This is a genomic window from Stenotrophomonas sp. C3(2023), from assembly GCF_032911385.1.
Classification (GTDB): domain Bacteria; phylum Pseudomonadota; class Gammaproteobacteria; order Xanthomonadales; family Xanthomonadaceae; genus Stenotrophomonas.
Window position 1 is genome coordinate 2,334,203 of record NZ_JAWJLO010000001.1, and the last position, 55,992, is coordinate 2,390,194.

General features: G+C 66.8%; 51 protein-coding genes and 2 tRNA genes (1 of these 53 running past the window's edge). 24 read left to right on the plus strand and 29 right to left on the minus strand.

Annotation, left to right across the window (positions count from 1 at the left end; genetic code table 11):
* Positions 1–213: 213 nt before the first annotated feature.
* Positions 214–288: transfer RNA gene (locus tag RZA67_RS10510), tRNA-Val, on the minus strand.
* A gap of 117 nt (positions 289–405) precedes the next feature.
* Positions 406–2,442, minus strand: coding sequence for an excinuclease ABC subunit UvrB (gene uvrB / locus RZA67_RS10515; protein WP_317212695.1), 2,037 nt, complete (start codon positions 2,440–2,442; stop codon positions 406–408).
* Positions 2,443–2,571: 129 nt separating this feature from the next.
* On the opposite strand from uvrB, the gene RZA67_RS10520 reads away from it, so the two are divergent.
* Positions 2,572–3,099 (plus strand): GspH/FimT family protein, encoded by a 528-nt coding sequence (locus RZA67_RS10520; protein WP_317212696.1) that lies wholly within the window; start codon positions 2,572–2,574, stop codon positions 3,097–3,099.
* A gap of 63 nt (positions 3,100–3,162) precedes the next feature.
* Here the strand turns inward: RZA67_RS10520 and RZA67_RS10525 are convergent.
* From RZA67_RS10525 to grxD, 11 genes are all read right to left on the minus strand, one after another.
* A tRNA-Asn gene (locus RZA67_RS10525) sits at positions 3,163–3,239 on the minus strand.
* Between the two features lie 67 nt (positions 3,240–3,306).
* Complete coding sequence (locus RZA67_RS10530) at positions 3,307–3,735, minus strand: type IV pilin protein (protein ID WP_317212697.1); 429 nt, start codon at positions 3,733–3,735, stop codon at positions 3,307–3,309.
* A gap of 35 nt (positions 3,736–3,770) precedes the next feature.
* Positions 3,771–7,601 (minus strand): PilC/PilY family type IV pilus protein, encoded by a 3,831-nt coding sequence (locus RZA67_RS10535; RefSeq protein WP_317212698.1) that lies wholly within the window; start codon positions 7,599–7,601, stop codon positions 3,771–3,773.
* Between the two features lie 13 nt (positions 7,602–7,614).
* On the minus strand, positions 7,615–8,136 hold the full coding sequence (locus tag RZA67_RS10540) for a PilX N-terminal domain-containing pilus assembly protein (RefSeq protein ID WP_317212699.1): 522 nt from the start codon (positions 8,134–8,136) through the stop codon (positions 7,615–7,617).
* A 1-nt stretch (position 8,137) separates the two neighbouring features.
* A complete protein-coding gene (locus RZA67_RS10545) occupies positions 8,138–9,304 on the minus strand; it encodes a PilW family protein (protein WP_317212700.1) in 1,167 nt (388 codons plus the stop codon).
* Positions 9,301–9,762: a type IV pilus modification protein PilV gene (gene pilV, locus RZA67_RS10550; protein ID WP_317212701.1), complete on the minus strand. Its 462-nt coding sequence runs from the start codon at positions 9,760–9,762 to the stop codon at positions 9,301–9,303. The genes RZA67_RS10545 and pilV overlap by 4 nt, the downstream gene beginning before the upstream one ends.
* Positions 9,759–10,274, minus strand: coding sequence for a GspH/FimT family pseudopilin (locus RZA67_RS10555; RefSeq protein WP_317212702.1), 516 nt, complete (start codon positions 10,272–10,274; stop codon positions 9,759–9,761). Before RZA67_RS10555 ends, pilV begins: the two co-directional genes overlap by 4 nt.
* A gap of 145 nt (positions 10,275–10,419) precedes the next feature.
* A complete protein-coding gene (gene ppnN, locus RZA67_RS10560) occupies positions 10,420–11,808 on the minus strand; it encodes a nucleotide 5'-monophosphate nucleosidase PpnN (RefSeq protein WP_317212703.1) in 1,389 nt (462 codons plus the stop codon).
* Between the two features lie 382 nt (positions 11,809–12,190).
* Positions 12,191–15,433 carry a TonB-dependent receptor gene (locus RZA67_RS10565; RefSeq protein ID WP_317212704.1) on the minus strand — a complete coding sequence of 1,081 codons (3,243 nt, stop codon included), beginning with the start codon at positions 15,431–15,433 and terminating at the stop codon, positions 12,191–12,193.
* A 250-nt stretch (positions 15,434–15,683) separates the two neighbouring features.
* Complete coding sequence (locus tag RZA67_RS10570; protein ID WP_317212705.1) at positions 15,684–16,439, minus strand: SDR family NAD(P)-dependent oxidoreductase; 756 nt, start codon at positions 16,437–16,439, stop codon at positions 15,684–15,686.
* Entirely contained in the window at positions 16,436–16,756 is a 321-nt protein-coding gene (grxD, locus tag RZA67_RS10575; RefSeq protein ID WP_317212706.1) for a Grx4 family monothiol glutaredoxin, read from the minus strand. The genes RZA67_RS10570 and grxD overlap by 4 nt, the downstream gene beginning before the upstream one ends.
* A gap of 121 nt (positions 16,757–16,877) precedes the next feature.
* Here grxD and RZA67_RS10580 point away from each other — a divergent pair, with 121 nt between their 5' ends.
* Entirely contained in the window at positions 16,878–17,474 is a 597-nt protein-coding gene (locus RZA67_RS10580) for a superoxide dismutase (protein ID WP_317212707.1), read from the plus strand.
* A gap of 528 nt (positions 17,475–18,002) precedes the next feature.
* Here RZA67_RS10580 and RZA67_RS10585 read toward each other — a convergent pair.
* Complete coding sequence (locus tag RZA67_RS10585) at positions 18,003–19,151, minus strand: 5-(carboxyamino)imidazole ribonucleotide synthase (RefSeq protein WP_317212708.1); 1,149 nt, start codon at positions 19,149–19,151, stop codon at positions 18,003–18,005.
* Positions 19,148–19,651, minus strand: coding sequence for a 5-(carboxyamino)imidazole ribonucleotide mutase (gene purE, locus RZA67_RS10590; RefSeq protein WP_317212709.1), 504 nt, complete (start codon positions 19,649–19,651; stop codon positions 19,148–19,150). The genes RZA67_RS10585 and purE overlap by 4 nt, the downstream gene beginning before the upstream one ends.
* A 61-nt stretch (positions 19,652–19,712) precedes the next feature.
* Between purE and RZA67_RS10595 the strand changes: the two genes are divergently transcribed.
* The 4 genes from RZA67_RS10595 (at position 19,713) to RZA67_RS10610 (ending at position 22,286) form a co-directional block, all read left to right on the plus strand.
* On the plus strand, positions 19,713–19,982 hold the full coding sequence (locus RZA67_RS10595) for a Trm112 family protein (RefSeq protein ID WP_317212710.1): 270 nt from the start codon (positions 19,713–19,715) through the stop codon (positions 19,980–19,982).
* Complete coding sequence (nadC, locus tag RZA67_RS10600; RefSeq protein WP_317212711.1) at positions 19,979–20,845, plus strand: carboxylating nicotinate-nucleotide diphosphorylase; 867 nt, start codon at positions 19,979–19,981, stop codon at positions 20,843–20,845. The genes RZA67_RS10595 and nadC overlap by 4 nt, the downstream gene beginning before the upstream one ends.
* Before the next feature lie 107 nt (positions 20,846–20,952).
* Entirely contained in the window at positions 20,953–21,882 is a 930-nt protein-coding gene (locus RZA67_RS10605; protein ID WP_317212712.1) for a DUF2272 domain-containing protein, read from the plus strand.
* 53 nt (positions 21,883–21,935) lie between these two features.
* On the plus strand, positions 21,936–22,286 hold the full coding sequence (locus tag RZA67_RS10610) for a DUF3301 domain-containing protein (RefSeq protein ID WP_317212713.1): 351 nt from the start codon (positions 21,936–21,938) through the stop codon (positions 22,284–22,286).
* 48 nt (positions 22,287–22,334) lie between these two features.
* On the opposite strand, the gene RZA67_RS10615 is transcribed toward RZA67_RS10610, so the two are convergent.
* The 7 genes from RZA67_RS10615 to RZA67_RS10645 all read right to left on the minus strand — a co-directional run bounded on the left by RZA67_RS10615 (position 22,335) and on the right by RZA67_RS10645 (position 28,120).
* On the minus strand, positions 22,335–22,781 hold the full coding sequence (locus RZA67_RS10615) for a ClpXP protease specificity-enhancing factor (protein ID WP_317212714.1): 447 nt from the start codon (positions 22,779–22,781) through the stop codon (positions 22,335–22,337).
* Between the two features lie 91 nt (positions 22,782–22,872).
* The gene (locus tag RZA67_RS10620; protein ID WP_317212715.1) at positions 22,873–23,508 is read right to left on the minus strand and encodes a glutathione S-transferase N-terminal domain-containing protein; all 636 of its coding nucleotides are present in this window, start codon (positions 23,506–23,508) and stop codon (positions 22,873–22,875) included.
* Positions 23,509–23,643: 135 nt separating this feature from the next.
* Complete coding sequence (locus tag RZA67_RS10625; protein WP_317212716.1) at positions 23,644–24,393, minus strand: cytochrome c1; 750 nt, start codon at positions 24,391–24,393, stop codon at positions 23,644–23,646.
* Positions 24,386–25,669 (minus strand): cytochrome bc complex cytochrome b subunit, encoded by a 1,284-nt coding sequence (locus tag RZA67_RS10630; RefSeq protein ID WP_317212717.1) that lies wholly within the window; start codon positions 25,667–25,669, stop codon positions 24,386–24,388. The genes RZA67_RS10625 and RZA67_RS10630 overlap by 8 nt, the downstream gene beginning before the upstream one ends.
* On the minus strand, positions 25,669–26,289 hold the full coding sequence (petA, locus tag RZA67_RS10635; protein ID WP_317212718.1) for a ubiquinol-cytochrome c reductase iron-sulfur subunit: 621 nt from the start codon (positions 26,287–26,289) through the stop codon (positions 25,669–25,671). Before petA ends, RZA67_RS10630 begins: the two co-directional genes overlap by 1 nt.
* A gap of 163 nt (positions 26,290–26,452) precedes the next feature.
* Positions 26,453–27,388, minus strand: coding sequence for a lytic transglycosylase domain-containing protein (locus RZA67_RS10640; RefSeq protein ID WP_317212719.1), 936 nt, complete (start codon positions 27,386–27,388; stop codon positions 26,453–26,455).
* 108 nt (positions 27,389–27,496) lie between these two features.
* Complete coding sequence (locus tag RZA67_RS10645) at positions 27,497–28,120, minus strand: glutathione S-transferase family protein (RefSeq protein ID WP_317212720.1); 624 nt, start codon at positions 28,118–28,120, stop codon at positions 27,497–27,499.
* 75 nt (positions 28,121–28,195) lie between these two features.
* On the opposite strand from RZA67_RS10645, the gene RZA67_RS10650 reads away from it, so the two are divergent.
* The 8 genes from RZA67_RS10650 (at position 28,196) to RZA67_RS10685 (ending at position 36,212) form a co-directional block, all read left to right on the plus strand.
* A complete protein-coding gene (locus tag RZA67_RS10650; RefSeq protein ID WP_317212721.1) occupies positions 28,196–29,176 on the plus strand; it encodes a WYL domain-containing protein in 981 nt (326 codons plus the stop codon).
* A gap of 70 nt (positions 29,177–29,246) precedes the next feature.
* Positions 29,247–30,677: a tRNA (N6-isopentenyl adenosine(37)-C2)-methylthiotransferase MiaB gene (gene miaB / locus RZA67_RS10655; protein ID WP_317212722.1), complete on the plus strand. Its 1,431-nt coding sequence runs from the start codon at positions 29,247–29,249 to the stop codon at positions 30,675–30,677.
* Positions 30,678–30,910: 233 nt separating this feature from the next.
* The gene (locus RZA67_RS10660) at positions 30,911–31,894 is read left to right on the plus strand and encodes a PhoH family protein (RefSeq protein ID WP_317212723.1); all 984 of its coding nucleotides are present in this window, start codon (positions 30,911–30,913) and stop codon (positions 31,892–31,894) included.
* A 53-nt stretch (positions 31,895–31,947) separates the two neighbouring features.
* Positions 31,948–32,433 carry an rRNA maturation RNase YbeY gene (ybeY, locus tag RZA67_RS10665; protein ID WP_317212724.1) on the plus strand — a complete coding sequence of 162 codons (486 nt, stop codon included), beginning with the start codon at positions 31,948–31,950 and terminating at the stop codon, positions 32,431–32,433.
* Positions 32,417–32,962: a hypothetical protein gene (locus RZA67_RS10670; protein ID WP_317212725.1), complete on the plus strand. Its 546-nt coding sequence runs from the start codon at positions 32,417–32,419 to the stop codon at positions 32,960–32,962. The genes ybeY and RZA67_RS10670 overlap by 17 nt, the downstream gene beginning before the upstream one ends.
* A gap of 123 nt (positions 32,963–33,085) precedes the next feature.
* A complete protein-coding gene (locus RZA67_RS10675) occupies positions 33,086–33,967 on the plus strand; it encodes a transporter associated domain-containing protein (RefSeq protein WP_317212726.1) in 882 nt (293 codons plus the stop codon).
* The gene (locus tag RZA67_RS10680) at positions 33,964–35,187 is read left to right on the plus strand and encodes a DUF4105 domain-containing protein (protein ID WP_317212727.1); all 1,224 of its coding nucleotides are present in this window, start codon (positions 33,964–33,966) and stop codon (positions 35,185–35,187) included. Before RZA67_RS10675 ends, RZA67_RS10680 begins: the two co-directional genes overlap by 4 nt.
* 20 nt (positions 35,188–35,207) lie before the next feature.
* The gene (locus RZA67_RS10685) at positions 35,208–36,212 is read left to right on the plus strand and encodes a magnesium and cobalt transport protein CorA (RefSeq protein WP_317213982.1); all 1,005 of its coding nucleotides are present in this window, start codon (positions 35,208–35,210) and stop codon (positions 36,210–36,212) included.
* A gap of 66 nt (positions 36,213–36,278) precedes the next feature.
* Here the strand turns inward: RZA67_RS10685 and RZA67_RS10690 are convergent, their stop codons facing one another.
* The gene (locus tag RZA67_RS10690; protein WP_317212728.1) at positions 36,279–37,643 is read right to left on the minus strand and encodes an NAD-dependent succinate-semialdehyde dehydrogenase; all 1,365 of its coding nucleotides are present in this window, start codon (positions 37,641–37,643) and stop codon (positions 36,279–36,281) included.
* A gap of 214 nt (positions 37,644–37,857) precedes the next feature.
* Between RZA67_RS10690 and RZA67_RS10695 the strand changes: the two genes are divergently transcribed.
* The gene (locus RZA67_RS10695) at positions 37,858–38,283 is read left to right on the plus strand and encodes a hypothetical protein (protein ID WP_317212729.1); all 426 of its coding nucleotides are present in this window, start codon (positions 37,858–37,860) and stop codon (positions 38,281–38,283) included.
* A gap of 46 nt (positions 38,284–38,329) precedes the next feature.
* Here the strand turns inward: RZA67_RS10695 and RZA67_RS10700 are convergent, their stop codons facing one another.
* The 5 genes from RZA67_RS10700 to RZA67_RS10720 all read right to left on the minus strand — a co-directional run bounded on the left by RZA67_RS10700 (position 38,330) and on the right by RZA67_RS10720 (position 43,953).
* Positions 38,330–39,175, minus strand: a complete 846-nt coding sequence (locus tag RZA67_RS10700; RefSeq protein ID WP_317212730.1) for an ABC transporter permease subunit — start codon at positions 39,173–39,175, stop codon at positions 38,330–38,332.
* Complete coding sequence (locus tag RZA67_RS10705) at positions 39,172–40,080, minus strand: ABC transporter permease subunit (protein WP_317212731.1); 909 nt, start codon at positions 40,078–40,080, stop codon at positions 39,172–39,174. The genes RZA67_RS10700 and RZA67_RS10705 overlap by 4 nt, the downstream gene beginning before the upstream one ends.
* Positions 40,077–41,213: a polyamine ABC transporter ATP-binding protein gene (gene potA, locus RZA67_RS10710; protein WP_317212732.1), complete on the minus strand. Its 1,137-nt coding sequence runs from the start codon at positions 41,211–41,213 to the stop codon at positions 40,077–40,079. The genes RZA67_RS10705 and potA overlap by 4 nt, the downstream gene beginning before the upstream one ends.
* A 144-nt stretch (positions 41,214–41,357) precedes the next feature.
* Complete coding sequence (locus RZA67_RS10715; protein ID WP_317212733.1) at positions 41,358–42,473, minus strand: polyamine ABC transporter substrate-binding protein; 1,116 nt, start codon at positions 42,471–42,473, stop codon at positions 41,358–41,360.
* A gap of 85 nt (positions 42,474–42,558) precedes the next feature.
* A complete protein-coding gene (locus RZA67_RS10720; protein WP_317212734.1) occupies positions 42,559–43,953 on the minus strand; it encodes a glutamine synthetase family protein in 1,395 nt (464 codons plus the stop codon).
* 132 nt (positions 43,954–44,085) lie between these two features.
* Between RZA67_RS10720 and RZA67_RS10725 the strand changes: the two genes are divergently transcribed.
* The 3 genes from RZA67_RS10725 (at position 44,086) to RZA67_RS10735 (ending at position 47,498) form a co-directional block, all read left to right on the plus strand.
* The gene (locus RZA67_RS10725; RefSeq protein WP_317212735.1) at positions 44,086–45,378 is read left to right on the plus strand and encodes an FAD-binding oxidoreductase; all 1,293 of its coding nucleotides are present in this window, start codon (positions 44,086–44,088) and stop codon (positions 45,376–45,378) included.
* Between the two features lie 245 nt (positions 45,379–45,623).
* Positions 45,624–46,970, plus strand: coding sequence for a diguanylate cyclase (locus RZA67_RS10730; RefSeq protein WP_317212736.1), 1,347 nt, complete (start codon positions 45,624–45,626; stop codon positions 46,968–46,970).
* Positions 46,971–47,036: 66 nt separating this feature from the next.
* The gene (locus tag RZA67_RS10735) at positions 47,037–47,498 is read left to right on the plus strand and encodes a bacteriohemerythrin (RefSeq protein WP_317212737.1); all 462 of its coding nucleotides are present in this window, start codon (positions 47,037–47,039) and stop codon (positions 47,496–47,498) included.
* A gap of 1 nt (position 47,499) precedes the next feature.
* On the opposite strand, the gene RZA67_RS10740 is transcribed toward RZA67_RS10735, so the two are convergent.
* Positions 47,500–48,780 carry an MFS transporter gene (locus RZA67_RS10740; protein WP_317212738.1) on the minus strand — a complete coding sequence of 427 codons (1,281 nt, stop codon included), beginning with the start codon at positions 48,778–48,780 and terminating at the stop codon, positions 47,500–47,502.
* 156 nt (positions 48,781–48,936) lie between these two features.
* Here RZA67_RS10740 and RZA67_RS10745 point away from each other — a divergent pair, with 156 nt between their 5' ends.
* The 6 genes from RZA67_RS10745 to RZA67_RS10770 all read left to right on the plus strand — a co-directional run.
* Complete coding sequence (locus tag RZA67_RS10745) at positions 48,937–49,803, plus strand: plasmid replication/partition related protein (protein WP_317212739.1); 867 nt, start codon at positions 48,937–48,939, stop codon at positions 49,801–49,803.
* A 164-nt stretch (positions 49,804–49,967) separates the two neighbouring features.
* Positions 49,968–51,254 carry a DUF445 family protein gene (locus RZA67_RS10750; RefSeq protein ID WP_317212740.1) on the plus strand — a complete coding sequence of 429 codons (1,287 nt, stop codon included), beginning with the start codon at positions 49,968–49,970 and terminating at the stop codon, positions 51,252–51,254.
* 156 nt (positions 51,255–51,410) lie between these two features.
* Entirely contained in the window at positions 51,411–52,541 is a 1,131-nt protein-coding gene (locus RZA67_RS10755) for a M23 family metallopeptidase (protein ID WP_317212741.1), read from the plus strand.
* A gap of 273 nt (positions 52,542–52,814) precedes the next feature.
* Entirely contained in the window at positions 52,815–55,022 is a 2,208-nt protein-coding gene (locus tag RZA67_RS10760) for a TonB-dependent siderophore receptor (protein ID WP_317212742.1), read from the plus strand.
* A 141-nt stretch (positions 55,023–55,163) separates the two neighbouring features.
* The gene (locus RZA67_RS10765; protein WP_317212743.1) at positions 55,164–55,490 is read left to right on the plus strand and encodes a DUF3649 domain-containing protein; all 327 of its coding nucleotides are present in this window, start codon (positions 55,164–55,166) and stop codon (positions 55,488–55,490) included.
* On the plus strand, positions 55,487–55,992 hold the start of the coding sequence (locus RZA67_RS10770) for a PepSY-associated TM helix domain-containing protein (protein ID WP_317212744.1). The gene runs 1,102 nt beyond the window's last position; 506 of the gene's 1,608 nt are visible here — the first part of the coding sequence; its start codon is at positions 55,487–55,489; the stop codon falls past the right edge of the window. Before RZA67_RS10765 ends, RZA67_RS10770 begins: the two co-directional genes overlap by 4 nt.

Here is a 55,992-nt window from a genome sequence, read left to right on the forward strand (position 1 = left end):
GACCGTTGGTCGTCACGCTTCCAGAGCAACGGCGTGACGACCAACGGTCGTCACCTACCGGGAGCAGTCGCGGTCTGTTGATGGCAGATCGCGTGCGCCGAACGTTCGAGCGTACTGTTCTCGTGTTGGCAGGCAGCCACCGAGGCAGGTGGTCGGCCAACAAAAAAGCCAGCGCGATGGCTGGCTTTTTTCTGATTCCACTTCGATCTGAAGTGGTGGGCGGTACAGGGTTCGAACCTGTGACCCCTACCATGTCAAGGTAGTGCTCTACCGCTGAGCTAACCGCCCGTGTGTTGCCCTGCATCGCTGCGTTTGCGTCGGTGCAGGCCGCGTATATTACGGAGGTGATCTGGTTTGTGCAACACCTTTGTGAACATTTTTCACAATTCTTTCCAGGTGCCCTGCTCAGACCAGAGTGGCCTCCTTCAGCACCCGTATCTGGTCGCGCACACGCGCTGCATCCTCGAACTCCAGATCCTTGGCGTGCTGATACATCTGCTGCTCCAGCGCCTTGAGCCGCGCGGCCAGCTGCGCCGGGCTGAGCTTGGCGTAATCGGCGCTCTCCTCGGCAACGGCGGCACCCCGGCCGGCCTTGCCCTTGCCTTTGCCCTTGCGGGCCTCCTTCTCGGCCGCGTCCGAGCGCGCCCCTTCCAGCACATCGGTGATCGGACGTGCCACCGAGCGCGGCACGATGCCGTGCTCTTCGTTGTACTCCACCTGCTTGCTGCGTCGACGGTCGGTCTCATCGATCGCCGCCTGCATCGAGCGCGTGACCTTGTCGGCGTAAAGAATGGCCTTGCCGCGCACGTTGCGCGCCGCGCGGCCGATGGTCTGGATCAGCGAACCGGTCGAGCGCAGGAACCCTTCCTTGTCCGCATCGAGAATCGCGACCAGCGAGACCTCGGGCATGTCCAGGCCTTCGCGCAGCAGGTTGATGCCCACCAGCACGTCGAACTTGCCCAGGCGCAGGTCGCGGATGATCTCCACCCGCTCCACCGTGTCCACGTCCGAGTGCAGGTAGCGCACGCGGATGCCATGCTCGGTCAGGTATTCGGTGAGGTTCTCGGCCATGCGCTTGGTCAGCGTGGTCACCAGCACGCGATCGCCGAGCTTGATGCGCTCGTTGATCTCGCTCATCACGTCATCGACCTGGGTGCCGACCGGTCTGATCTCCACCACCGGGTCGATCAGACCGGTCGGGCGCACCACCAGCTCGGTGACCTCATCGCCGGTTTCGCGCAGCTCATACGGCCCCGGCGTGGCCGAGACATAGATGCTGCGCGGGCAGCGCGCTTCCCATTCCTCAAAGCGCAGCGGCCGGTTGTCCAGCGCCGAGGGCAGGCGGAAGCCGAACTCGACCAGGGTTTCCTTGCGCGAGCGGTCCCCCTTGAACATCGCACCGATCTGCGGGATGGTCACGTGCGATTCGTCGATGACCAGCAGGGCGTCGGCCGGCAGATAGTCGAACAGCGTCGGCGGCGGCTCGCCCGGACCCTTGCCGGTCAGGTGGCGCGAGTAGTTCTCGATGCCGTTGCAGAACCCGACCTCGGCCATCATCTCGATGTCGAACTGGGTGCGCTGGGCCAGACGCTGCGCCTCGACCAGCTTGTTCTGCGCGTACAGCTGCTCCAACCGCTCCTTGAGCTCTACCTTGATGCTCTCCACCGCGGCCAGCACGCGCTCGCGCGTGGTGGCGTAGTGCGTCTTGGGGTAGACGGTGAAGCGCATCAGGTTGCGCAGCGTCTCGCCGGTGAGCGGGTCGAACAGGGTGATCTTCTCCACTTCGCCATCAAACAGCTCGATGCGCAGCGCCTCGCTGTCCGATTCGGCCGGGAACACGTCCACCACCTCGCCGCGCACACGGAAGGTGCCGCGCGCCAGCTCGTACTCGTTGCGCGTGTACTGCAGCGAGGTCAGGTGGTTGATCAGGTCACGCTGGTCGATGCGCTCGCCCTTGGAGAGGATCAGCCGCATCGACAGATAGTCTTCCGGCGCACCCAGACCATAGATCGCCGACACGGTGGCCACCACGATGGCGTCGGGGCGGGACAACAGGGTCTTGGTCGCCGCCAGCCGCATCTGCTCGATGTGTTCGTTGATCGAACTGTCCTTCTCGATGAAGGTGTCCGACGAAGGCACATACGCTTCGGGCTGGTAGTAGTCGTAATAGCTGACGAAGTACTCCACCGCGTTGTGCGGGAAGAACGACTTGAACTCGCCGTAGAGCTGCGCAGCCAACGTCTTGTTGGGCGCCATGATCAGCGTCGGCTTCTGTACCTGCTGGATCACGTTGGCGATCGTGTAGGTCTTGCCCGAGCCGGTCACGCCCAGCAGGGTCTGCTTGGCGATGCCGGCCTCGAAGTTGGCCACCAGCTGCTCGATGGCCTGCGGCTGGTCACCAGCCGGCGAATACGGTGAGACGAGTTGGAGACGATCGCTCATGGGACTGCCAGGACGGGGATGGGAAATTATACCGGCAGCCCAGGTGAGGGCCGCCTGAGGGCCTGACCCACAACGCAACGCCCTGCCGCCCGAGGGCGCAGCGCCTGCAGCCGGGGCACGCTGGCTGCCATGCACACGATGGCGCGCGGCCCGTGCGGGGCGACCCTGCTGCAGCTCCTGCTGGGGGTCGCGCTGCTGACCTGTCTGTATACCTTGGCGATGCCGCCGCTGCAGGCGCTGTGGCACGCCCTGCAGGCCGAACAGCTGCGGCTGCAGCTGCACGCCGGCTTTGCCCGCGCGCGAATCAGCGCGCTGAGCCAGCGTCGGACATTGGCCGTGTGCGCGAGCGCCGATGGGCAGCGCTGTGGCAACGACTGGAGCGCAGGCTGGATGATCTACCCCGCCCCGTCGTCGCGGGCTCCACCTGACGGCCGTGTGGACGAGGTGATCTTCCATCATCGGCATGCGAAGGTGCATGGTCTGCGGGCTGCCGTCGCGCCCACCCGGCCGCGCCTGCTGTTCCATGCCGACGGACGCAGCGGCAACAGCAACCAGACCGTGGTGATCTGCCTGCATGGCCAGCGGCATGGGCAGGTCGTGGTCAACGTCGGCGGGCGTGTCCGCAGCCAGCGTGCACGTGGGCGGCAACCGTGCTGAGCCATGCGGCGCACGATGCCAGAAAAAACAAAAGCCGCGATTTCTCGCGGCTTCTGCAGTATCTGGCGCCCGAAGTTGGACTCGAACCAACGACCCCCTGATTAACAGTCAAGTGCTCTAACCGGCTGAGCTATTCGGGCGGGGAGGCGCATTGTAATCACGTAAAACGAGGAGCGCAACACCTTTGGCCAAATGCGTCATCGCGCCTCACCAGCACTCGGACAGCGTGCCTTCGGCGGTCTTGACGTTGGCCTGGTTCACCGACAGGTTCCCGCACGGGTCCTTGGCCTGCGCGGCAGACGCGGTGGCAGTGAAGGTGAACGCGGACTGGGAGGTTTCCATGCCGATCGTATACGCGGCCGTTCCCCCCTCGCGCGGCGAATCCACGCTCTCACCACCGCCCGGAAAACGAAAACCCTCATAGGTGTTGTTGACCGTGTGGAACCGCTCGGCCAGCTGCGCGTACTCGACCAGATCGGCCTTGACCTGCGCGCGCTTGGACTTGCGCACGTGGTCGGCATAGCTCGGGTAGGCCACCGTGGCGAGAATGGCGACGATGGCCACCACCACCATGACTTCGACCAGGGTGAAGCCGCGGGCAAGGCGCTGCGGCAGGGATGACGTACGGGCATGCATGGCACCGGCTCCGGCAAGGGGGTGAACAACAGGACTCATTGGATCTGCCGCCAGGACTGGCGCCCGCAGGGATACGGCACGTACATCGGCTCGGCGCCGGGCACCCCGATATTCATCAGACAGGCATGTTCCGGCGGCTCGGGCGGGTTGGTGTCCTCCTCGTCCTCGTCTGGCTCGGCCGGCTTCTCGCGCGGCACGATCGAGGCGGTGACATCACGCACCGGCGCATTGCCACCGGTGCTCAGCGCCACGGCCGCCGTCCCGGCCCCGGGCTTGCTGCCGGTCGGCGAGCCCAGCCGCACCTGGCCCAGCGCAGGCGCGCCACTGCTGGCCATCAGGCCGAACAGCCAGTTGGAGCCATCCACCGAGCAGCCCACCGCCTGGTCCGGCACATACGTCGGCATGAACACGACGCCGGCCACGACCGACGGATTGCCGACCATGCGCTCCTTGGCCGGCAGCACGACGTTCCAGCCGCGTCCGTCGCTGGGCATCGTGCCCATCTCCAGACTGCGCGTGCCCTCGCCCTCGGTCACGGTGATCTCGCGCAGGTTGGCTGCGGTCAGCGTTGCCGGCGGTTGCCCATTGTCGATGTCATTGACCCCGTACAGGCCCTGCACGCTCTCGTCGCGGCCATCTTCCTGGTAGGCGAAGCTGCCGGTGCCAAACAGCAGCATCACGCCAGCAGAGGCACCGGTGGTCGCGACCAGCCCGCCCATGATCGGCTGACGGTAGGTCTGGTTGTCGGTATGCACGTGGGTGCGCGTGGTGAACAGCGGGCGGGTCGGTGCCGCGTCGCTGCGCAGGTCGAACTTCCAGATCGCGCCCTTCTGGTCGGCGGCATAGACCGTGTCGGCGTAGCCATCACGGCCGCGACGGTCACCCGACCAGCGGTCGACCACCACGATGTTGCCCAGCCCGTTGCTGCCTGCCGGCAGGTCCTGACCCTGCTCTTCGGCGATGCGCACACTGATCGTCGGCGGCCGGCCGGCCACCATGTCCACCACGTACAGCGCGGCCTTGCCGCTGCGGCTTTCGTAGCCGTTGCCGAAGATCGCCTTGAAGTGCGTGCTGCCATCACTGCCGCGTACCGGCACGATCACCGGCTTGCCGAGCACGTGCCCCAGGTTGTCGCGCACGGTGCTGCTCAGCTGCGTGTCGAAATCGTTGAGCTCCCACAGCAGGCTGTTTTCATCAAAGCCGGACGGGTTGCTGACATCCAGTGCGAACACGCTGCGGCCACCGGCGCCAGTGGTGCCGACCAACGCGGTCGACCACGCGGTGCCGTTGTGGATATCACCCACGGTGACCGGCCCGTCCACGTAATAGCGGTGGTCGAAACGCTGGTTGTTGCCCGCCTCGGCCTTGTACGGCAGCAGCAGGTTGCCCATGTGGCCGAGCGAGGTGGCTGGCACGTAGGCGAACTTTTCCTTGCCGCCTTCGTCGTCCTGCCGCCCATCAGCGCCCATGCCGCCATCGAACGCGTGCAGCATCCCGTCGTTGGCACCGGCGTACACCATGTAACGGGCATCGTTGCGCTTGCTGGTCAGCCAGGTCGCATAGCTGGTGCCCAGGTCGCCCGGCAGGCGGCGGTAGCCGTAGTCGTCGGTCGGCGAGCTCAACGCCGGGGTGGAGTTGATGATGTCGCCCAGACGCGTGGTGCGGTCACGCAGGGCACCGCCGTTGCGCACTTCGCGCGAGGTCTCGCCCAGCAGGTAGGCCACCGCGTTGTCCGCGTTTGCCGCCAGCGTGGTGATCTCGGCCGTGCTGCACAGGGCCATGCCGCGATACAGGCCCTCGGGCTTGCTGCACAGGTCAGCCAGGGCGACGTTGCTGCTGTTGAAGCGCAGCAGGGCGCCGTCGCGCCAGAACCAGACCTTGCGGTCGGCCGCGGCCGGCAGTTCTTCCGAGGCTTCCCATACGCGCGTATTGCTGATGCCGCGGTTGTCGCCCACGGCCAGCGAATAGGCGGTGAGGCGGCTGTACCAGTCGGTGCCATTGTTGGTGGCCTCGTAGAACGGCTCCACCGCCAGTGAACCGGCACCAATGCGCGCGCCGGTCAACGATCGCGTTCCCGACGGCGTAGCGCCCTGCGATACATTGCTGATGATGCGGCGCATGGCCAAGGTGATCTGCGAAGGCCGGGTGGCGTTGATCATCTCACCCTTGGTGGCCAGCACCGCGCCCCACAGTTCGTCGACCGCGGCCGGCTTGAGGTCCAGCTCACTGTTCCACGCCGTCGGCAGGCCCAGGTTGCCCAGACCCACGGTGTAGGGGTTGGGCTCGATGATCCACGGCTCGTCATCCTTGGGCTTGTAGACCACACCGAACCGGTTGCCCAGCGTGCCCAGCGTGACCCCGTAGAAGTTCATGTGCAGCTTGCGGTTGCAGTCCAGCGATGGATCCGGACTGGGCCCGCTGCACTCGGCCGGCACCGGCACCCCGTTGGTTTCCATGCTCTGGACCAGCGAGTTGTCGTAAAACGGCTTGGCCAGCGCGCTCATCAGCGTCTTGTTGTCGGTTTCGTTGGTATAGCCGTCGGTGAACAGCATGCCGGCGTTCTTCTGGCACGACTGCAGGATCGGCGGGTTCGGATCGGTGGCGGATTTCTCGCGCTGGAACAACGAGCCCATGTAGGAGACCGCCGAGCGGCTCGGCGTGGAACCGCTGGCGCGCATGTCACGGATGATGTTGTCCAGCAGCGTGACCTTCTCGGTCTCGTTGCTCATGTCATACATCTTCACGCTGGAGGTATTGCCCGGCCGGCCGTTGATGCGGAACCAGCCCACGCGCAGATTGCTGGCGTCCTGCAGCGCATTGGTGGCCGCACCGATCACCGCCTCGCGTCGCACCCGGTAGAAGCTGAACCAGTTGGCGAAGTTCTGCATCGCCGCGGTGTACTGCTCGGTGGAGCTGAAATTGTCCGGGCGGATTTCATATTTGTAGATCGTGCCGGGGCGCCCGCCCACATTCGGCGAGGTGCCGGTGGTCACCGCCACCGGGGTGGCGCGGTAGCCGAAGCTGTCCGGCAGCGAGGACGGCTCGGTGAGGAAGAAGGTGGCCGGGTAATAGCGGATCGCCGCCTCGCAGGCCGCCGTCAACGTGATCGCACTGGACACCCGCCGCCAGCCGCTGCGCGCTCCGCTGCCGTCGGTATTGGCGCTGGTCATGCCGCAGCGCGGCGCCGGCGCCTGGTTGGTGCCGGCATTGCGCAGGTCCTCCATCATGGTGCCTGCCGGGATGACCATGCCGCTGCGCAGCTGGTAGCGCCAGCCGTTCTCGATGCGCCAGCTGTCCTCGGTGAGGTTGACGGTGTAGTTCTTGAAGCCAGGCGTTCCGCTTGGGCGCGGATCGACCGGCGCGGCGGCCGGGTTGATGGTCTTGAACACGGCGCGGGTCGGATCGGTGTACCCGGTCTTCCAGGCCGGATAGATATCGCGCGGGTCAAAGTAGGCGCCGTTGATGTCCGGCGAACGGGCGAACCCGAACACGTCGAACGGCGGGATCGCCGACTCGCCGCTGCGGGTGTAGTTCGGCGTCAGGTAATGGTAGTTCTGGCCGCTGCCTTCGCCGAAGCCGTAGGGCGTACCGCCGCTGTTGTAGAAGCCGATGCGGCGGTTGCCACTGGTGCTCTCCACCCAGCGGTACACACCGTCGCGGGTGTTGTTGAGTACCTCCCAGATCATCGAGCCGGAGTCATCCAGCGCCATGATGAAGGCCGGCGGCGTCGGCGTCTGGATGTTCAACGGGACCTGCGACAAGGTGCCCTGCCCCTGCCGCGCCAGCAGGCTCCAGGTCAGCCAGCTGCCGCCGATGAGAACTCCCATCGCCGCAGCGGCAATCACGAACGAGCGGCGCATGGCCATGACGGAGCGTCCTTCAGAGCTTGAAGATGGTGTCGACCACCACCGAGGAGGAGTTGGCATCGGCATCGTCGGTGGCGTAGCCGGTGATCTGGTAGATGAAGATCGGCGATGCTTCGCCGACCGGTGCGCCCATCGCCATCGACGACTCTCCCATCACGCAGCTGTCGATCTGCCGCACGTTGACCGCCGCTGTGGCGTTGCCGAGCTGGTCTTCGGCCCACAGCGCCGGATCGTAGCCGTCGTCGCAGATCGGCGAGATGTCACCGTCCTGCAGCAGGCTGGAAGCATCGACCGACTCGCCGTTGGCGATGGCTTCGGCCGAGCGCTCGGCGGCGCGGACTACGCCTTCGGCGTTCTGGAAGGCGCGATTGGCGGCGCGGTAGTTGGACGCCATCTTTTCCTGCATGCCGGCCACCTGCATGCCAGCGATGCCGAGCAACGCCATCAGGATCAGCATGATCAATGCCACATACAGCACGGCGCCGCGCTGGGTGCGGTAGAAAGCGGAAGAACGGCGGCGGGCCAGGCGGTTCATGTCAGTTCCCGAACAGGCGGTTGCGCAGGGCAACGGTGACTTCATACGCGCTGCGCAGCCGGCCATCGTTGCCGTCTCCCGGTTCGACAGCCACGCCCAGCACCGAGACCGGATTCACCCCAGCGCCCGCCGAGGCCGGCGACGGACTGCTGGCCAGCAGGCCCAGCTTGACCTGCCCCACCCGCAGCCATTGACCGGCGCCGGTGCTGCCGGTGTCGGTGGTGACATCACTTGCAGTGGCCAGCGTGGTGATGTTGCCCGCCGGCGCCTGGTCCACGCCGATGGCGGTGGTGGTGTCCAGCCCGAACAGCAGCTGCAGGCTCTCGATGCCTTCAACCAGCTCCTCGTTGACCGAGTACTCACCGGCGCCATTGGCGCGCGCACGACGCAGCCCGGGCAGACCGGTGGTAGCGTTGCGCCCCACGTAGTACACCATCGACTCGCCACGGTAGAGCATGGTCTGGCCCACCGGCTGGGCGGTGTAGCGCCCCAGGTCGACGCCGGCGGCGGTGACCGCGTTGGACGCCAGGCTGCCACGGAAGATATCGGCATGTCCGCAGTCGGCCACGCCGAACAGCGTGGGTTCACCGACGCCCCCGGCGGTCAGCCGGGCGACCCGATCGGCGTCCATGTCCAGCTGCGAGTCACCGCCATCGACGGTGATGTTCTCCACCGGCACACCCTCGGCCGCCAGGTACCGCAGCACCAGCACGTCACTGCCACCGGCCGGGGCAGGACTCAACCCGGCCAATGCGGCGGGCAGGCTGCCGGGCGCCGCCCAGGTCTCGCCCATCGTCAGCGTATCGCCCGGGGCGGTGTCGGGCGCCTCGTAGCCCTGGATGGCCACGCGGAAATCCAGCGGTGCGCCGCTGCCCTCGTCGGCCCCGAGGTGAACCTGCGGATCGCCCTCGCCACGGACCACGTGGGCCTGGTCGTTGATGCAGCCCATATGCCCGGCCATGCGGATGTCGCGCTCCAGGAAGTCCAGCGCGAAGCGTGCGTTCTCCTGCACGCGCGCCGCCCCCTCGGACAGCCGCGAGGCGGCCTGGGACGCGGTGAACACCTGGATCACGCCCAGCATCAACACCAGCCCGATAACCATCGCGATCATCATCTCGACCAGCGACAGGCCGGCCATCCGTGCCGGGCGTGACATCGTGCGGCTCATAGTTCGGTCGCCAGGGCAAAGGTGGTGGTCTGGTCCGGGTCATCCGGGTCCCAGCGCTGGTCGCCCCAGGTGATGGCGACGTTGACCACGCCGCCGTCGTAGCTCACGGTGGCACCAGCGCTTTCGCCCATCGCCTTGACCACCTGGCACTGCCAGTTTTCGATGCGGGTGTTGATGGTGATCTCACCCACGTCAGGCTCGCAGATCTCGCTGGCATCGAGGCTGCCCGGATCGAAACTGGCCGCCTCGTACCACGCCGCCTGGTAGCGGTTACTGCGCATCTGCTCGGTCAGGTCGTAAGCCAGATTGGTGGCCTGGGTGCGGTAGTTGGCGCTCTGCACGAAGCGGACGTTCATGGTCTGCAGCAGTGCAAAACCGAGCAGGCCGAAACCGAGCACCACGACTGCGATCAGCACCTCCAGCAGACTGAAGCCGGCCTGGCGGGCGCGCACGTTCATTCGCAGGTCTCCCGCGCACTGCGCAGCTGGCCGGTGGCATTGAGGGTCAGCGCACGCTGCTGCTCGGCGCCGGCTTCGCACTGCGTCGGCCGCATGCGCATCACCTGGTCGGCACCGGCACGGCGGCGGCCGCGGCCGTCGAAGACCATCGGCGCGTCGGGGCCGGCCACCTGCAGCTGTGGATTGCCCGCCGCGTAGCGCAGCACCGTGTCCTCGCCGCCCATCTCACCATCGGCATCGGTGTCGGCAAACGCGAGCAGGCCATTGCCCCAGGCACCGTCGCAGCTCTCGCCGTCGCTGCTGCCGCAGACCCCGCCGCCGCGCCCGCCACGGATGGCCTCGCTGCGCGCCAGGTTGACCAGGGCGATGACCTCGTTGTGTGCCGCAGTAACCCGGTTCGAGCGCAGCGTGCCTTGGAAGCTGGGATAGGCCAGCGCAGCCAGGATCGCCACCACCGAGACGGTGATCATCAGTTCCAGCAGCGTGAATCCCTTGGCCCGGCACGACGACATGAAACGCTCCCCAGCGTGATGCCGTCACGATGCCTGCCGCCGCCGCGCCAGGCAAGGCCCGGGCGGACGAACGGTCAGTCCGGCCCGACGGGCGTTGCGTGCGCCTGCGCGATGCCGGGCGACGCCCGGCACCGGCTGGCGATGGTCAGGCCTGGACCTGGTAGCAGGGCTTGTACTCGCCGGCGATCTTCATCCGGCGCTGCTCCACGAATGCACGCAGCAGCGCGTCCAGCGCCTGCATCATGTCCGCATCCCCGTGGATCTGGAACGGGCCGAACTCCTCGATGCGGCGCATCCCGTCTTCCTTGACGTTGCCGGCCACGATGCCGGAGAACGCGCGGCGCAGGTCGGCGGCCAGCGCATGCGGCGCGCGACCGTGATGCAGGTCCAGCGCCGCCATTGCCTCATGGGTCGGCACGAAGGGCTGCTGGTAGTCCCATGGAATGTCGATGGACCAGTTAAAGAAGAACGAATCCTTCTGCGCCAGCCGGTGCTCGCGCACGCGCTTGATGCCCGAGGCCATCTTCCGCGCGACCGCCACCGGATCGCCGATGACGATCTCGTAGCGCTCGGCAGCCGCATCGCCCAGGGTCAGGCGGATGAAGCGGTCGATCTGCTGGAAGTACGGCGCCGCCACGGTCGGGCCGGTCAGGATCAGCGGGAAAGGCAGATCCTTGTTCTCTTCGCGCAGCAGGATGCCGAGCAGGTAGAGGATCTCCTCGGCCGTGCCGACGCCACCGGCGAACACGATGATGCCGTGCCCGATGCGGACGAAGGCCTCCAGGCGCTTCTCGATGTCCGGCATGATCACCAGATGGTTGACGATCGGGTTCGGCGACTCGGCAGCAATGATGCCCGGCTCGGTCAGGCCGATGTAGCGCGTCGGCGTGCGACGCTGCTTGGCATGGGCGATGGTGGCGCCCTTCATCGGCCCCTTCATCGCACCCGGGCCGCAACCGGTGCAGATGTCCAGCCCGCGCAGGCCCAGCTCGTAGCCGACCTGCTTCGTGTACAGGTACTCGTCGCGGCCGATCGAATGACCGCCCCAGCACACCACCAGGTTGGGATCGCCCGGGTTGAGGATGCGTGCGTTGCGCAGCAGCCCGAACACCGCATTGGTGATGCCGTCGGACGATTCCAGTTCGGCCGCGTAGGCCGGGCCCATCTCGATGGCCATGTAGGCCAGGTCGCGCACGACCGCGAACAGCAGTTCGGCCACGCCGCGGATGATCTCACCGTCGACGAATGCCATCGCCGGCGCGTTGGTCAGGTCGATGCGCACCCCGCGGTCCTGCTGGGCGACCTCGATGTCGAAATCCGGGTACAGATCGCGCGCGGCGCGCGGATCGTCCGACGCACTGCCGCTGGTCAGCACGGCCAGCGCGCAGCGGCGCAGCAGTTCGTGCATGCCGCCGCTGGAGGCGTCACGCAGACGCGCGACCTCGGCCCGCGACAGCACGTCCAGTCCACCGCGCGGGTAGATCCGCGCGTCCTGCACCGGCAGCGCCCGCGCCGCCTTCTCGTTGTTGGTCATATCCACTTCTTGCTTCTCCAAGGTTACCGACTGTAGCGCCGCCCCCTTAAAAAGCAAAACGGCCGGAAATCCCGACCGTTGCAGTGACCTTGATGGCGCCGTCTGGCGCGCCGCAGTGTGCTGCGGCGTGGCGATGCTACGCGGGTGTGCCGCCAACGGCAAGGCCCCTCACGGCAAGGTCCAATAGATCGCTCTGAGGGGAGGCTGTTTGGGCTGCATGTGCAGATGGGCGAGAGCTGCCCCGCGAGCCCACCGCGCCCAGGCGTGCCTTGGCGACGGGCCTGCCAGCCGCGAGGGGCGCTGCGGTTTGCCGCCACCTGCCGGGCACAAAAAAACGGCCGGGTTGCCCCGGCCGTTTCTTCAGACGCTCAGATCACAGGGATCAGAACTTGTAGCGGAAGCCCAGCTGCAGCGACCACTGCGACACACCGGTGTTGCCGTTGCCGTTGCTGCCATTGGCGATGGACGGCGGGTCGACGCGGGCCGGGTCGAAGCCGCTGTACACGTACTTGCCGTCGACCATGCCGGCGGCGGTCAGCACGCGGCGGTTGGCGAAGAAGCCATAGTCTTCGATGTGGCCCCAATCCTTGTTGATCAGGTTGCCGACGTTCATCACGTCCAGCCAGATCTCGGACTTGTGGCCCTTCATGAAGCCCGGCAGCTCCTGGCTGATGCGCAGGTCGAAGCTGTTGACCCACTGCGCGCGACCGGAGTTGCGCGGAGCGGTCTGGCCAGCGTAACGCGCCAGTTCCGGGTTCTTGGCCAGCCATTCGAAGAACGACTTCTCCATCGCCGGGTTGGCGGTGAACACGCCGGTCGCGCTCAGCGTACCGAACAGCACATCGCCCGGGCCCGCCGGCACGTAGAACAGGTCGTTCCCGGCGCGGCCTTCGCCGTTGGCATCGTTGGAGTAGACGTAGCTGAACGGACGACCGTTACGGCCTTCGTAGAAGATGCCGACGCTGGTCTTGTAGTCACCGAAGAACGCGTGGCTCCAGTTCAGGCTGCCGGTCAGACGATTGCGGATCTGGTAACGCGAGGTACCGATGACGTCTTCGTTGGCATCCTTGATGTAGTTGTAGTTCCAGGTCGAACCGGCCGTCGCGCTGGTCATGTCACTGACCATCTTCGAATCGGTGTAGGTGTAGCCCAGGTTCCACGACCAGTCGCTCTCGCTGGAGAACGGCTTGGCCAGCGACACGGTGAACTGGCTGCTGCGACCACCGTCGGTGTTCTCCAGCAGGAACACATTGCCGAAGGCACGGTTGCGGTTGTAGCGGTTGCTGCCCGTGGTCCACGCACGGCCGACCTGCGCCGGGTTGTAGTACATGTCACGGCCGTCCTGACCCTTGAAGGTCGACTCACCGATGTTGATGCTGCGGTAGAACAGGTCGCTCTTGACCTTGGTCACCAGCAGTTCGGCCGACGCGACCAGGCCGTACCACGGCAGTTCGTGGTCGATGGCCAGGTTGGCCTTCCACACCGACGGCTGCTCGAAGTCCTTGCTGACGTAGGTCACGTTGGAGTCGGCCGAGCCGGCCGGCGGACGGGTCTGATCAGCCACGATCGGCTCGTAGGCCCAGTTGCCCGGGTTGATCTGACCGGCGACTTCGCCCTGGTAACGCACGTAGTTCAGACCGGTGGTGCTGAAGGCATTGCCGAACCACACCTGCGGCGAGGAACCGCGGAACAGGCCCACGCCACCGCGGACCTGGGTCGGGCGGTCGGTGTCGAAGGTGTAGTTGAAGCCGAAGCGCGGCTGCACCAGCCACTTGTCCTTGCCGTTGACGTAGCTGTTGTCCAGACCGAAAGCGGTCTCGGCAGCGGCGTTGTAGGCCGGACGGCCGCTGACGCTCGGCTTGTCAGCGCGCACGCCGTAGGTCAGGGTCAGGTTGTTGTTGACGTACCAGGTGTCCTGCACGAACAGACCCAGCTCGCGGTACTTGAACGCCGCGGCGATGGTGTCGTTGCTCAGGCCCGGCTGCGGCAGGTGCTGGACGTAGTTGCTCCAGTTGCCGCTGGCGAAGTTGTCGATGCCGAAGAAGTCGTAGCTGCCGTACAGGTTCTGCACGAACATGTTGTAGACGTCGTTGCTGCTGAAATCAGCACCGAACTTCAGGTCGTGATCGCCCAGCGTCCAGGTACCGGCACCGTAGCCGTTCCAGGTCTTGGTCTGCAGCAGGTTGCCCGGGCTGCTCGGGTCCGGCCCGAACATCACGTAGGCACCGGTCGGCTGGTCGTAGCTGCCACCGAAGTAGATCTTGCTGGTGGCGATCGGCGCACCGCTGAGGATACGGGCCGAGGTGTAGTCGCGGTACGAGGCCTTCAGTTCGGTGGAGAAGTTGTCCGACCAGTCGCTGAAGACCTGGGCGACGTAGTTCTCGATCGTCTTCTGCTGCTGGAAGAACGAAGAGCTCAGGTTGACGATGGTGCCGCTGGTGGTCGGAGTACGGGCCTGGTTCTGCTCGACCTTGCTGTAACGGATGCTGGCACGGTGGTTGTCGCTGATGTTCCAGTCCAGCTTGACCGCGTACTCTTCCAGGTTGGTGCTGCCGTCAACGTCACCCACGCCACCGGTGTCGATGCCGTACTGGCTCTTGGCCAGGTTGGTGATCTGGTTGATCTGGTCCTGGGTGATGGCGCCGGTTCCCAGGCCGCTGTCAGCCACGCTGGCGCCCGGCGACTTCCATTCCTGCTTTTCGTAGTTGGCGAAGAAGAACAGCTTGTCCTTCACCAGCGGGCCGCCGAGGGTCATGCCGTAGGTCTGCTCGCGGTCGAAACCGTCGAACTTGTAGCCGGCCGGGTCCTTGCCGAACCAGTCACCGTCACGGTACGAGCCGTAGACCGAACCGTGGAATTCGTTGGTACCGGACTTGGTCACCGCGTCGATGACCGCACCGGTGGCACCGGCGATGGTCACGTCGTAGCTGGACAGGTCGACGTTGATGGCTTCCAGCGCGTCCATGGCCACCGGCTGGCGGCGGGTCGGCATGCCGTTGTCTTCCAGGCCGAAGGTGTCGCTGATCGACACGCCGTCAACGCGGATGGCGTTGTACTTCGGGTTCTGGCCACCGACCGAGATCTGGCCGTCGGCCTTGTTGTTCTGCGCGATGCGCGGATCCAGACGCACGTAGTCCTGGATGTTGCCACCGGCCGAAGGCAGTGCCTCGATGGTCTGGCGGCTGATGTTGGTGCCGGCGCCCATCTTGGTGGCGCTGAACACTTCCGAGCCACCGGCGACGGCGATGACCTGCACGGCTTCCAGGTTGGTCGCGGCCAGGTCACCAGCCAGCACGGCGTTGACGGTGCCCGACTGGCTCACGCCCAGGTAGACGCCTTCTTCGGTCTTGGTGCCTTCGCCCGGCTTGGTGATGGTGATGGTGTACGGGCCACCCACGCGCAGGCCGCGGGCGTTGTAACGACCGGACGCATCGGTGGTGGCGCGCGAGACCGTGCCCGATTCGACGTGGGTGATGGTCACTTCAGCGCCGGCGACAGGTGCACCGGCGGAGGAGGTCACCTGGCCGCCCACACCCGAAGAGGTGCTCTGGGCAAAGGCGGGAGCGGCAGCAAGCGCGACCGCGAGACCAAGGGTGAGCTTGGACATCCGAAGGGGGTGGATCATCTGGGGTAGCCTCGTTACGAGTTGGCGATGGCGGACAAAAACGAAGCCCAAACAGCCGTGCGGGCAGCTGATCGAGCGTTTAAGTGGGGTTCCCTACCGTGTACGGCACCTGACCGCGACGGTTAACAATAGGTTAACACGGTACGGGGGAATTGTGACGGTAGTGCGACAACGTGGCCCTGATCGCCATCCCGCTGTGACGCAGCCTTCGCTTTACCTCTACCCGGTCGTCACATCCAGCGCTGCGCGGTCAGCGGACGTCGTGTCCGGCACTGGACGCGACCTGCCCCCGCCGGCCGACGCCCGCCGGCGACAGCAGCGCGACCGCCAGCGTCGCGGCCCGTTCAGGTCCGCGCGCGTCAGCATCTTCATCCAGTGACCAGGCCCGCGCGCGCAGAGCCGTGCGCATCGGACCCGGATTCAGGCCATGCACGCGGACCGGGCCGCGTTGCAGCTCGGCATGCAGGCTGCTGATCAGCCCATGCAGCCCATGCTGTGCCAGACCGTAGCCGCCCCAGTAAGCACCACCGACGGTGGCCAGGTCGTCGACACAGAACACCACCGCGGCATCCGGCTGCCGCCGCAGCAGCGGCAGACAGGCCTGCACCAGCAGCGCAGGCGCGGTCAGGGTGACGTGCAGCGTGCGCACCAGCAAAGCCGGCTCGGTCAGCTCGAAGGGGGTCAGTCCAGCAAAGTCGGCTGCGCAGACCAGCACGCCGTCCAGCCGCCCCAGCTCCTGCTCCAGGCGCTGGGCAAGCTCGGCGTAGTCGTCCGGACTGGCGCCGTGCAGGTCGAGCGGGTACAGCAACGGCGGGGCGCCGACGGCGGCTGCCTGATCGTACACACGCTCCAGCCGACGCAGGTGCCGCCCCAGCAGCACCACCGTGGCACCCGCGCGGGCACAGGCCACAGCGGCGGCACTGCCCAGTCCGCCTCCGGCCCCGACCACCAGGATCACCCGCCCCTGCAGCGCAGCTTCGGCTGCGGGCGCCGGTGCCACGCTCATGCCAGCGCGGCTTCTTCGACGATCCGCTTGAGCTCGCCGGCCTCGAACAGCTCCAGCACGATGTCGCAGCCGCCGATCAGCTCACCGTTGATAAACAGCTGAGGGAATGTAGGCAGGTTGGAGAACCGCGGCAGGTTTGCGCGGATCTCCGGTTCTTCGAGCACGTTGACCGTGCGCAGGGTGACCGCACCGGCGGCCATCAGCGCCTGTACCGCACGGCTGGAAAAACCACACATCGGGTACTGCGGGGTGCCCTTCATGAACAGTACCAGAGGGTACCGGTCGACTTCGGCCTGTATTTGCTGCATCACCGCCACAACCATACTCCCTGCAGGGTGGGGACCATGCCGACCGCGACGGTCGGCTAGACTTCCCACGGTAACCGTCATTGTAAGCCGATGGAACCGGCCACCGGCGCCCAACTGCGATCTTCCCTGCATGCCGATAGAACTCCACCCCCTGCCCTTTCCCACCACAGCCCTGCTGCCGCAGCTTTCAGCCCGGCAGATCGAGCTGCACCACGGTGTGCACCAGCGTGCCAGTGTGGAGACGGTCAACCGGCTGATCGCCGGAACCGACTGGGAAGGCAGCGAGGCACAGCCCGCCGACCTGGCCCGGATCGTGCGTGAAAGCCAGGGCGCGCTGTTCGAGGCCGCGTCGCAGGCCTGGAACCAGGCGTTCCAGTGGCGCTGCCTGCGCAGCCGCAGCGGTGGCGCCGAGCCGCTGGGCGCACTGGGTGAGCGCATCCGTCGCCAGTTCGGCGACGTGACCCAGCTGGGCCATGCGTTCTGCGAGGCCGGGCGCGCGCTGTTCGGCTCCGGCTGGGTCTGGCTGGTCGCCCTGCCCGATGGTCGCCTGGCGGTCCAGGTCACGCGCAATGCCGGCACCCCACTGACCGGCGACGCGGTCCCGCTGCTGGCCTGCAGCGTGTGGGAGCACGCGTATTATCTGGACTACCAGAACGAGCGCGGCCGCTATCTGGAAGCGTTCTGGCAGCGGGTGAACTGGGAGTTCGTCGAGAACCAGCTGCCGTAAGGCGCGCCGGAAAGCCCGGCACGCGCGGCGATGCGCAACGGCGACAGCGTGACGACCCACGGTCGTCACCTACCGGGGCGCGCGGCGTTCGTAGCGCCGGGCTCTGCCCGGCGAGCGCGGGCGGTGCACAACGGCAACAGCGTGACGACCAACGGTCGTCACCTACCGGAGCGCGCGGCGTTCGTAGCGCCGGGCTCTGCCCGGCGAGCGCGCAGCGCGGTCGTTCGCGCGAGCGCGGGCGGTGCACTACGGCAACAGCGTGACGACCCACGGTCGTCACCTACCGGGGCCCGCGGCGTTCGTAGCGCCGGGCTCTGCCCGGCGAGCGCGCAGCGCGGTCGTTCGCGCGAGCGCGGGCGGTGCGCAACGGCGACAGCGTGACGACCCACGGTCGTCACCTACCGGGGCCCGCGGCGTTCGTAGCGCCGGGCTCTGCCCGGCGAGCGCGCAGCGCGGCCAGGCTGTGCGGTCTGGTCGAAAAGCAGCCGACCGTGGGGTCGGCTCTACAACACCCGCGCGACGTTGGCGTCAGCTGTGACGAAGTACGTGTACGGCCGGAGCAACCTGTGCCTCGCGGTCCAGCGCCAGCCCGACCTGCTCCAGCGCGTCGGCCAGTGCGGCCGCTTCGTCGTCGCGCAGCGTGGCGTGGCCGACCTTGCGCCCGTCGCGGGGCTGCTTGCCATAGTCATGCCAGTGCCCGCCGGCCTGTCCGAGCACCGGCGTCGGATCGGGCATCTGGCCCAGCCAGTTCAGCATGCAGGCATGGCCAAGCATGCGCGTGCTGCCCAGCGGCAATCCCAGCACCGCACGCAGATGGTTCTCGAACTGCGAGGTTTCGCTGCCTTCGATCGTCCAGTGACCCGAGTTGTGCACACGCGGGGCCATCTCATTGGCCAGCAGCTCGCCGTCACGGCAGAACAGCTCCAATGCGAAGACACCAACGTACTGAAGATGCTCGGCCACGCGCCGCGCGTAGCCGACTGCAGCTTCGTGTTCGGCTGCGGTCAGCACCGCCGGCGCCACACTGGCCGAGAGCACGCCGTCGACGTGCCAGTTGCCGGTCACCGGCCAAGCCTGGAAGCTGCCATCACGGCCGCGCACGGCAACGACGCTGACCTCGCGCTGGAAGGCGACGAAGCCTTCGAGAATCAATCCAGTGCGCTCGACCTGGTCGCCCAGCGCTGCCCATGCCGCGTCGATGTCGGCCTCGCTGCGCAGGCGGAACTGGCCCTTGCCGTCGTAACCCAGCCGGCGCGTTTTCAGGATGCAGGGCAAACCGAAGGCGGCCACGGAAGCGGCCAGTTCGTCACGGCTGCGGATGTCGGCAAACGGCGGCAGTGGAATGCCAAGGTGCTGGAACAGGGTCTTCTCGCTGAGCCGGTCCTGCGCCACGGCCAGAGCCGACGGTGGCGGGTAGACCGGGACCTGGCCGGCCAGCCACTGCGCACTGTCCGCCGGCACGTTCTCGAAGTCGAACGTCACCACGTCGACCCTGGCAGCAAACGCTGCCAGCGCGTGGCGGTCGTCGAACCCGGCCACGGTCAGCGGCGCCAGCGATGCGCCGCAGGCATCGGCCGCCGGGTCGAACAGTTCAAAGCGCAGGCCCAGCGGTGCACCCGCCAGAACCATCATGCGGGCGAGCTGGCCGCCGCCCAGAATGCCGACAGTCAGGCTCATCGGCGCGGGTCGTCCTGCGCCATCACATCGGCTGTCTGTCGCGCGCGGAATGCGTCCAGCGCCGCACTGATGGCCGCCTGCTCCGGTGCCAGCATCGCTGCGGCAAACAGCGCCGCATTGGATGCGCCCGCGTTGCCGATGGCGAAGGTCGCCACCGGAATGCCGGCTGGCATCTGCACGATCGACAGCAGCGAGTCCATGCCGTTGAGGGCCTTGGATTGTACCGGCACACCCAGCACCGGGACTGCGGTCTTGGCGGCCAGCATGCCCGGCAGGTGCGCGGCGCCACCGGCGCCGGCGATGATCGCGCGCAGACCGCGCGGACCAGCCTGTTCGGCGTACTGGAACAGCACGTCCGGGGTGCGATGCGCCGAAACCACCTTCACTTCAAACGGAACACCCAGTGCTTCAAGCTTCTGGGCGGCGTGCTGCATGGTCTCCCAGTCGGAGCGGGAGCCCATGACGATGCCGACGAGCGGCGCGGATTGGTTGGGGGTCATTGGCCGTCACCTGCCTTAAAGACGTATTCTAGCCCTCTTCCACGCAAGACGAAGCCCCCCCATGGACCGCAAGCTGCTTGACCTGCTGGTATCGCCGGACACCCGCCAGCCCCTTTCGCTGCTGGACAGCAAGGGAATCGAAGCCCTCAACCGCGCCATCGCCGCTGGCACCGTCAACAAGGCCGATGGCAACCCGCTGGCCCAGCCACTGCGCCAGGCGCTGGTCAGCCGTGACCGCAGGCAGATCTTCCGCGTGGACGATGGCATCCCGGTGCTGCTGGCCGAAGAGGCCATCGCCACCGATCAGATCGCCGACTTCCCGGCCGCATGACCCTTTCGCGCAGCACCTTGTCGATGCCGGACCCGGACCAGGTCGCGGCCGACGTCGCCCACGCCCTGGCCGAGGACCTCGGCAGCGGTGATGTGACCGCAGCGCTGTTGCCCGATCAGGCTGACAGCGCTTACCTGCTGTGCAAGCAGGATGCGGTGATCGCCGGACGACCGTGGTTTGACGCCAGCCATCGTGCGCTCGACCCCGATGTGGTCATCGACTGGAACGTCGAAGAGGGCCAGACGGTGAGCGCCGGCACCGTGCTGGCCCTGCTGCACGGACGCAGCCGAAGCCTGGTCAGCGCCGAGCGGACCTCGCTGAACTTTCTGCAGACACTCTCGGCCACGGCCACCACCACCGCCCGCCATGTCGCGGCCGTGGCCGGCACCGGCACGCGCATCCTCGACACACGCAAGACGTTGCCCGGTCTACGGCTGGCGCAGAAGTACGCGGTGCGCTGCGGCGGCGGCCACAATCACCGCGTCGGTCTCTACGACACGGTGATGCTGAAGGAAAACCACATCCGCGCCGCAGGCTCGCTGGCCGCTGCCGTGCACGCCGCGCGTGCGCAATGGCCGCAGCTGCCGCTGGTGGTGGAGGTCGAAGACCTCGATCAACTGGAGCAGGCACTGCAGGCGGGCTGCGAACGCATTCTGCTGGACGACTTCCCGGCCGACCTACGCCGCCAGGCCGTGGCGATCACCGCCGGACGCATTCCGCTGGAGGTCTCCGGCAGCGTGGGGCTCGATGGCCTGCGGGCCATCGCCGAGGATGGCGTGGACTGCATCTCCATCGGCGGGCTGACCAAGCACGTGCAGGCGATCGATCTCTCGCTGAAGCTCGGACCGCCGCCTGCGCGCTGAGCCGACGCGGCAGCACACGGCGGTGCACCCTGCCCTGCGCCCCCGCACCTTCACGGCGCAGCGACGCTGCCGTCTGCAACGCTGGCAGCTCCCCTACGGAGCTGCCCATGCGCTGGTTGTCACTTCCCCTGCTTGTCCTGGGCGTCGGCGCCGCTGCCGAGGCCGTGGCGGTCGAAGCCTGTGATGTGCCACCCCGCTATGGTCTGGCACCGCTTGCCGTTGCCGTGCGCGATGCCGCCTGCAACGAGCACCGCTTGTGGTTTCGACCGTTCATTGACCGCGAAGGACGCGCTGCCAGCCTGGCCGTGACCGAAGCGGAAACCGAGCATCTTGCCGACAACGGGCTTGTCGCCTGGCAGCGCGTGGCCGGCTACTGGCGCGAGAGCGGCACACTCAACGCACTGGGCGCCCTGCCCGGCGCGAGCAGCTGCGCGGTGTCGGCAGGCAACCGCTACACCGACAGTGACTGCCGTGCGTTTCTGGTCGACAACCCCTGGTCTGCCGCCTTCATCTCCTGGGTGATGCAGCGGGCCGGCGTCACCGGCTTTACCGCCTCGCCGCGGCATATCGACTACATCCGCGCGGCCTGGCAGGGCGGCGCCAGTCCCTATCGGCTGGCCGACCCGGCCAGCGAGAAGCCCGCCCCCGGTGACCTGCTCTGTTTCCTGCGCGATCGGCGCGAGGTACTGAGCCACGCGGGTCTGTTGCAGGCGCTGGCCGGCGGCACGGCGGGCCACTGGAAGTCGCACTGCGAAGTGGTGGTCTCGGCCAATCTGGGCGGCGACCAGACGCTGTATCTGGTGGGCGGCAATGTGATGAACACCGTGGCCATGCGGCTGCTGCCACTGGACCGCAACGGTCGCATCGAGCTGCCGCCGCCGCGCGAACGTTTCAACACGGGGGTGGAGCTGTCGTGCAGCCCCGGGCGCGAAGAGGAATGCAGCTTCAACCGGCAGGACTGGGCTGCGCTGCTCAAGCTCACCGCCGCACCCGCCGCCACGGCCACCGCAACCCAGCTGCCGCCGCGCCAGCCTTGATACAGCGCGCGGCAGCGCCCATGCTGGGGTAACCACACCAGCGCCTGCACGCCATGCCCACCCTGATTCTGCTGATGATCGCCGGCGCCTGCGCCTACGCCTTCTGGAACGCATCGCGCGCGGCCGCCGAGCGCGCCGGCCAGCTCGGGCGCAACGCGTGCCGGGCCGCTGATGTGCAATGGCTGGACCAGAGCGTGCACGCGATCGGTCTGCGCCTGGCACGCGGCGACGATGGCCGGCTCGGCTTCGAGCGGACCTTCAAGTTCGAGTATTCCTACGATGGCATCGACCGCCATGTGGGCCGCATGGTGCTGCGCGGCGACACGCTGGTGTCCTTTGCGGGGCCGGGCGCTGCACGGATCAGCGCGATACGCCCGGAAACCGGCGATGCGGAGGACGTGTAACCGCTTGCCCGCTCCCGGCGCGATGCGCGCCGGAGGTGTCCTTCGACGTTATTTGACCACGCGCAGATGCGGGCGGCCCTGCTTTGGCGGCGTATCGTCCGGCGGCGTCGGCGCTGCATCTTCGTCGGATTGCAGATCGTCCTCGGGCGCATCCTCGGCGGCAACGATGTCGTCCGGCAGCGCCATGCCCTGGCCGTTTTCGCGCGCATACACGGCCAGTACCGCGCTGACCGGCACGTGCACCGGGTAGCTCACGCCCGAAAAGCGCGCCGAGAACGTAACCGCCTCGTGATCGATCGACAGGCGGACCACCGCACGCTCGGCGATGTTCAGCACCACGCGCCCGTCCTTGATCGAGGCCGGTGGCACCTGCACGCCTGCCACACCCGCATCCACCAGGATGTGCGGGGTCAGCCCGTTGTCGTTGATCCATTCCACCAGCGCCCGCAGCAGATAGGGGCGGTGGCTGCTCATCCGGAAGTGTTCGTCAGTCATGCAGCAAGTGTACGCGCACAGCGGTGCCGTGGGGATGGCACCGCCGCCGCGCAGTCGGCTGGCAGCAGGCAAAGCCGAGGGCCGGCACCTGCTAGACCGGCAGGTCGTTGAGCCGCTTTTCCTGTTCGGTGAGGCTGCGTGCAAAGCCGGGATGGCGGAACATGCGATTGCCGTAATCCTCGATGGCCTTTCCGTCCTTGGGCAGCGCGACATCCAGCGACTTGAGCCGCCACACGATCGGCGCCATCGCGCAGTCGGCCAGGGTCATCTCGGCATTGAGGAAGAACTTGCTTGCCTTGAACAGCGGCACCGACGCGGTGAGCAGCTCCCGAAGCCGCTTGCGTGCGGACTCGGCCTGGGTCTTGTTGCCGAGCTGGATGGCCTGCACCTGCGGCACCCAGTCATGTTCGATACGCAGCATCGCCAGGCGGATGCGCGCGCGGGAAAGCGGATCGACCGGCATCAGCGGCGGATGCGGATAGCGCTCATCGAGATACTCGCTGACCACCGAGGCGGCATACAGCACCAGCTCACGCTCGACCAGCGTCGGCACCGAATGATAAGGGTTCAGGTCGATCAGATCTTCCGGCGGGTTCTGCGGATCCACCGGCACGTAGTCATAGGTGACGCCCTTGGCCGCAAGGACCAGGCGCACGCGATGACAGAGCACGTCGTCGTTCGAGGAAAACAGCGTCAGGGTATTACGCATGCGTACGCTCGCCGCCATCAAAGGCTCTCCAACGGCAGGAGTCCGCCTGCCGTATCGGCGCCGTCGGCCCATTACCGACAGTCGACACAGCCACGAGTGTGCAACCGACACTCACAAAAGCCAATAGGCCGAAGGGATGCCTGCGTGGACGGCTCAATGCACGTCCTTCCAGTATTCCTTCTTCAACAGGAAGACCAGGAAGGTCAGCAGGGCCAGGAACAGGATCACCCAGATGCCCAGCTTCTCGCGCTTCAGCGCGGCCGGCTCGCCGGCATATTCGAGGAAGTTGGTGATGTCGCGCACGGCCTGGTCAAACTGCCCCGCATCGACATTGCCCGGCGTACGCAGCTCCAGTCCCACCACCTTCGGATCGCCGCCCTCGGTTTCCGGCTTGCCCAGCACCGGATGCTGCAGGCCCTGCATCTCCCACAGCGGATTGGGCATGGAGACGTTGGGGAACAGCGCATTGTTCCAGCCCAGTGGCCGGCTGCTGTCCAGGTAGAAGGATTTGAGATAGGTGTACAACCAGTCGGTGCCGCGCACACGGGCGATCAGCGTCAGGTCCGGCGGCATCTTGCCGAACCACTTCTCCGCCTGATCGGCCGGCAGCGTGACCGGCACCGGATCCCCAACGGCGGCGCCGGTGAAGTTGAGGTTGTTCATCACCTCCTCCTCGCTCAGGCCCAGATCCTGCGCGATGCGCGAGTACCGCAGATACTTCAGCGCGTGGCAGCCGGAACAGTAGTTCATGTACAGCTGCGCGCCGCGTTGCAGCGAGGCGCGATCGCCCAGGTCGTTGCCTGCCTGCAGCAGGGTCGCACTACCCTCGGCCGCCACCGCCGTGCCGCTGCCCAGCAGCACAGCCGCCGCCAGGGTCCACCGCACCATCCAGCGCTTAATCATGGGTGCTCACCCTTTCCGGCACGGGTTTGGTCTTGTCCAGGCGGGTCCATACCGGCATGGTGATGAAGAACGCGAAGTACAGGAAGGTCAGTACCCGCCCGATATAGGTTTCGTGCACCGCCGTGCCCGGGCCCGAGCCGATCACACCGAGCCAGACAAAGCACACCGCCAGCATGCCCAGCATGACCCTGGATATCCAGCCTCGGTAGCGCACCGACTTGACCTTGGCGCGGTCCAGCCATGGCACCAGGAACAGGATGGCGATGGCCGAGAACATCACGATCACCCCGCCCAGCTTGTCAGGCACCACCCGCAGCATCGCGTAGTACGGCGTGTAGTACCACACCGGTTTGATGTGCTCGGGCGTCACCAGCCGATTGGCTTCGGTGAAGTTGTCGTGCTCCAGGAACAGGCCGCCAAAGCCGGGGGCGAAGAAGATGATGAAGGCAGCGATGATCAGCAGGAAGCCAGCACCCACCGCATCCTTGAGCGTGTAGTAAGGATGGAACGGGATGCCGTCGGCCGGGGCATGCGCCGACCAGCGGTTGCCCTTGGGCCCCTTCTTGATCTCCACCCCGTCAGGGTTGTTCGACCCCACTTCGTGCAGCGCGCCCAGATGCAGCACCACCAGCAGCAGCAGCACCAGCGGCAGCGCGATGACATGCAGGGCAAAGAACCGGTTCAAGGTCGCGTCGCTGGGCAGGTAGTCGCCCATGATCCACTCGGTCAGACCATTGCCGATCACCGGGATGGCACCGAACAGCGAGATGATCACCTTCGCGCCCCAGAACGACATCTGTCCCCATGGCAGGACGTAGCCCATGAAGGCCTCGGCCATCAGCACCAGGTAGATCAGCATGCCCAGGATCCACACCAGTTCGCGCGGCTTCTGGTAGCTGCCGTAGAGCAGCCCGCGGAACATGTGCAGGTAGACCACGATGAAGAACAGCGACGCACCGGTGGAGTGCATGTAGCGGATCAGCCAGCCCCACTCGACGTCGCGCATGATGTACTCGACCGAGGCGAACGCCTCGGCGGCGCTGGTCTTGTAGTGCATCGTCAGGAAGATGCCGGTGACGATCTGGTTGACCAGGATCAGCAGCGCCAGCGACCCGAAGTAATACCAGATGTTGAAGTTCTTCGGTGCGTAGTACTCGCTGACATGCTTGCGGTAGACCGGCATCAGGCCGGGGGCGCGCGCGTTGACCCAGTCGGCCAGCCCACTGGCGGTGCGCCCGATCAGGCCGCGGCGGGTTTCATCTGCGGAAGTCGCCATCAGACTGCCCCCTCCGGATCGACACCGATGATGATCGTGGCATCGTCCTGGTAATGGTGCGGCGGCACCAGCAGATTGGTCGGTGCCGGAACGTCATTGAACACGCGGCCGGCCATGTCAAAGCGCGACTTGTGGCAGGGGCAGAAGTACCCGCCCTTCCACTGCGCGTCATACGGTTCGGGGCGGATCTCGGCGACCATCTCCGGCGAACAGCCCAGATGCGTGCACAGCCCCACCAGCACCGAAACATCGGCCTTGATCGAGCGCAGCTCGGGGTTGTCCTTGAGCACGTACGCCGGCTGCTGGTCGGCCACCTTCGAGCCGGGATCCTTGAGGCGGTCATCCAGGCCGGGCAAGGCCTGGAGAATGGCCTTGGAACGCTTGACGATCCAGATCGGCTGGCCGCGCCACTCCAGAATCAGCCGCTGGCCTTCCTGCAGCGCGCTGATGTCAGCCACCACCGGCGCGCCGGCCAGCTTGGCCCGCGCACTCGGGTTCCAGGACTTGATGAAAGGAACAGCGACAAAACCGACACCTACGGCGCCCACCACAGCTGTGGTGGCGGAGAGAAAACGGCGGCGACCGCCGTTGACTGGATCATGAACCCCATCGTTGGCCATCCGGCTCTCCGATCTGATTAGGTAGCTTTGAGGCTGCCAGCGGTCCAGTGGGGGCCAGGCCGCTTTGAATCAGGGCCGAGTGTAGCGGAACACCGACGCGGCATACAACGCGGTAGGGCCGGCCCTTTGGCCGACCGCTGCAGCGTCCGGCCAGAAGCTGCCCTCAAGGGGCCAGCGCGCTGCGGTAGCGCTCGGCCAGCTGCCCCACACGCTGCACGTAATACCGGGTCTCGCTGTAGGGCGGCACCCCGCCGTGGCGTGCCACCGCGCCTTCGCCGGCGTTGTACCCCGCCGCGGCAAGGGTCAGGTCGCCGTTGAAACGTTTGAGCAGCCAGGACAGGTACTGCACCCCGCCGCGGATGTTCTGACCGGCATCGTAGGAGTCGGTTACGCCAAAGCGCGCAGCGGTCGGCGGCATCAGCTGCATCAGGCCCTGCGCCCCTGCGCGGCTGAGCGCGGTTGGGTTGTAGGCCGACTCGGCATGGATCACCGCGCGCACGATCGCCTCTTCCACCCCGAACTCGCGCGCGGCGGCCGCGATTTCCGCCTGGAACGAGGTGGTGTTGAGGCGTACCGCGCCAAAATTGACCCGCGGGGTGACGCCACAGGCAAAGCAACGCTCGATGTAGCTGTAGGCGATGGTGCGCACCGGCCCGGCACTGGCCACCTGGGTCGGCCGGCTGCTGGTGTAGTGGCGCACCCCGTCCTTCATGTACGAGTAGACCTGGCCACTGACCACCCGCCCCGCCTTGTTCTGTACCGGCGCGGTGGCGGCTGCGGCAGGGGCGACGAGCACGGTGGCAGCCGGGCTTTCCGACGCTGCACCCGAGGCGATCAGTGGCGAGGGGCTGGCGACGGGCGTTGGTGTCGGCGCCGGTACAGCCGAGCGCGTCGCAGCCGCAGGACGCGCTGTATCGCGCCGGTAACTGATGGTGCTGCACTGCGCGCCACTGACGCGTTTGCTCACGTAACTGGGCACGCCATCGGCGCCGACGCACTTGTACAGTGTGCCGGCACTGGCCGGCGCAGCCGCCAGCGCAGCGATGATGATCGCCGTCGCAGCGATGATGATCGCCGTGGTCCCCAGTCTCCCCTTCATGGGCGCGAGTGTCCCAGCTTCACGCACCGTTGCCAAGATGGGCGCCGCGACCAACGCGCCTGACCGGGCGCAACCGTGCAGTCTGGAGCAGAAGCCGGCGCCGCCGCCCTACCCGGCCGCCAGCAGCGCCGCATCCACCTGCCCGCTGCGCTGCATGGCCGGATGCGCCTGCATCCGCGCGGCAAACGCGGCGGTGGCCGGGCCCGGCTGGATCAGTCCGAACTGGATCATCCAGCCCAATGCACTGCCCCACAGAAAATCCAGCGCACAGAGCCGCGCCCCCAGAAAATACGGCCCCTCGGCCAGCTGCTGCTCGACAGTGGCAAGCACGGTTGCCGCGTCCGCATATGGGCTCATGCTCCGCGGCGCGGGCTCGCGCTTGAGGGCCAGATCGGTCAACGCCGGTTCGAAGCAGGCCCCGTAGAACGCCATCCAGCGCAGAAACGGACCGCGCGCCGGGTCGCCCGGCATCGGCGCCAGCCCGGCCTGCGCAAAGCGTTCGGCCAGGTACGGATAGATGGCAGTCTGTTCGGTCACCAGCACACCCTGGTCGACGATGGCCGGCACCTTGCCCATCGGGTTGACCGCCAGATACGCCGGTGTCAGGTTGTCGCCCGCGCGCAGGTCGATCCGCTCGATGCGGTAATCGGCCTGCAGCGCCTCAAGCAAGGCCACCACACCGCTGGAGCGGGAGTGGGCGGCGTGGTACAGGGTGATCGGCGAGGCGTTCATCGTGACTCCTGACTGGAAAGAGCCGGCAGGATGCGCCAGCATCGCGGACGGAAACTGTCCTCGACAAGGCACGTCATGCGTCACACCGCCCAGCGCCTGTTGCGACTGATCAGCCTGCTGCAGGCACGCCGTCACTGGTCGGGGGCCGAGCTGGCCGAGCGCATGCAGGTGGACCGGCGCAGCATCCGCCGCGATATCGAGCGCCTGCGCGAACTGGGCTATCCGGTGCACGCCAGCGCGGGGGTCGGCGGCGGCTACCAGATGGGAGCGGGCGCGCCGGTGCTGCCACTGCTGCTGGACGAGGATGAGGCCACCACACTGGCCCTTGCCCTGCGCGCGGCGGCGTCTTCGGTGGCGGGTCTGGACGAACGGGCCGACAGCCTGCTGGCCAAGCTCGACCCGCTGGTGCCCCGCCGGCGCCGGCAGGAGGCCGGCCAGATCCACGCGGCCACCGCCACGGTCATCGACCGCGCCGCACTCGACGGTCACCTGCTCGGCCAGCTGGCACAGTACTGTCGGCAGACCGCGCGGCTGCGGCTGGATTACCGCAGCGCCGATGGCACACCGAGCCGGCGTACGCTGGAGGCCCAGCACCTGGTCAACTGTGGCCAACGCTGGTACCTGTTGGCCTGGGACCTGGGCCGGGAGGCCTGGCGCACCCTGCGCGTGGACCGTATCTGCACCGTGCAGGCCAGCGGCAGCGGTCGACGACGCGCGCCCCCGGCGCCGCCGCAGGTGATGGTGCAGCAGGCTGTGAGCCAGTCGCCGTTTCCGCTGCAGGCGGTGCTGCGGCTGGCCGGAAACCTTGCCAACCTGCAGCGTCAGGTGCCGTACTGGTGCGGCGTGCTGGAAGCCGAAGGTCCCGACCATTGCCTGCTGCGGCTGGGCGCGGACACTCCCGGCCTGCTGCTGTCATTGATCCTCAGCGTGGACCAGCCGCTGCTGGACTGCTGGACCACCCCGCCGGCGCTGCGCGCCGCGCTGATGCAACGCCTGCAGCAGGTTGGCGATGCGCTCGGGCCTGAGCCGGCCACACCAGCGCCCGGCCCGGGATGAGGCCGACGTAGGCGGGCCGCGAAACAGGTAGACTTGCCGGCTTTCCCGCCACCCGACTGGATTAAGCGCCATGACCGGGACGCCCGACGTCTTCCCTCCCGCCCCCGCAGGTGACACCACGGTCGTCGCCCTGCCTGCCGCGCCGACCCGCCCTGCGCAGGTTCGCGGCAAGCTGTACATCAAGACCCACGGTTGTCAGATGAACGAGTACGACTCGGCCAAGATGGCCGATGTGCTCGCCGCCAGCGACGGGCTGGAGCTGACCGACGACCCCGCCGAGGCCGATGTCATCCTGGTCAATACCTGCTCGATCCGCGAGAAGGCCCAGGAGAAGGTCTTCAGCCAGCTTGGCCACTTCAAGGCACTGAAAAACCAGGGGCGTGAGGTGATCATCGGCGTCGGCGGCTGTGTGGCGTCGCAGGAAGGCGAAGCGATCGTCAAACGCGCGCCGCATGTCGACCTGGTGTTCGGGCCGCAGACCCTGCACCGCCTGCCGGAACTGATCCGCGCGCGGCGCGAATCCAAACGGCCGCAGGTGGACATCAGCTTCCCGGAGATCGAGAAGTTCGACCGCATGCCCGAACCGCGTGCCGACGGTGCGTCGGCCTTCGTCTCGATCATGGAAGGCTGCTCGAAGTACTGCTCGTTCTGCGTGGTGCCCTATACCCGCGGTACCGAGGTCAGCCGTCCGTTCGAGGACGTGGTGGTCGAGGTGGGCCAGCTGGCGGCGCAGGGCGTGCGGGAAATCAACCTGCTCGGGCAGAACGTCAACGCCTACCGTGGGCCGTATGGCGAGGACGGGCAGATCCAGCATGCCGACCTGGGCCTGCTCATCCGCACCATCGCCGAGATCGACGGTGTGGACCGGATCCGCTTCACCACCTCGCACCCGCTGGAATTCAGCGACTCGCTCATCGACGCGTTCCGCGACGTGCCGCAGCTGGCCAACTTCCTGCATCTGCCGGTGCAGGCCGGCAGCGACCGCATCCTCTCGGCGATGAAGCGCGGCTACACGGCGCTGGAGTTCAAGTCGAAGATCCGCAAGCTGCGTGCAGTGCGTCCGGACATCTCGATCAGCTCGGATTTCATCGTCGGTTTCCCCGGCGAAACCGACGCCGACTTTGAAAAAACCATGAAGCTGATCGAGGACGTGGGCTTCGATCACAGCTTCTCCTTCATCTATTCGCGCCGCCCCGGCACCCCGGCGGCCGACCTGGAAGACACGCTCGACGATGCGCAGAAGCACGCGCGGCTGTCGCGCCTGCAGGCGCGCATCAACGAACAGGCTGCCGCGATCTCGCAGAAGATGGTCGGCACTGTGCAGCGTGTGCTGGTGGAAGGTCCCTCGCGCCGCAACCCCAACGAATTGACCGGCAAGACCGAGAACATGCGCTCGGTGAACTTTGCGGCGCCGGCACGCCTGGTCGGCCAGTTCGTCGATGTGGAGATCACCGAAGCGTTGGCCAATTCGCTGCGCGGACGTGTGCGCGTCGACGACTGAGCGGCGCAGCACCCGTGTGCGGCAACAGGCGGGTTGACGGTTTTTTCACCACCCTGTCATCAACCTTGTGCCACAAGCGTTGTACGACGCTATCCACAGGTTCGTCAGGGCCCGGTCCACATCGAATGTGGAAAACCGCGTTGCCGCCCCGCGCTGTCGACACCCGCTTCAGCGCGCTACCCTTGTCACCTCACCGCCGCACCGGGCTGGCGGTCTGCATCCGGTTTTACGCAATGAAAGACATCCAGTACCGAGACTTCACCCTTTCGCCCGAAGACACCGAGCAGCTGGCCAATCTCAGTGGGCCCTTCGATGGGCACCTGCGTCAGATCGAGCTCAAGCTGGGCGTGGAAATCGCCAACCGCGGCTTCGTGTTCCGCATCAGCGGGCCGGCCGAAGCCGCTGCCGAAGCGCAGAAGCTGATCGAAGCACTGTACGCCGAAGCGGCCGAGACGACCTTCGACAACCATGCCATCCACCTGCGCCTGAGCGCGGCCAATGTCGAGCACATCGCCGAGCGGGCCTATGAGGCACAGGACGTGGCGATCAAGGTCAAGCGTGGCACGGTGCGCGGCCGTGGCGCCAACCAGGCCCGCTACCTGCACCAGATCACCACCCACGACATCAACTTCGGCATCGGCCCGGCCGGCACCGGCAAGACCTTCCTGGCCGTGGCCAGCGCCGTGGAAGCATTGAACGAAGCGCGCGTGCAGCGCCTGATCCTGGTGCGCCCGGCGGTGGAAGCCGGCGAGAAGCTGGGCTTCCTGCCCGGTGACCTGAGCCAGAAGGTCGACCCCTACCTGCGCCCGCTGTACGACGCCCTGTATGAAATGCTCGGCGTTGAGAAAGTGGTCAAGCTGCTGGAAAAGAACGTCATCGAGATCGCGCCACTGGCCTACATGCGCGGGCGCACCCTCAACGATGCGTTCGTGATTCTCGATGAAGCGCAGAACACCACCATCGAGCAGATGAAGATGTTCCTGACCCGCCTGGGCTTCGGCTCCACCGCCGTGGTGACCGGCGACCTGACCCAGACCGACCTGCCCAAGCACGTGAAGTCGGGACTGCGCGATGCCATCGAGGTGCTGCGCGGCGTGGAAGGGGTCAGCTTCAGCTTCTTCGAAGCCCGCGATGTGGTCCGTCACCCGCTGGTGGCCCGTATCGTCAACGCCTACGACCGCCGCGATCTGCAGCAGGTCAAGCCGGGCGCCGAGTGATCGCGCCCGCCGCCTGTCATACTTCGCCTGCCCCCTGAACCACCGGATCTGCCATGACCAAAGGCCCCACCCGTCTTGATGTTGCTGTCAGCTATGCGCTGCCCCGCGCCGGGCTGCCGGCGGCGGTCAGTTTCCGCCGCTGGGTGGCGGCGGCGCTGAAGGGGCGCATCCGCGAGGCCGACCTGGCGATCCGCCTGGTCGACAGCAAGGAAGGCCAGTCGTTGAACCGCCACTACCGCGGCAAGGACTACGCCACCAACGTGCTCAGCTTTCCGGCCGAGCTGCCGGAAGGTCTGCCCAAGGGCGTCAAGTTTCCGCTGCTGGGCGACCTGGTGATCTGTGCACCGGTGGTCGAGCGCGAGGCGCAGGAACAGTCCAAGCCGCTCAGCGCGCACTATGCGCACCTGACCGTACACGGCGTGCTGCACCTGCTCGGCTGGGACCACGAGGACGACAAGGAAGCCGAGGCCATGGAACAACTGGAGCGCGAGATCCTGGCCGAGCTCGGCATCGCCGACCCGTATGCCGGCGAGCGCTGAGGGCCGCAGGCGGCTGACAGGCCTGCTGCTGGGCGGACTGCTGGCCGCACCGGTCACGGTTGCGGCCGCCACGCCGGATATCGCTGCGCTGATCCAGTGCCGTCAGGGCGTGGCCGAGCACGCCGCCTTCAGCGCCGCGCTCGCCGACCCGTTGCGCGCCGTGAGCCTGGGGTTGGAGCCGCTGGCGCAGCAGAACCGCTTCATGAGCGAGTACCGGCTGGCCCGGCCGATCACCGTGTTCGGCCAGCGCAGCGAGCGCATTGCCCTGGCGGGCGCAAGCGTGATGGCCGTGCTCGACCTGGCCGATCCCCGGCCGCTGGCGCGCGAGCTGGCGCTGGAGGTCGGCTTTGACGAGGGCGGCAAGTTCATGGCCGGTCGCGAGCTGGTCAGCCGTGATGTCACCGACCCGACCACGGGCGAGGCCCAGATCGAGTCGGTCATCCTCAGCGCGTCCACCGTCAACAGCCACCCCGGCCAGACCCTGGCCGGCTGCACCTACAGCCTCGACCTGCCCGAGATGACGCAATGAAAGAGGCTGCGCCCAGCGCCTGTATGGTCGCCTCGCAACCGCGCCGCCGGTGCGCGCGAAGAGCGCCTTCATCCTGCTAGACTGCCGGCAACGCCCGGGCTTCCGGGTGCCTATCCAATCGAGATGTCAGAAGACGACAGTACCAGCTCCTCCCAGGAGCACAGCGAAAAAAAGCGCAGCTGGCTTGAACGCCTGACCTCTGCGTTCTCCGGCGAACCGCATACCCGTGACGAACTGGTGGCCGTGCTGCATACGGCCCACGAAGACGGGCTGGTTGCCGCTGACACCCTGCGCATGATGGAGGGGGCCATTTCGGTGGCCGAGCTCACCGTCGGCGACGTGATGATCTCGCGCTCGCAGATGGTCTCCCTGCCCGTGGAAGCACCGTTTCTGGAGCTGATGGCCCAGGTGGTCGAGTCCGGCCACTCCCGCTTCCCGGTGCATGGCGACAACAAGGACGACATCCTCGGCATCCTGCTGGCCAAGGACCTGCTGCGCGGCGTGGTCGCCGATACCGGCCTGGCCAACGTGCGCGAGCTGCTGCGTCCGGCGGTGCTGATTCCCGAGGCGAAGAAGCTCAATGTGCTGCTGAAGGAGTTCCGCCTGTCGCGCAACCACATGGCCATCGTGGTCGATGAGTACGGCGGCGTTGCCGGCCTGGTCACCATCGAGGACGTGCTGGAGCAGATCGTCGGCGAGATCGACGACGAGCACGACGAGGCCGAGGACCCGGCCTCGCAGATCGCGATCCAGTCCGACGGCCAGTATGTGGTCGATGCGCTCACGCCGATCGGCGATTTCAACGAGCGGTTCGGCGCCAGCTTCCCCGATGATGATTACGACACCATCGGCGGACTGGTCACCGAGGCCATCGGGCACCTGCCCGAAGTGGGCGATGAACTGGCACTGGACCGTTTCCTGTTCCGCGTTGCGCGTGCCGATGCGCGCCGGGTGCAGGCGTTCCATGTGACCGTGCTGCCGCCGGACGAGCAGGACGCCGCTTGAAGCGCAGCACCGGACACCTGATCAGCCTGCTGCTGACGCTGTTGCTGGCCTGCGCTCTGCCGTGGCCGGCAGGTGCGCAGGCGCCTGCATCCATGCCCGGTGATGCACCGCGCGTGGGCGTGTTGACGATGCAGCCGGGCACGGTGTTCTTCGAGCGCTTCGGCCACGATGCACTGGTGGTCGTCGACCCGGCCACCGGTGCCGCCACGTCGTACAACTTCGGCTACTTCGACCCGGAGGAGCCGGACTTTGTGTCGCGCTTCGCGCGCGGCGAGATGATGTATTACCTGGTCGCCCTGCCGCTGCAGGATGACCTGGCCTACTACCAGCAGGAAGGTCGCGGCGCACAGATCCAGTGGCTCGACCTGCCTGCACCGCAGGCGCGGGCACTGGCCGATGATCTGGCCGAACGCAGCCGACCGGAAAACGCGCGCTACCGCTACGACTACTACACCGCCAACTGCGCCACGATGGTCCGCGACACCCTGGACAAGGCCATGGGCGGCAGCCTGCACGCGCAGCTGTCAGGTCGCTCGCGGGGCAACACCTACCGCAGTGAATCGGTACGCCTGGCCTCGCCCGCGCCCTGGATGTGGCTGGGCTTCGACCTGGGCCTCGGGCCGTTCGCCGACCAGCCGCTGTCACGCTGGCAGGAGGCCTTCGTGCCGATGCGGCTGGCCGCCGCGCTGGACCAGGTGACCAACAGCGAAGGACGCCCGCTGGTGCAGTCACGGCAGCAGCTGCTGCCGCACCGTCTGGCTGCCGAACCCGATGAGCAGGCGCGGCGCTGGTGGCCGTGGCTGCTGCTGGGCCTGGCACTGGGCACGGCCGTCCTGCTGCTGCGCCAGCGGCCGCGCCTGCTGGCCGCCCTGGCGCTGCCGTTGTGGGTGCTGTGCAGCATCGGCGGCGGCGTGCTGCTGTATCTGTGGGGCCTGACCGACCACCACGCGGCGTGGGCCAACCGCAACCTGCTGCAGGTCTCGCCGCTGTGCCTGTTGCTGCTGCCCGGGGCCACCGCGCTGCTGCGCCGGCGGTCGGCAGGTCGGCTGTTCTGCGTGATGCTGTGGGTCGTAGCCGCTGCCTCGCTGGCCGGTCTGGTGCTGCATTGGCTCAGCCTGCAGGCACAGGTCAACCTGCAGTGGATCGTCCTGCTGCTGCCGGTGCATGCCGCGCTGGCGTGGACGCTGGGTCGCACACGCTTGCCGCAACCGCTGCGCTGACGCACGATGGGGGCATGTCGATGCCTGCCCCCGTTCCTGCCTCCACCGCCAACCCGGCGTGCGTCATCAACTGTGTGCACTACGATGATCAGGGGCGACGCCATGACATCGCGCTGAATTCGATCAGCGAGGTCCTGGCCAGCCATGATGGCTTTGTCTGGGTCGGCCTGTACGACCCTGACGAGCGCGTGCTGCTGAAGCTGCAGGAAGAGTTCGCCCTGCATGACCTGGCCATCGAGGATGCGCGCAACGCGCACCAGCGGCCCAAGGTCGAAGCCTACGGCAACACTTTGTTCGTGGTGATGACCACCGCGCAGATGGTCAACGAACGCATCCAGTACGGCGAGACCCACGCGTTTCTCGGCCCGCGTTTTCTGGTGACCGTGCGTCACGGCGCCTCGCTGTCGTATGCACCGGTACGCACCCGGGTGGAACGTGAGCCACAGCTGCTGACCATGGGCCCGTCGTACAGCCTGTATGCCGTGCTGGACTTCGTGGTCGACAACTACCTGCCGATCATCCAGCGCTACCGCGACACACTGGACCTGCTGGAGAAGGACATCTTCGCCGACAGCTACAAGCGCAGCACGGTGGTGCACCTGTACGAGCTCAAGCGCGAACTGAACAAGATGCGCATGGCAGTGGCGCCGCTGCAGGACGTGCTGGCACAACTGCGGCGTTACCAAGGCGAGCTGATTCCGGATGAAGTCAAGCTCTACGTGCGCGATGTGCACGATCATGCGGTACGCATCAGCGATGCCATCGACACGCTGCGCGAGATGCTGGGCACGGCGCTGAGCGTGAATCTCTCGCTGGTCACGCTGGCGCAGGGAGAAACCGTCAAGCGGCTGGGTGCGTGGGCGGCGCTGTTGGCCGCCCCCACCCTGATCACCAGCTGGTATGGCATGAACTTCACTCACATGCCCGAGCTGGATCAGCCCTGGTCGTATCCGGCGGTGATCATCGGCGTCGGCGCCGTGTGCGTCGGGCTGTACCGCCTGTTCAAGCGGGTCCGCTGGCTGTAGCGCCGGCTGCTGCATCATGCCGGCCCATTGGCCGGCATGTTCCCGGAGAACCGCGGCGGCCGGGCGTCAGGCCACGTAGACGGTCTTGATGTTCATGAACTCGCGGATGCCGTGTTCGGCCAGCTCGCGGCCGAAGCCGGACTGCTTGCTGCCGCCGAACGGCAGACGCACATCACTCTTGACGATCGCATTGACGAAAGCGGCGCCACATTCCATGTTCTGGGCAAATGCCTCACCCCGCGCCGCGTCGGCCGTCCACACGCTGCCACCCAGCCCAAAGCGCGTGTCGTTGGCCACGCGCAGCGCCTCGGCCTCATCCTTGACGCGGATGACCGAGGCCACCGGCCCGAACAGCTCCTCATCGTAGGCCGGCATGCCCGGCTGGACCCGGTCGAGCACGGTGGCCGCGTAGCCGGCATGACTGCCGGCCACCGGCTCGCCACCCAGCAGCACTTTGGCTCCCTTGGCAACACTGTCGGTGACCTGCTTGTGCAGTTCGTCACGCAGGTCGGCGCGGGCCATCGGTGCCAAGGTGGTGGCGTCCTGCTGCGGGTCGCCGTAGACGCGCTTGGCAGCGGCCTGGACGAAGCGTTCGGTGAACGCATCGGCGATGGCGTCCACGACGATGAAACGCTTGGCGGCGATGCAGGTCTGCCCCGCGTTGTCGAAGCGCGACTTCACCGCCGCCTCCACCGCCTTGTCCAGGTCGGCGTCGTCGAGCACAACGAAGGCATCGCTGCCGCCCAGTTCCATCACCGACTTTTTCAGCTGGTCGCCGGCATTGGCGGCCAGCGAACGCCCTGCCCGCTCGCTGCCGGTCAGGGTCACGGCTTTGACGCGGTCATCGCGCAGCACCTCAGCGGCCTGGTCGTTGTCGATGTGCAGCACATCGAACACGCCGGTCGGCAGCCCCGCCTCCCGCACCACCTTCAGGATCAGGTCGGCACACTGCGGCACGTTGCTGGCGTGCTTGAGCAGCACCACGTTGCCGGCCATGAAGGCCGGGGCGAGGAAGCGGAACACCTGCCACACCGGGAAGTTCCACGGCATCACCGCGAACACGCAGCCAATCGGCTCGAAGCGCACGTAGCTGCGCTGGGCCTCGGTCTGGATTACTTCAGGGGCGAGGTAGTCGGCCGCTTTGCCTGCATAGAACTCACAGGCCTGCGCGCATTTGTCCACCTCGGCCAGCGCCTCGCCCTTGAGCTTGCCCATTTCGCTGGTCATCGCCTGCTGCAGGTCGCTGGCATGCGCCCGCAGAGCGGAGGCCACCTGGCGCAGCAGGTCGCCGCGCTGCTGCAGTGGCAGCGCCGCCCAGTCCGGGAACGCAGCTGCGGCCGCCTGCAGCCGCTGCTCCACCTCAGCGGTGTCCATCAGTTCATGGCGGTAGGTCACCTGGCCGTTGGCCGGGTTGATGATCTCGACGGTCATTGCGGTTCTCCATCAGACAGGCACCCAGTGTGAACCCGGCGCCGTGAGCCGGGTGTTGCCGTAATCGGCGGCTGGCGCGTGCAGCACGCGACACACTGTCCTGTCTGTCGTGCCGTCTGTCGCTGGCCCGGCGCAGATGACTCTTACCGCGCCGCTGCCCGCCGCTCACAGTGGCGCTGCGGGCGCCCATGCCCGCAGGCCCTGGAGACACCCGATGAAGATCGCTGCCCCCCTGACCCTTGCTGTGACTGCCGCGTTGCTGGCCTGTCCATCGCTGGCGACCGCAGCGGACACCACGCGCCTGCGCTTTCCCGGCGTCAACCGCACGCTTGACGTCGATCTGGACAACCGGAGCTACGAGCTGCGCTTTGCCGCCGACGGCCGCACGATGACCTTCAAGGGCACGCGTGGCGACTCGATCGGCGACCAGGCCACGGTGCAGTACCAGGCGCAGGAGATCGCGCCCAACGTGTGGCGCCTGACCTGGCTGCGCGACGGCCGGACCGCGGTGGTGCACACCGAGAACTGGCTGACCCGGAAGGTGTACGTCAATGCCAGCTGGATCGTCACCGATCAGGGCAGAAGCCAGCTGATGTTCGAAGGCAGCCAGGGCACGTTCCGCCTGCGTGGGTCCTACTGACCCTGGGTGCCGCCGGGCAACGCCCGGCCCCACCTCGACTGGCGCGTCAGCCCTTGTCCTGACGCGCCAGCTGCAGATCACGCTGGCGGCGCTTGGCCGACCGCGCGTTGAAGTACCAGCCGAGCACCGCCGCCAGCGACACGGCCAGCACCATCAGCGTGGCCAGGGCGTTGATCTTCGGGCTGATGCCCATGCGCACCGAGGCGAACACCTTCATCGGCAGCGTCGTGGCACTGGGCCCGGCGACGAAGCTGGCGATCACCACATCGTCCAGCGACAGCGTGAACGCGAGCAGCCAACCGGCCATCAGGGCCGGTGCGATGATCGGCAGTGTGATGCGGAAGAACACGGTCAGCCGGCTTGCGCCCAGGTCCATTGCCGCCTCTTCCAGCGACACGTCCAGCTCCTGCAGGCGCGAGGAGACCACCACGGTGACGAAGGACAAGGTAAAGGTGACGTGGGCGATCCAGATCGTGGTGATGCCCCTTGCCGGGAAGCCGGGGATCCCGCCCATGGACACCAGCAGGGTCATCAGCGAGAAGCCGAGGATCACCTCGGGCATCACCAGCGGTGCGGTGATCAGCGCGCCGAACAGGGTTTTGCCACGAAAGCGCCGGAAGCGGGTCATCACCATCGCCGCGAGCGTGCCCAGCACCGTGGCCGCACAGGCGGTCCAGAACGCGACCCGCAGGCTCACCCACAACGCATCCATCAGCGCGCGGTCATTGAACAGCTCACCGTACCAGCGGGTGGAGAACCCGGCCCAGACCATCGCCAGCCGTGAGCTGTTGAACGAATACAGCATCAACAGCAGGATCGGCAGGTACAGGAAGGCAAAGCCCAGGGCAAGCACGCCCCAGCCCAACCAGCGGTAACCACGCATCGTGCTCATGCCTGCCGCCCCTCCAGCTCGCGCTGCTGGGCGCGGTTGAACAGCACGATGGGCAGCATCAGCAGCAGCAGCATCACCACCGCCACCGCCGAGGCCACCGGCCAGTTGCGGTTGTTGAAGAACTCGCCCCACAGCACACGGCCGATCATCAGCGTATCGGGTCCGCCGAGCATTTCCGGAATGACGAACTCACCCACCGCCGGAATCATCACCAGCATGCAGCCGGCGATGACACCGGCCCGCGACAGCGGCAAGGTGATGCGCATGAACGCCTGCCAGGGCCTGGCGCCGAGGTCGTAGGCTGCTTCGAGCAGACGGTGGTCGTGCTTGATCAGATTGGCATACAGCGGCAGCACCATGAACGGCAGGTAGCAGTAAACGATGCCGATGTACGCCGCGGTCGGTGTGTACAGCAGCCGCAGCGGCTCGTCGATCACGCCGATCTTCATCAGCAGCTGGTCGAGCAGGCCGTTACGGTCGAGGATGCCCATCCACGCGTATACGCGGATCAGGAACGAGGTCCATGAGGGCAACACCACCAGCATCATCGCCACGTTACGGGCAGAAGGCGACATGCGTGCGATCGCATAGGCCATCGGATAGCCGACCAGCAGGGTCAGCGCGGTGGAAATGAACGCGATCTTGAACGAACTGAGATAGGCCAGCAGGTACTGCTGGTCGCGCCCGAGCTGCAGATAGTTCTCCAGGTTGAGCTTGAGCGAGAACGCGCCGTCCACGTACTGCAGCAGCCAGGTGTACGGCGGCGAGCCGACCTGGGTATGCGCGAAGGAGATCATCAGGATGATCACGAACGGGACGGCAAAGAACAGCAGCAGCCACAGGTACGGAATGCCGATCACCGTGGCGCGCGTGCCGGGCAGCCAGCGCTTGGGCGTGACCTTCATGAGGCCAGCACCACGCCGTCGTTGTCCCGCCAGCACACCCACACCTCATCGCCCCAGGTCAGGCCCTCACTGGCCCAGCGCTGGGCGTTGGTGAAGTTGGACAGCACCTTGGCACCGCTGGGCAGACGCACGTGATAGACCGAGTGGCTGCCGAAGTAGGCGATGTCCTCGATCACCCCCTGCGCCTTGTTGACGTGTGTCTCCGGCTCCTGCTTGCCGATCATCACCTTTTCCGGGCGCAGCGCGAACGCCACCGGCTGCCCCTCGTAGCCGGTGATGCCATGGCCGATGTAGATGGGCGCCGGGAACAGCGGGGTGCGCACGGTCGCGTGGTCGGCCAGGTCCTCTTCGATGACCCCATCAAACAGGTTGACCGAGCCGATGAAGCCGGCAACAAAACGGTTGGCCGGCTGCTCGTAGATCTCGTCCGGCTTGCCGACCTGCTGGATCCAGCCGGCATCCATCACCGCGATGCGGGTGGCCATGGTCATGGCCTCTTCCTGGTCATGGGTGACCATCACGCAGGTCACCCCGGAGGTTTCGATGATGCTCACCAGCTCCAGCTGCATCTGCGAGCGCAGCTTCTTGTCCAGCGCGCCCATCGGCTCATCCAGCAACAGCAGTTTGGGCCCCTTGGCCAGCGAACGGGCCAGCGCCACGCGCTGCTGCTGGCCGCCGGACAGCTGGTGCGGGCGGCGCTTGGCCAGCTTGCCCATCTGCACCAGTTCCAGCATCTCGCCCACGCGCCGGGCGATGGCATCGCGGTCCATGCCGTCCTGTTTGAGGCCGAAGGCGATGTTCTGCTCGACGGTCATGTGCGGGAAGAGCGCGTAGGACTGAAACATCATGTTAACCGGCCGCTGGTAGGGCGGCAGCAGGTCCAGACGCTTGCCATCAAGCTCGATGCGCCCCTTTGTAGGCGTCTCAAAGCCGCCCAGACAGCGCAGCAGGGTCGACTTGCCGCTGCCCGAGCCCCCCAGCAGGGCGAATATCTCGCCCTTTCGCACGTCGAGGTTGACGTCGTCGACCGCGACGAAGCCATCAAACTCCTTGCGCAGGTCGCGGATGGACAGATAACCGGCGTCGACCGCCGGCACGGCGGCGACGGGTTCCGGCGAGGCTTCAACGGACATGGGCAGCGGCTCCGGGAGCGGGCAATGAGACGACGCGCGCATTCTAGCCTCCACCACGCGAGCGCGATATGACGGTTGCAGGCGGCTCACCGGGCACGCGGGCCGCGCAGACGCGACCCCACCACCGGCGGGGCCGCAGCCGCATCAACGACCGGTTTTGATCTCGGTCCACAACCGGGTATAGAGCCGGTCGGTGTCAGCGCTGTTGATCGAGTAGGTGAACATCTTGGCAGCCACATCGGCCGGCGGGTAGATGGTCGGGTCGGTCCGGATCGCCTCGTCCACCAGCGGGGTGGCCTCGGTCACCGGGTTGGCGTAGTGGATGAAGTTGGTGTTGGCCGCGGCCACCTGCGGCTCAAGCAGATAGTTGATGAAGGCATAGGCGGCTTCCGGGTGCTTGGCGTCCTTGGGGATGGCCAGCATGTCGAACCACTGCGGCGCGCCCTCGCGCGGGATCGAATAGGCCACCTTGACGCCATTGCTGGCTTCCTCGGCGCGGTCACGGGCCTGGATGATGTCGCCCGACCAGCCCACCACCAGGCAGGTACCGCCATTGGCCAGCGAGGTCACGTACTGCGAGGAATGGAAGTTCTGCACGTACGGGCGGATCGACTTGAGCAGGTCGGCCGCCTGCTGCAGCTGGGCCGGGTCGCTGCTGTGCGGGTCCAGACCCAGGTAATGCAGCGCGATCGGGATCATGTCGGCCGGAGTGTCCAGGAGGGTCACACCACAGTCCTTCATCCTGCTGATGTTCTCCGGCTTGAACACCAGGTCCCAGCTGTTGGCGATCTCGGCGCTGCCACCGAAACGCTGTTTGACCATGTCAACGTTGTAGCCGATGCCGGTGGTGCCGATCATGTAGGGCACGCCGTACTGGTTGTCCGGGTCCTGGGTGGCGATGCGCGCCATCACCGCCGGGTCAAGCCTGGCCAGGTTGGGAATGCGGCTCTTGTCCAGCGGCAGGAACACGCCGGCCTGGATCTGCCGCCCGAAGAAGTTCAGCGTCGGCACCACCACGTCGTAGCCGCTGTTGCCGGCCAGCAGTTTGGTTTCCACCATCTCGTCGCTGTCGAACACATCGTAGGTAACCTTGATGCCGGTGCTCTTTTCAAAGTCCGGAATGGTGTTCTCGGCGATGTAGTCGCTGTAGTTGTAGACGTTCAGGACCTTGCTGTCCTGCGCCTTGCCGGCGTCACCACCGCCGCCACAGGCAGCAAGCAGGGCGGTGGCCAGGCCGAGCGTAAGGGTTCGCAGCTTCATCGAAAGGGGGCTCCTGATGGAAGGAAGGGGGGCCGGCGGGCCGGCGATGGCTGCCAGCCTACCCCCCGTGGCCCGATTTTTCGAGTCACACGTTCAGCAGCAGGAACTCCCGTTCCCAGGAGCTGATCACCCGGAAGAAGGTTTCGTACTCCTTGCGCTTGACCGAAACGTAGGCGCGGCAGAAGCGCTCCCCGAGCAGCTCGCGCAGCGGGTCGCAGCGTTCGAGCCCATCCAGCGCCTCGCCCAGCGAGCGCGGCAGGTCATAGCCCAGCTCCTTGGCACTGCCGGTCACCGGCGCATCCGGGGCCAGCCGTTCGCCGATGCCCAGCAATCCGCAGGCCAGGGTCGCCGCCATGGCCAGATACGGGTTGGCATCAGACCCGGCAAAGCGGCTCTCCACCCGGATGTTCTCCGGCGTATCCAACGGTACGCGAAGGCCGCAGGTGCGGTTGTCAAAGCCCCAGCGCACGTTGCTCGGCGAAACCTCACCAAACAGCAGGCGCCGGTAGGAATTGACGTTGGGCGCGAAGAACGCCATCGCCTGCGGGGCGTATTTCTGCAGACCGCCCAGATAATGACCGAAAACCGGGCTGAACTCGCCCTCCACCCCGGTCTCACCGGCAAAGACGCTCAGACCGTCGCTGGCGCGTACCAGGCTCTGGTGGATATGCATGGCGCTGCCCGGCTCGTTCTCCATCGGCTTGGCCAGGAAGGTGGCGTACACCCCGTGCCGCATCGCCGCCTCGCGCATGGTGCGCTTGAACAGGAACACCTGGTCAGCCAGGTCCATGGCATCGGCGTGGGTGAAGTTGACTTCCAGCTGGGCCGCGCCGGACTCATGGATCAAGGTATCCACGTCCAGCTTCATCGCATCGGCGTAGTCGTACATCAGGTCCAGGATCGGATCAAACTCGTTGACCGCATCGATGGAGTACGACTGCCGCGCGGTTTCCGGCCGACCCGAGCGCCCGGCGGGCGGCAGCAGCGGGAAATCCGGGTCGGTGTTCTTCTGCACCAGGAAGAACTCCAGTTCCGGCGCCACCACCGGCCGCAGGCCGAGATCGGCGTACGCGTCAAGCACGCGCCGCAGCACGTTGCGGGGAGCCAGTTCGTGCGGCGTGCCATGCTTGGTGTAGCAGTCGTGGATGATCTGCGCGGTCGAATCGGCCGCCCACGGCACCATGCGCACGGTATCCGGATCCGGACGCAGCATCATGTCCGAATCCGACGGCGAGGTCAGATCGTAGTAATCGTCTGGAAACTCACCGGTCACGGTGGTGGCGAAGATGCCCTCGGGCAGCCGCGTGCCATAGTCATGGGAAAACTTGTCGGCCGGGATGATCTTGCCGCGCGCGTTGCCGGTGATGTCCGGCACCAGGCATTCGACCTCGGTCACCCGATGCTCCTTGAGCCAGCGAAGCAGGCTGCTTTCCTGTCCCTGATCGGGCGAAGGCGTGCTGCTGCGGGACGTCGGGCGCATGGAAACCTCTGCGATGCTGCGGTGGGGCGGCCAGGCCGCCATCGCGCCCACGGTAACGCCACGCTCATGACCACAGCAAGCTGAGGGCCTTGCCTATCCCATCGCGTGACGCTTTGCGCCACACTGGATGGCATGGATGCCGCCCTCCCGCATGCCTCGCCGCCGCCGGACAGCTGGTACGCCGCCAGCATGCCAGGCTGTGCGCCGCGCCCCGCCCTGCCGGGCGATCTGCAGGCCGATGTGGCGATTCTCGGCGCCGGTTACACCGGGCTCTCGGCGGCGCTGGAACTGGCCGGCCGCGGGCTGCAGGTGGTGGTTCTCGAGGCTGGGCAGGTCGGCGATGGCGCCTCCGGCCGCAACGGCGGGCAGGTGCTGCCCGGCTATGGCTGCGAAGTGGATACGCTGGAAACGCTGGTTGGCCGCGCCGATGCCCGCCGCCTGTTCGACTTTTCCTGCCAGGGCGTGGACCTGGTCCGCCGGCGTGTCAGCACGCACGGCATCGACTGCCACTGGGTCGACGGCCATGCCAACGTGCCGATCCAACCACGGCAGGAGCGCCGCCTGCGCGCGTTGCAGGCGCAGCTGGCCGATCAGTACGATTACCCCACGCAGTGGTGGGACACGGCCACCCTGCGTGCCCAGCTGGACAGTAATCGCTATCGCGGCGCGATGTTCGACCCGGGCGCCGCCCACCTGCACCCGCTGGCCTTTGTGCGCGGTCTGGCGGCGGCGGCCGAGGCGGCCGGCGCGATCATCCACGAGCACAGCCGCGTGCTATCCTGGCAGACCGCACCGTACCCTGCGCTGCGCACGCATCACGGTACGGTACGCGCCGGCCACCTGCTGCTGGCAGGCAACGCCCTGTTGCGGGGCATCGCGCCGACGCTGGAAGACCGGATCATGCCGGTCGGCACCTACATCGGCGCCACCCCGCCACTGGGCGCAGCGCGCGCCGCCGCACTGATCCGCAACAACATGGCCGTGGCTGATACCAGCTGGGTGCTGGACTACTTCCGCCTGAGCCATGACCACCGCGTCCTGTTTGGTGGCGGCGCCAGCTACTCGGCCCTGCCCCCGCCGGGTCTGAGGCAGACGCTGACCCGGCGCCTGCACGCGGTGTTCCCGCAACTGCGCGATGTGGGCCTGGAACATCTCTGGGGCGGGTATGTGGACATCACCGCCAACCGCGCCCCGCACTGGGGCCGGCTTGCGCCGGAGGTCTATTTTGCCCAGGGCTTCTCCGGCCACGGGGTAGCGGCGGCGAACCTTGCCGGCCAGGTCATCGCCGAAGCCATTGCCGGCCAGGCGGGACGGCTGGATGTGTTCGCGCGCCTGCGGCATCGGCCATTCCCGGGCGGCAGACTGCTGCGGCGGCCGCTGCTGGTGGCGAGCATGGCGCTGCTGCGGCTGCGTGATCTCCTCTAGCGCGCCGCACGCAGAGCGTGACGACCAACGGTCGTCACCTACCGGTTGCCCCATCCTGGCACGTGACCACCAACGGTCGTCACCTACCCACGACACCCCCGCTCCTGGTAGGGGACGACCGTTGGTCGTCACGCCGCTGCTCTGCACCCGCCGAAGGCCGCAAGGCGCTGTGCCGTTCGATGCCCCTCAAGTCCGCCGCCACCCGGCCGCTAACGCCTCGAGCTATCACGTTTCGAGCAGACTCCATGCCCGCTTTGCCGCAGCACGGCTACGCCAACGCCACTGGCGCCGCTCCCTTGCCCCAGCGCATCCTGCTGGTGGAAAACTCGCGCACCTTCACCGGGCTGCTGCGCGAGGCGATCGAGCAGCGTCTGGAACTGCCGGTCTCGGTGGTGTCCAGCCTGGCCGAGGCCGGCCAGCTGCTCGACCAGCGCCAGGACTGGTTCCTGGTACTGACCGGGCTGGTGCTGGCCGACGGTGACCGCGATACCGTCGTCGACTTCTTCGTCGACCGCGGTCTGCCGACCGTGGTGGTGAGCGGCGTCTACGATGAAGACCTGCGCAAGCGGGTGCTCGAGCGCACCATCATCGACTACGTGCTGAAGAACACCCCCGGCAGCGTGGACTATCTGGTCTGGCTGGTGCAGCGGCTGGAGCGCAACCGCCGCATCGCCGCGGTGGTGGTCGACGACTCGCCCTCGGCGCGCGGTTACGCCGCCGCCCTGCTGCGGATGTACGGCCACCAGGTCCACGAGGCCGCCGATGGTGAGCAGGGGCTGGCCGCCATCGAAGCCAACCCCTCCATCCGCCTGGCCATCGTCGATCAGGAAATGCCCGGCATGCAGGGCGTGGAGTTCACCCGCCGCCTGCGCATGCACCGCTCACGCGATACGGTGACCGTCATCGGTCTGTCCGGCAACACCGATCCATCACTGATTCCGCGCTTCCTGAAGAACGGCGCCAACGATTTCCTGCGCAAGCCATTTTCCCGCGAAGAGTTCTTCTGCCGGGTCTCACAGAATGTGGACCAGCTGGAACTGATCGGTACGCTGCAGGATCTTGCCACCCGCGACTTCCTCACCGGCCTGCCCAATCGACGCAGCTTCCTGGAGCAGAGCGAGCACCACCTCGGCCTGCTGCCGACCACGGGTGCGTGGGTGGCGGTGGCGATGGTGGATATCGACCGCTTCAAGCACATCAACGATACCTGGGGCCACGACGGTGGTGACCAGGCGCTGCGCGCGGTCGCCGCCACCGTGGCCGCGCACGCACGCGAGCAGGACCTGGCCTGCCGCTTTGGCGGCGAGGAGTTCTGCCTGCTGGTACCGGGTCTGGCGCCGCAGGATGCGCAGCGCTACTTCGAGCGCCTGCGCCAGGCGATCGCGGCGCTGCACATCGAACTGCCGGGCTCTACCCTGCGTCTGACGGCCAGCATCGGCGTGTGTTGCCTGCGGCCCCAAAGCGACTCGCTGCACGAACTGATCACCGAGGCCGACCGCCAGCTTTATCTGGCCAAGGCCAATGGCCGCGACCGCGTTCACTGCGCGCCGCACGACGACGCCACCACGCCGCTGACCGTCGCATCGCTTTGATCCAGATCAACGCCAGCCCCTGCCGGGCTGGTTACTGTCGCGTCCGTCCGTAATGAGGGAACGCACATGGCACTGCTGGTCTGGCAGGACGAGTTGAACATCGGCATCGAGGTCATCGACCGCCAGCACATGCGCATCGTGGAGATGCTCAACCACCTGCACGTTACCCGGCAGGGCATGCAGCGCGAAGCGGTGGCCGAGGTCATCGATGAGGTCGTGGACTACACGCTGTCCCACTTCGCCTTCGAGGAGGAGTTGATGGAAGAAGCCGGCTACCCGTTCTGTGCCGCACACAAGCGCGTGCACGAAGTATTCGGCAAGCGCGTGGCCGAGTACCGCCTGCGCTTCCAGGCCGGCGAAGACATCACCGAGGAACTGCGCAGCATGTTGTCGCGCTGGTTGTTCAACCACATCCGCGGCGATGACCAGGCTTACGCGGCGCAGGTCAAGCAGCACCTCAACCAGTTCGCCCGCGAACATCAGGGCGGCGGCTGGCTGGGCCGCACGCTCAAGCGGTTCTTCGGCTGAGTCAGCGCCGACGGCGTTGCAGGGCCAGCAACGCACACAGCGTGACCAGCGCGGTCAGACACAGGTAATAGCCTACTGCCACCAGACCAAACCGCTCGGCCAGCCAGGTGGCCAGGTAGGGGGCGGGCGCCGCGCCGAGGATGCCGGCCAGGTTGAACGACAGCGAGGCACCGGTGTAGCGCACGTGCACCGGGTAGATCTCGGCCAGGAATGTGCCGCAGGGGCCGTAGGTGAGTCCCATCAGGAACAGACCCAGCGACAGGAAGGCCAGCACCAGCCACGGACTGCCCGCCTGGAACAGCGGTGCCAGCAGCACGCCAAAGGCGAGGATCAGGCCACTGGCCACCATCATCGTGCGCCGCGTGCCCCAGCGGTCGCCGTACCGGGCCGAGATGGGAATGCCGGCGGCAAAGAACAGGATGCCGACCATCTGCAGCAGCAGAAACTCTTCGCGGCCGTAAGCGAGCGCCGTGGTACCGTAGCCCAGCGCGAAGACGGTCATCAGATAGAACAGCACAAAGGTGGCAAACGCGCCCAGCGTGCCCAGCAGCATCGGCACGCTGTGGTCACGCAGCACGGTCCACATCGGCAGCCGGACCCGGGTGTTCTGCGCCAGCGCACGCTTGAAATCCGGCGTCTCGTGGATGTTCAGGCGCACCCACAGGCCCAGCCCGACCAGCAGCGCGCTGGCCACGAAAGGCACGCGCCAGCCCCACTGCAGGAAGTCCTCGCCCGACATGACCCGCCCGAGCAGCAGGAAGGTACCGGCCGAGAGCAGGAAGCCCAGCGGCGCGCCGAGTTGCGGAAACATGCCATACCACGCGCGCTTGCCGGGCGGGGCGTTCTCGGTGGCCAGCAGCACTGCCCCGCCCCACTCGCCCCCCAGACCCAGGCCTTGGCCAAACCGGCACAGCGCCAGCAATGCCGGCGCCCACAGGCCGATCTGCGCATGGGTGGGCAGCAGCCCGATCAGCACGGTGGACAGGCCCATGGTCAGCAGCGCCGCCACCAGGGTCGCCTTGCGGCCGATGCGGTCGCCGAAGTGCCCGAACACCGCCGATCCCACCGGGCGGGCGATGAAGGCCACCGCGAAGGTGGCCAGCGACTGCAGCAGCGCCGCCTGGTCGCTGCTCTCAGGGAAGAACAGGTGCGGAAACACCAGCACCGCTGCCGTCGCATAGATGTAGAAGTCGAAGAACTCGATGGTCGTGCCGATCAGGCTGGCCAGCAGCACACGGCGCGGTGAGTTCAGGGGTGCAGCGGCAACGGGGGTCGAGGACATCAGGGCACGGCAGCGAGGGGGCCAGCGGATTCTGCCACGCCCGTTCTCCCAACGGCGGCAATGGTTGCAGGCGGAACCAGCACGCTGGCGCCGCGGTGTCCGCCCTGCGCCGCGCAGGTACAATGGTCGGTTCCGCTCCTGCCTGTTGCCGTGACCATGGACATCGTCGTCAAAGAAGAACTCAAGGCCTACATCGACCCGCTGACCGCCGATGAGCACGAGGCCCTGGAGCGCAGCATTCTGGCCGAAGGGTGCCGCGACGCGCTGGTACTGTGGGGCAATGTGCTGGTCGACGGACACAACCGCTACGGCATCTGCAGCAGGCACGGTCTGCCGTTCAACACGGTGCAGAACACGCGCTTCAAGAGCATGGAAGATGTACACCTGTGGATGATCGAGCAGCATCTGGGCCGCCGCAGCGTTTCTGATTTCCAGCGCGGCGTGCTGGCCCTGCGCAAGCGCGACATCCTGGCTGCACGCAAGCAGGAAGAGCAGGCACAGCTGCAGCGCGAAAGCGATGGCACCGCCGAAAGCAGTGTCGATGCCGACACCGACACCCCGCCGTGGGAGCCGGCGCCGAAGCTGAGCCGTGCCGAGCTTGCGCGTGAGGCCAAGTTGAGCACCAGCCAGGTCGGCATGATCGAGCGCATCCACGCGCAGGCGGCGGCCGAGGTGGTTGAAGCGGTCAAGGCCGGGGTGATCTCCATCAGTGCGGCGGCGGCGGTGGCCGATCTGCCCGAGGAGGAACAGCGCGCGGCGGCCGCTGGCGGCAAGGACGAGCTGAAGCAGGCGGCCAAGCGGGTACGTGAAGCCAAACGCAAGCCGCGCGTCCCGAAGCCGGAGCAGGCCGTGGCGGAGCTGGCCGACCCCGATGAGGCTGACGCTGACGATCGTGATGCCCAGGTGCTGGCAGCGCTGGTTGAACTGGGCGAGGACGCACCGACGCTGCGGCGCCGGGTGGTGGCGCTGACGCGGGAGAACGACGCGTTGCGGGCGCAGCTGGCGGCCCTGCGCGGCGGGTGAGAGCAGCTGCCGGGGCGCGTGCTTCTGGCAGGTGACGACCGTTGGTCGCCCCGCAGTTGCACCGGCTTTGTTTTCTTGTCTGAGCGTGTCGACCAACGGTCGTGACCTGCCCGCAGCGCCCCGCCGGTGTTGCCCGGCCGGGCCGAGCGCGCCAGACTGTGTGCATGGACTCTGCCGACGATCCGCGCCGCGCTCAGCTGCGACGCCTGAAAGCCTGGGCGCTGGTGCTGCTGTTGTTGATGTTGGCCGGGTTTGCGGTCAGTCACTGGCAGGGCGAGCGCGGTATCTGGGCGTGGGTGTCGGCCTTCTGCGAGGCGGGCGCGGTGGGTGCGATGGCCGACTGGTTCGCCGTGGTTGCCCTGTTCCGGCGGCCGCTGGGCCTGCCCATTCCGCACACCGCCATCATTCCGCGCGGCAAGGACCGCATCGGTGACAGCCTTGCTGTGTTCGTGCGCGATCAGTTTCTGGAGCCAGCCAGCCTGCTGGCGCGTCTGAAGGTATTCGACCCGGCCAGCCGGCTGGGCAGCTGGCTGGCCGACCCGGTACGCGCACGGATGCTGGCCGACATGGCCCGCGGCTGGGCACTGCAGGCGCTGGACTTCTTCGATGAAGCCGCTGTCCGTCGGCAGCTGCACGGGTTCGTGGTGCAGCAGCTGCGGCAATGGAACGCGGCCAGCACGGCTGGCGAGCTGCTCGGCCTGCTCACCGCTGACGGCCGTCACCAGCGCGTGCTGGATGAAGGGCTGCAGCGCCTGGCCCGGTGGCTGGACCAGCCGGCCGTCAAGGAGCGTGCCTCGCAGCTGATCGTCCGCTACATCCAGCGCGAGTGGCCGACGCTCTCCAGCACCGTCAACTGGGTCAAACCGATCGACGAAATCGGCGACAGCCTGGCCGAACGCCTGGCGCGTGCGGTGCTGGAGGAACTGCAGCAGGTGCTTGCCGAGCCCGGACACCCGCTGCGGCAGGATTACGAACGCTGGCTCTCCGATTACATCCAGCGCCTGCGTCAGGACCCGGCGCTGGCCGAGCGGATCGAGCAGCTCAAGCAGGAAATGATCGATCACCCGGCCCTGCAACAGTACGTGCAAGGCCTGTGGAGCCGTATACACACCAGCTTGCGCACCGACCTTGAACGCGACGATTCAGCGCTGATGGGGCATCTGCAGCGTGGCCTGGCGTCGCTGGGCAGCAGCCTGCAGGCCGACCCCGCGCTGCGCGATGCGCTGAACGAGCACCTGCTTGAAGGTGCACAGCGCCTGACCTCCCGGCTGCGCGACGGCGTTACCGCCCACATCGCCCAGACCGTCAGAGGCTGGGATGAAAAGCACCTGGTCGAACAGCTGGAACTCAGCGTCGGCCGCGACCTTCAGTTCATCCGGTTCAATGGCACCGTGGTCGGCGGCCTGATCGGTCTGCTGCTGCACGCGGCGGCGAGCGCGTTCCAGACATGAACGGTGCGACATAAGCGCTGTCTGCGTCATGCGCTGACATCATGGCTTGTGTCGTTGGTGGACCAGACTGTGATGCCTGGCTGCGACGAGGGTGCCGTGGCTGTCTAGCATCGCCGCCTGCCGTGCATCCGCACGTCTGTCGCGAAGAGGACCGCCATGAAGCTGATCCGTTTTCTCGTTCCGCTGGCCCTGGCCAGCTGTGCCACCACCGCTGCGGCTGCACCGGCGCTGCCGCCGGTGTCGGCCGACGCGCTCGTCTACACTCATGATGAGATGTTCACCTTCGACACCGCTGACTGGCTGTCGCAGCATGCGCCGCATCTGTCCGCGCAGGCCGAGGTCATTGCGCACTGGGCAGGCTACAGCGCGGTGAGTCCCCGCGTACTGCTGGCGCTGATGGAGCAGCAGACCGGCGTGCTGACGCGGCGCCCGCTCGACCGTGAGACCCTGCGGCGCCCGTTCGGCACGCTGGTGGAAGTGTCAGGCTTCAGTGCGCAGACGCGCGAAGTCGCACTGCGTCTGGCCGATTCGATGTTCGACATCGGCCAGAGCAGCGCCACCGGCCCGGTGCGTCTGGCCAGAGGCAATCCCCTGCAGACGCTGATGTTGCTCGCGCCGGCGCCGCCGTCGGCAACCCTGCAGGCGGCAGGCGATGATTTCCAGCGCACCTACGCGCGCCTGTTCGGCAGCGCGCGCGTGGCCTCGCTCCCGTCCTCGGACCGTGCGGCAGACGCCAGAGCCGATACGCTGCCGCCCGCTGACCTGCTGCGCTTTCCATGGCCGGAAGGCAAACGCTGGCACGTCGGGGGCGCCCATGGCGATTCGGGCTCCGGCCGGTATCCGATGAACGCCATCGATTTCTTCGTGCAGGGAGCATGGGGCAGCAACCAGAGCAATTACTGGGTTGCTGCATCGGCCGACGGCACCTTCAAACGGCATTCCTCGTGCATGGCCGAGGTCGTGCACGGCGGCGGTTACTCCACGGTCTACTATCACCTGGGCAACATGCAGCCGCAGACCGGTGCCCAGCTTGAGGTCGGCGCCGCCATCGCCAACCCGGCCAACACGATGCGCCAGGCCTTGTGCAACGGCGGCTTCTCCACCGGCCCGCACCAGCACTGGTCGCTGCGCTACAACGGACGCCCTGTCCACCTCAACGGCGTCACCCTCAACGGGTTCCGTATCGCGGCCACCGGCAACAGCTACGAAACCAGCTGCCGCGTGTTCAACCTGACCCGCAACGGCAGGCGGACGTGCTCGGGCTATTACACCAACCGGGCGCCCTGAGCACCGCCGCGCCCGGCACGGCAGGCGTGTTCCTTTGCGGAGGGAGCACGCCACGGAGATGAAAACCCTTGCTTAACCAAATGCGAATACTTATCATTTAACGGCTGAAGTACGCCCAGCCAGACACCGACCTCCGGGTCCTTCGTTACCGCCCCGTGTACTCCCCGACTGATGCCGCACTGGCTCGCCAGTGCGTCGATGGGAGCGGGCGCCGGTTTGCCGGTGTGCATGCGCATGGCGCTGCCGTTGCTTCCATCGCCCTTTTTCAACTGCATGGACAAGCAACCAATGATGCTGCGCGCTACCCTCCCCGTTCCCACCCTGTTGGCACTGGCCGTCGCCGGCCTGCTGCACAGCCCAGCGGCCCGCGCCGAGCCTGCACCAGATGCGCGCACGCTGGACGCGGTGCAGGTCACCGCCAAGGGTGAGATTCCCAACAGCTACACCGTCAAGTCCGCCAACACCGCCACCCGCCTGGACCTGTCGTTGCGCCAGACCCCGCAGTCGATGACCGTGATCACCCGCCAGCGGCTGGACGACATGGGGCTGTTCTCGCTGTCCGATGTGATGGGCCAGGTCACCGGGGTGCAGGTGCTGGTGACTGACAGCGAGCGCATCAACTACGTGTCGCGCGGCTACAACATCACCAACTTCCAGGTCGATGGCATGCTCAACACCTTCGGTGGGTCGATCAAGACCAACACCGACAATGTGATCTATGAGCGCATTGAAGTGATCCGCGGCGCCACCGGCCTGACCACCGGCGCCGGCGACCCGTCGGGCACCATCAGCTTCGTGCGCAAGCGGCCGACCGACACCTTCCAGGCCGGCGCCAACCTCACCGTCGGCCGCTGGGGCAACCAGCGCCTGGAAGCCGACCTGGGCGGCCCGGTCGCCTGGGATGGTCGCATCCGCGCGCGCGTGGTCGCCGCCAAACAGCAGAGCGACGCGTTCCGCGACGTCTACAAACTGGACAAGGACGTGTTCTACGGCATCGTCCAGGCTGACCTGACCGACAGCACGCTGTTCGAAGTGGGCTACGAATACCAGTCGCCCCGCACCACCGGCGTGACCTGGGGCGTGGTGCCCTATTGGGGGGCTGACGGCAAGCCGGCCAACCTGCCACGCTCGACCAATCTGTCGGCCTCGTGGAGCGCCTGGCCGATCATCGAAAAGACCCGCTTTGCGCGCGTCGAGCAACAACTGGGCAGCGGCTGGGCCCTCAAGGGCACCTACACCCACGCCGACCGCGATACCGACGGCAGCGTCTGGTACGGCGCGTCGGGCTATCCGCGCGCCGACGGCACCGGGGTCAGCGCCTTCATCTCGCACTTCAACGAAACCAGCACGATGGACGTGTTCGACGTCAACCTCGGCGGCCCGTTCAAGCTGTTCGGCCGCGAGCACGAGCTGGTGTTCGGCGTCGGTCAGTCGCTGCGCAAGGGTGAATCGGAAGCCACCGACTTCGACTACGACGATGCGTATGCCATGGTGCCGGACTGGCGCAACTGGACCGGCGATGTGCCGCGCCTGCCGGTGACCCGGCTGGGCTACCTCGGCTCGGCCAATGAACTGCGCCAGCGTGCGGCATATCTGGCTGCGCGCCTGCAGCTGGCCGATCCCCTGCTGGCGGTGCTCGGTGCCCGCTATGGCAGCTGGGAAACCACGTCGTGGCGCTACAACCACGACGATGCAGGCAATCTGACCAGCACCGTGCGCAGCGGTTACAAGCCGGAGAACTCGTTTACTCCGTATGCCGGCCTTGTCTACGATTTCAACAGCATCTTCAGCGGCTATGTGAGCTACACCGATATCTTCCAGCCGCAGAACTACCGCGACCGGAACAACACCTATCTGGAGCCGGTGGTCGGCAGGATGTACGAAGCGGGCCTCAAGGCCGAGTTCTTCGATGGCCTGCTCAATGCATCCGCCGCGGTGTTCGAGGGTGAGCAGGACAATGTCGCCGAGATCGACGACTCGGTCCCGGCGAACTCCCTGCCCAACGGCGACCAGGCCTATCGGTCGAGCGGCAAAGGCAACAAGGTCAAAGGCTGGGAGCTGGAAACCCAGGGCAGCATCGGCGAGAGCTGGAACCTCTCTGCGGGTTACTCGCACACCACGATCCGCAACCGCGGCGGCGTCCTGCTGAAGACCACCACCCCGCACGACATGCTGCGTCTCAACGCCAGCTGGCGCCCGGGCGGCATCGACGGCCGCTACTGGCTGGGCGGCGGTGTGACCTGGCAGGACAGGATCTGGAACACCAGCACCAAGGCGGACCGCAGCAAGGAAAACATCACCCAGCCTGCGTACTACCTGGTCAACCTGGCCGGCGGCTACCGCTTCAACGAAAACTTCAGCGCGCAGGTGAACATCAGCAACCTGCTGGACAAAAAGTACTACAACAACGTCGGCTTCTACCAAGGCGTTTACTGGGGCGAACCGCGCAACGTCACCCTGACCCTGCGCTGGAAGCTCTGACCTGATGGATGCCGCTGGCGGCGTGGCCAGCGGCTGGCCAGGGATGGCCTCTGCCGGCGCACGCGGTGCACCGGTTCCTTGCAACATCGCAGCCCGCATTCAACCAGGTACCTCGTGGACAGCTCGCCAGACACCGCCAGCATGAACTCCAGCAGCCCCGCCGCCGTGCCGCCGCGCCGCGTGGCGGCCTTCCTCGCCCACCCCGCCTGGGATGTGTTCTGGCGCAGCATGGCCGCCATCTTCGGCGGCTACGCCCTGGCCGCCATGACCAGCGTGTTCTGCGCGGTGGTGTGGACCGGCGCGCGCGGCCAGGCCGTGCTGACCGGCATGCTGCTGGCCATTCTGGCAGCAGCCGGCGCTGCGCTCTGGGCGTTCGCCACACGCAGCGCACTGCGGGCCTGGGTGGGCATCGCACTGCCGACGGCCGTGATGGCCGTCATTGCCTGGCTGCTGGGGGCCTGGACATGAAAAACGGATTCCGCCAATCGATGGCCTGGCTGCACACCTGGACCGGCCTGCTGGTCGGCTGGTTGCTGCTGCTGATCTTCATGGCGGGCACCGCCAGCTATTACCGCGAGGAGATCAGCCGCTGGATGCGTCCGGAGCTGCCTCGCAGCACGGTGAGCACCGACGCGGCCGCCGGGCACGCCGTACAGTTCCTTCAGGCCAGCGCTGGCCAGGCAGAGACCTGGTTTGTCACGCTGCCGCAGCCACGCAACCCCGCGATGACCGCGTTCTGGCGCAATCCCGAGGCGTTGGCGGACCCCAGCAAGGGGCGTCGCGGGCGCTTTGGCAATGCCACGCTCGACCCCGCCAGCGGCGAGCCGCTGCAGTCGCGCGAAACCCGCGGCGGCGACTTCTTCTACCGCCTGCATTTCGACCTGCACTACATTCCGGTGATGTGGGCGCGTTACCTGGTTGGGTTCTGCGCGATGTTCATGCTGGTGGCGATCATCACCGGGGTCATCAC

What these genes read in the sequence shown, in the direction of transcription:
- uvrB (WP_317212695.1), bottom strand. Translation starts at nt 2,442, where the DNA reads ATGAGCGATCGTCTCCAACTCGTCTCACCGTATTCGCCGGCTGGTGAC.
- RZA67_RS10520 (WP_317212696.1), top strand. Translation starts at nt 2,572, where the DNA reads ATGCACACGATGGCGCGCGGCCCGTGCGGGGCGACCCTGCTGCAGCTC.
- RZA67_RS10530 (WP_317212697.1), bottom strand. Translation starts at nt 3,735, where the DNA reads ATGCATGCCCGTACGTCATCCCTGCCGCAGCGCCTTGCCCGCGGCTTC.
- RZA67_RS10535 (WP_317212698.1), bottom strand. Translation starts at nt 7,601, where the DNA reads ATGGCCATGCGCCGCTCGTTCGTGATTGCCGCTGCGGCGATGGGAGTT.
- RZA67_RS10540 (WP_317212699.1), bottom strand. Translation starts at nt 8,136, where the DNA reads ATGAACCGCCTGGCCCGCCGCCGTTCTTCCGCTTTCTACCGCACCCAG.
- RZA67_RS10545 (WP_317212700.1), bottom strand. Translation starts at nt 9,304, where the DNA reads ATGAGCCGCACGATGTCACGCCCGGCACGGATGGCCGGCCTGTCGCTG.
- pilV (WP_317212701.1), bottom strand. Translation starts at nt 9,762, where the DNA reads ATGAACGTGCGCGCCCGCCAGGCCGGCTTCAGTCTGCTGGAGGTGCTG.
- RZA67_RS10555 (WP_317212702.1), bottom strand. Translation starts at nt 10,274, where the DNA reads ATGTCGTCGTGCCGGGCCAAGGGATTCACGCTGCTGGAACTGATGATC.
- ppnN (WP_317212703.1), bottom strand. Translation starts at nt 11,808, where the DNA reads ATGACCAACAACGAGAAGGCGGCGCGGGCGCTGCCGGTGCAGGACGCG.
- RZA67_RS10565 (WP_317212704.1), bottom strand. Translation starts at nt 15,433, where the DNA reads ATGATCCACCCCCTTCGGATGTCCAAGCTCACCCTTGGTCTCGCGGTC.
- RZA67_RS10570 (WP_317212705.1), bottom strand. Translation starts at nt 16,439, where the DNA reads ATGAGCGTGGCACCGGCGCCCGCAGCCGAAGCTGCGCTGCAGGGGCGG.
- RZA67_RS10580 (WP_317212707.1), top strand. Translation starts at nt 16,878, where the DNA reads ATGCCGATAGAACTCCACCCCCTGCCCTTTCCCACCACAGCCCTGCTG.
- RZA67_RS10585 (WP_317212708.1), bottom strand. Translation starts at nt 19,151, where the DNA reads ATGAGCCTGACTGTCGGCATTCTGGGCGGCGGCCAGCTCGCCCGCATG.
- purE (WP_317212709.1), bottom strand. Translation starts at nt 19,651, where the DNA reads ATGACCCCCAACCAATCCGCGCCGCTCGTCGGCATCGTCATGGGCTCC.
- RZA67_RS10595 (WP_317212710.1), top strand. Translation starts at nt 19,713, where the DNA reads ATGGACCGCAAGCTGCTTGACCTGCTGGTATCGCCGGACACCCGCCAG.
- nadC (WP_317212711.1), top strand. Translation starts at nt 19,979, where the DNA reads ATGACCCTTTCGCGCAGCACCTTGTCGATGCCGGACCCGGACCAGGTC.
- RZA67_RS10605 (WP_317212712.1), top strand. Translation starts at nt 20,953, where the DNA reads ATGCGCTGGTTGTCACTTCCCCTGCTTGTCCTGGGCGTCGGCGCCGCT.
- RZA67_RS10610 (WP_317212713.1), top strand. Translation starts at nt 21,936, where the DNA reads ATGCCCACCCTGATTCTGCTGATGATCGCCGGCGCCTGCGCCTACGCC.
- RZA67_RS10615 (WP_317212714.1), bottom strand. Translation starts at nt 22,781, where the DNA reads ATGACTGACGAACACTTCCGGATGAGCAGCCACCGCCCCTATCTGCTG.
- RZA67_RS10620 (WP_317212715.1), bottom strand. Translation starts at nt 23,508, where the DNA reads ATGGCGGCGAGCGTACGCATGCGTAATACCCTGACGCTGTTTTCCTCG.
- RZA67_RS10625 (WP_317212716.1), bottom strand. Translation starts at nt 24,393, where the DNA reads ATGATTAAGCGCTGGATGGTGCGGTGGACCCTGGCGGCGGCTGTGCTG.
- RZA67_RS10630 (WP_317212717.1), bottom strand. Translation starts at nt 25,669, where the DNA reads ATGGCGACTTCCGCAGATGAAACCCGCCGCGGCCTGATCGGGCGCACC.
- petA (WP_317212718.1), bottom strand. Translation starts at nt 26,289, where the DNA reads ATGGCCAACGATGGGGTTCATGATCCAGTCAACGGCGGTCGCCGCCGT.
- RZA67_RS10640 (WP_317212719.1), bottom strand. Translation starts at nt 27,388, where the DNA reads ATGAAGGGGAGACTGGGGACCACGGCGATCATCATCGCTGCGACGGCG.
- RZA67_RS10645 (WP_317212720.1), bottom strand. Translation starts at nt 28,120, where the DNA reads ATGAACGCCTCGCCGATCACCCTGTACCACGCCGCCCACTCCCGCTCC.
- RZA67_RS10650 (WP_317212721.1), top strand. Translation starts at nt 28,196, where the DNA reads ATGCGTCACACCGCCCAGCGCCTGTTGCGACTGATCAGCCTGCTGCAG.
- miaB (WP_317212722.1), top strand. Translation starts at nt 29,247, where the DNA reads ATGACCGGGACGCCCGACGTCTTCCCTCCCGCCCCCGCAGGTGACACC.
- RZA67_RS10660 (WP_317212723.1), top strand. Translation starts at nt 30,911, where the DNA reads ATGAAAGACATCCAGTACCGAGACTTCACCCTTTCGCCCGAAGACACC.
- ybeY (WP_317212724.1), top strand. Translation starts at nt 31,948, where the DNA reads ATGACCAAAGGCCCCACCCGTCTTGATGTTGCTGTCAGCTATGCGCTG.
- RZA67_RS10670 (WP_317212725.1), top strand. Translation starts at nt 32,417, where the DNA reads ATGCCGGCGAGCGCTGAGGGCCGCAGGCGGCTGACAGGCCTGCTGCTG.
- RZA67_RS10675 (WP_317212726.1), top strand. Translation starts at nt 33,086, where the DNA reads ATGTCAGAAGACGACAGTACCAGCTCCTCCCAGGAGCACAGCGAAAAA.
- RZA67_RS10685 (WP_317213982.1), top strand. Translation starts at nt 35,208, where the DNA reads ATGCCTGCCCCCGTTCCTGCCTCCACCGCCAACCCGGCGTGCGTCATC.
- RZA67_RS10690 (WP_317212728.1), bottom strand. Translation starts at nt 37,643, where the DNA reads ATGACCGTCGAGATCATCAACCCGGCCAACGGCCAGGTGACCTACCGC.
- RZA67_RS10695 (WP_317212729.1), top strand. Translation starts at nt 37,858, where the DNA reads ATGAAGATCGCTGCCCCCCTGACCCTTGCTGTGACTGCCGCGTTGCTG.
- RZA67_RS10700 (WP_317212730.1), bottom strand. Translation starts at nt 39,175, where the DNA reads ATGAGCACGATGCGTGGTTACCGCTGGTTGGGCTGGGGCGTGCTTGCC.
- RZA67_RS10705 (WP_317212731.1), bottom strand. Translation starts at nt 40,080, where the DNA reads ATGAAGGTCACGCCCAAGCGCTGGCTGCCCGGCACGCGCGCCACGGTG.
- potA (WP_317212732.1), bottom strand. Translation starts at nt 41,213, where the DNA reads ATGTCCGTTGAAGCCTCGCCGGAACCCGTCGCCGCCGTGCCGGCGGTC.
- RZA67_RS10715 (WP_317212733.1), bottom strand. Translation starts at nt 42,473, where the DNA reads ATGAAGCTGCGAACCCTTACGCTCGGCCTGGCCACCGCCCTGCTTGCT.
- RZA67_RS10720 (WP_317212734.1), bottom strand. Translation starts at nt 43,953, where the DNA reads ATGCGCCCGACGTCCCGCAGCAGCACGCCTTCGCCCGATCAGGGACAG.
- RZA67_RS10725 (WP_317212735.1), top strand. Translation starts at nt 44,086, where the DNA reads ATGGATGCCGCCCTCCCGCATGCCTCGCCGCCGCCGGACAGCTGGTAC.
- RZA67_RS10730 (WP_317212736.1), top strand. Translation starts at nt 45,624, where the DNA reads ATGCCCGCTTTGCCGCAGCACGGCTACGCCAACGCCACTGGCGCCGCT.
- RZA67_RS10735 (WP_317212737.1), top strand. Translation starts at nt 47,037, where the DNA reads ATGGCACTGCTGGTCTGGCAGGACGAGTTGAACATCGGCATCGAGGTC.
- RZA67_RS10740 (WP_317212738.1), bottom strand. Translation starts at nt 48,780, where the DNA reads ATGTCCTCGACCCCCGTTGCCGCTGCACCCCTGAACTCACCGCGCCGT.
- RZA67_RS10745 (WP_317212739.1), top strand. Translation starts at nt 48,937, where the DNA reads ATGGACATCGTCGTCAAAGAAGAACTCAAGGCCTACATCGACCCGCTG.
- RZA67_RS10750 (WP_317212740.1), top strand. Translation starts at nt 49,968, where the DNA reads ATGGACTCTGCCGACGATCCGCGCCGCGCTCAGCTGCGACGCCTGAAA.
- RZA67_RS10755 (WP_317212741.1), top strand. Translation starts at nt 51,411, where the DNA reads ATGAAGCTGATCCGTTTTCTCGTTCCGCTGGCCCTGGCCAGCTGTGCC.
- RZA67_RS10760 (WP_317212742.1), top strand. Translation starts at nt 52,815, where the DNA reads ATGGACAAGCAACCAATGATGCTGCGCGCTACCCTCCCCGTTCCCACC.
- RZA67_RS10765 (WP_317212743.1), top strand. Translation starts at nt 55,164, where the DNA reads ATGAACTCCAGCAGCCCCGCCGCCGTGCCGCCGCGCCGCGTGGCGGCC.